We start from the raw sequence: 44,728 nt of genomic DNA, 5'->3' as shown, positions 1-44,728 counted from the left end.
GTTCTGCTGCTGATCGGTAACCATCGCTTGCAGCAGGTTCTGCCAATGCCGCGCCATGCGCTCGATGGTGCTGGCTTCAAACAGATCGGTGGCGTAACTCAAGGACGCTAGCAGGTGCGTCTGGGACTCTTCGATGTCCAGCGTCAGGTCGAACTGGGCGACCGCTTCATCCCAACCGACCGGGCTGATCGTCAACTCGCCCAGGCGCCGCAAGTGCTCGCCCGCGAGGCTGATGTGGTGGTTGAACGCCACTTGGAACAGCGGGCTCAGGCTCAGGCTGCGCTCCGGCTGCAGGGCTTGCACCAGCTGTTCGAACGGCAGGTCCTGGTGGGCCTGGGCTTCAAGGGCGCGCTGTTTGACCTGGGCGAGCAGTTCACGAACGCTGGTGTGCCCGTCGATCTCGGCCTTGAGCACCTGGGTGTTGACGAAGAAGCCGATCAGGCGCTCGGTCTCGACCCGGTTGCGGTTGGCGATGGGCACGCCGACACGGATGTCCTGCTGGCCGCTGTAGCGATGCAGCAGCACTTGGTAGGACGCCAGCAACAACATGAACAGCGTCACGCCTTCGCGTTGGGCCAGGGCCTTGAGACTGTCGAGCAGCGCCGCCGGCAACGGTACATTGAGCCGCGCACCGCGATGGGTCGGCACGGCCGGGCGCTGGTGGTCGAACGGCAGCTCGAGCACCGGCTGTTCGCCGCCGAGCCGTTCACGCCAGTAATCCAGCTGGCGGGCCTTCTCTCCCGCTTCCATCCATTGGCGCTGCCAGGCGGCGTAGTCGGCGTACTGGATCGCCAGCGCCGGCAGTTGCAGGGTTTGCCCCTGGCTGTAGGCGGCGTAGAGCTGGACCAATTCGTCGACCAGCACGTGCATCGACCAGCCATCGGAGATGATGTGGTGCTGCACCAGCACCAACACATGTTCATCGGCTGACAGGCGCAGCAGGCTGACGCGCAGCAGCGGGCCCTGGCGCAGGTCGAACGGCTGGGTGATACAGGCTTCGACCAAGGCTTTCAGGCGCGCTTCATCGGCATCGACGACGCGCAGAGCGATGCGCGTTTCGGGGCTGATCACTTGCACCGTGCGCTCGGCGTCCTGCTGCAAGTGAGTGCGCAGGCTATCGTGGCGCGCCGCCAGGGTGTCGAAGGCGCGCTGCAGGGCCACCTGATCCAGCGGGCCCTTGAGGCGCAGGGCGCTGGGCACGTGATAGGCCGCGCTGTGGGGGTCGAGTTGCCAGAGGAACCATTGGCGTTCCTGGGCATAGGACAGGGCCAGCGGCCGCTCGCGTTCAACGCGTTGGATCGGCTTGTCTTCAACCCGCACGTCGGTCAGTGCGCGGACAAAATCCCCCAGCACCGGCTGGTCGAACAGCGCCTTCAAGCCCACATCCAGCCCCAGGCCGTGGCGGATGCGCGAGACAGCCTGGGTCGCGAGCAGAGAATGCCCTCCCAGTTCGAAGAACTGATCGTTCAGGCCAACCCGCGCCACCCCGAGCACCTCGGCCCAGATCATGGCGACCTGTTGCTCCAGCTCCGTGTGCGGCGCGAGGTATTCACGCGCTTGCACCTCAACGTTCGGCAGAGCCTTGCGGTCCAGCTTGCCATTGGGGCTCAACGGCATGCGCTCAAGCGACAACCATTGCGCCGGGACCATATAGTCCGGCAGGTGCTCGGCCAAATGGGCGCCGAGCACTTCACGCCAATCCTCGGCGGCGGCATGCAGCACCACGTAGGCCACCAGAGACTGGCCGTCGACCGCCAGCACGGCGCTCTCGCGCACCGCGGTGTGTTCCAGCAGGCGCGCTTCGATCTCCCCCAACTCGATGCGTTGGCCACGCAGCTTGACTTGATGGTCGATGCGCCCGGCGTATTCGATCACGCCGTCGTCGCGATAGCGCGCCAGGTCGCCGGTGCGGTACAGGCGTTCCCCGCTGACGAAAGGATGGGCGATAAAACGCTCGGCGGTCAGCGCCGGGCGGCGGTGATAACCGCGGGCCAGGCCGACGCCGCCAAGGTACAACTCGCCCAGCACGCCCACCGGCACCGGCTCGAAGTTGTTGTCGAGGATGTAGCAACCGAGGTTGGCAATGGGACGGCCAATCGGCACGGCATCGCGGCCTTCGTCGATGCAGGTCCAGTGGGTCACGTCGATGGCCGCTTCGGTCGGGCCGTACAGGTTGTAGAGCCCGGCCTGCGGCAGCTTGGCGAAGACTTGCTGCTGGGCGTCCACCGGCAGCGCTTCACCGCTGCACACGATGCGGTGCAAGGTGTGACAGGTGGCAACGCTCGGTTCCTGCAAAAATGCCTGCAACATCGACGGCACAAAGTGCAGTGTGGTGATGTGCTCGGCGTTGATCAGGCTGACCAGCCTGGCCGGATCGCGATGATCACCGGGCGCGGCGACCACCAGGCGCGCGCCGGTCATCAGCGGCCAGAAGAATTCCCACACCGACACGTCGAAACTGAATGGGGTCTTTTGCAGCACGCTGTCGCTGACGTCCAGCGCGTAGGCTTGCTGCATCCAGTGCAGGCGGTTGGCAAGTGCCGAGTGGCGGTTGCCGGCACCTTTGGGTTGGCCGGTGGAGCCAGAGGTGTAGATCACGTAGGCGAGGTTGTCGCCGTCCAGCGCGATGCCGGGGTTGGCTTCGCTGTAGCCCTCGAACGTTGAATCGCCCAGCACCACGCGTTGTAAACTCTCGGGAATCGGCAGTTGCGCCACTAGATGCGCCTGGGTCAGCAGCAGTTTCACGCCGCTGTCGTCGAGCATGTAGGCCAGGCGTTCGCGTGGGTATTCCGGGTCCAGCGGCACGTAGGCGCCACCGGCCTTGAGCACGGCGAGCAGGCCGACGACCATTTCAACCGAACGCTCCACCGCGAGGCCGACCAGCACATCCGGGCCGACACCGGCTTCGATCAAGCGGTGCGCCAGGCGGTTGGCGCGGCGGTTCAGTTCGGCGTAGGTCAGGCGCTGCTGCGCAAACACCAGTGCCGGGGCATCCGGTGTGAGGGCCGCTTGATCCTCGATCAGTTGATGCACGCAACGCTGCAACGGGTAGTCGCGGGCGGTGGCGTTCCAGTCGTGGAGCACCTGTTGGCGGACGGTGTCGGTCAGCGCCGGCAGATCCCCCAGGCGTTGCGGCGTGGCCTGGCTCAAGCCGTGCAGCAGGTGCTGGAAAGACTCGGCCAACTGGCGGATTTCGCCAGCGCCGAACAGTTGCCGATCAAAGCTGAATTCGAATTCAAGGACCGCACCCGCGCCCAACAGCACGGTAAGCGGATAATGCGTCTGCTCCAGGTTTTGCACATTGCTGAACCCAAGCCCGGCGGGCGCACCGTGGGCCAACGCCGCGGACACCGGATAGTTTTCCACCACCAACAGGGTGTCGAACAACGCCGCACCACCCGCCCCCGCCCAGCGCTGGATGTCGAACAGGGGCGTGTGTTCATGTTCACGCAGGCTCAGGTTGAGCGCCTGCAGCTGTTGCAACCAGTCGGCGACCCACAGCTGCGGGCTCGGCGTAGCGATGACCGGCAAGGTGTTGATGAACAGGCCGACCTGTTGCTCTACCCCCGGCAAACCGGCCGGGCGCCCGGAAACGGTGGCACCAAAGGCCACGGTGTCCTGGCCGGTGTGGCGTTGCAGCAACAGCAGCCAGGCCGCTTGCACCAGGGTGTTGAGGGTGACTTTGTGCGCTTGGGCGAAGGTTTTCAGTTGCGCGGTCTGCGCCGGGCTCAGGGCCAGATGCTCACTGCCCTTGGCCGCTGCGGGCGCTGTCGAGACGCCACGCGCCAGTTGCGTCGGGGTGTGCAGCGCGGCCAGTTGGTCTTTCCAGAACGCTTCGCTGAGGGCCCCATCCTGCGCCTGCAACCAGCCGATGTAATCGCGGTAGTGCCCATGAAGCGCGGGCAATGGCTGGCCGGCGTAGTGCTGCAAGACTTCGCCGAACAGCTGCGCACGGCTCCAGCCATCCAGCAGGATATGGTGGTTGGTGTAGATCAGATGGAAGCGGCCGGGGCCGGTACGCACCAGTTTCAGGCTGAGCAGCGGCGCCTGTTCCAGCACGAAACCCTCGGCGCGGGTCGCCTCGCTCAGTTCGTCCAGCGCGGCTGGCTGATCGGCGCGCGCCTGCCAGTCGTACTCGATGAACGGCAAGCCCACCTCACGGTACACCGCCTGCAGGGGCTGGGTTTGCGCGTCCTGCCAGACAAAGCCGGTGCGCAGCATGTCATGCCGGGCCAGCACCTGTTGCCACGCCTGCTGGAAGCGCGGCACGTCCAGGCCCACAAGGTCGGCGCGCAGCTGACTGACGTAGATGTCGTCCTGGCCTTGTTGATACAGGCTGTGGAACAGCATGCCCTGCTGCATCGGCGACAATGGGTAGAGGTCTTGCACGCCTCGGGTGGGCAGCGCCAGCTCGTCCAGTTGCGGCTGGGTCAGGCGCGCCAGGGGCACATCGGCCGGGGTCAGGCCGCCGTGTTGCGGGTCGACGCAATGGGCAATCAACGCCAGCAGTTCCTGCCGGTAGTCGTCCGCCAGGCGCTGGATGGTCGAGCGCTGGAACATCTCGCGGCTGAAGCCCCAGTTCAGGCTCAGTTCACCGCCGTAGACCTGGCCTTCCAGGGTCAGCCAGTTGGCCAGCGGCGCTTCGTCGTCCTGGGCCTGGCCGCTGCCTTGCGTGGCCGGGACGAACAGCGCGGACTCGTCGAACTGGCGGTCGAACTGCCCCAGGTAGTTGAAGGTAATTCGCGGTGCCGCAAGGCCTGCCAGGGCTTCGCGCGATTGCACCGTGCCCAGATAGCGCAGCAGGCCATAGCCCAGGCCCTTGTCAGGCACGGCGCGCAGTTGCTCCTTGACCGACTTGATCGCGCTCGACAGCTCGCCTTCGGCCTGCAAGCGCACCGGGAACAGGCTGGTGAACCAGCCGACGGTGCGGGTCAGGTCAACGCCGTCGAACAGGTCTTCGCGGCCATGGCCTTCGAGTTGGATCAACGCGGCGTGCTGGCCGCTCCAACGCCCGACTACCCGCGCCAGTGCGGTCAGCAACAGATCATTGACCTGGGTGCGATAGGCCGCCGGGGCGTCTTGCAGCAGTTGGCGGGTGTGTTCGCTGCTGAGACGGATTTCGAGCTTGTCGCCCAGGCGCTGTTGCAGGCCGCCCTGGGGGTTGTCGCACGGCAGCTCGGCATCGAGCGTTTGCGCCTGCCAATACGCCAGTTGCGCGTCGAGGTGGTGTGCATGGGCCTGCAACCGCTGCGCCCAGGTCTGATAGGCGCTGGTTTTTGCCGGCAAGGCGGCTTGGCGGTAAGCCTGTTGCAGGTCTTCCAGCAGGATGCGCCACGACACCCCATCGATCACCAGGTGATGCACCACCAGCAGCAGGCGCTGAGTGCCATCGGCCAGCGTGACCAGCGCGGCGCGCAACAGCGGGCCATGTTGCAGGTCGAGGCTGCGTTGGGCGTCATTGCACAGGGCGGTGAGTTCAGCCTCGGTGTTCGCGTGACGTTGCCACAACGGCGCATCCGTCACGGGCTCGGCGTGGGCCTGCTGCCAAGCATCGGCCTGCTGGGTGAAGCGCAGGCGCAAGGCGTCGTGATGGTTGATCACCTGGATCAACGCCGCGCCAAGACGCGCAGGCTCCAAGGCCTCGCGCGGGGTCAGCAGCAGCGACTGGTTCCAATGCTGGCGCACCGGGATCGCCTGGGCGAAAAAGGCTTGCTGCACCGGGGTCAGGATCACATCGCCACTGACCGGACCTTGATCAATAAGCGTGGCCTGCTCGAAGCTCGCCACCAGCGCAAGCGTGCGCACACTCTGGTACTGGAACAGGTCGCGCGGGCTGAAGCGCAGCCCCGCCTGCCTGGCGCGGCTGACCACTTGGATGGAGATGATCGAGTCGCCGCCGAGCTCGAAAAAATTGTCGTCCAGGCCGACCTGTTCGACGCCCAGCACATCAACCCAGATCGCCGCCAACGCCATTTGCAGGGAGGTTTGCGGGGCGCTGTAAGCCTGTTGCGGCGCGGTGTCCGGCAGCGGCAGCGCCTTGCGGTCGAGTTTGCCGTTGGCGGTCACCGGCAGTTTAGCCAGGGCCACGAAGTGGGTTGGCACCATGTATTCCGGCAGGCTGCCGAGCAGCCAGGCCTTGAGGTCGACGGGCTCGTCGTGTGCGTGGACGAGATAGGCGACCAATTGTTTGCCGCCCTGCACCAGCACCACCGCCTCGCGCACGGCGGGGTGCTGCATCAGGCGTGTCTCGATTTCACCGAGCTCAATACGCAAGCCACGCAGCTTGACCTGATGATCGAGGCGACCGAGGTATTCGATCACGCCGTCGGCGCGTTGGCGCACGCGGTCGCCAGTGCGGTACAGGCGCTCGCCGTCGGCGAACGGGCTCGGCACAAAGCGTTCGCCGGTCAACGCCGGGCGCCGGTGATAACTGCGCGCCAGGCCGGTGCCGCCCAGGTACAGCTCGCCGGACACGCCCGCCGGCACCGGATTGAGCTGGGCGTCGAGCACGTAGGTGGCGAGGTTGGCGATAGGCCGGCCGATGGGCACGCTGTCGGCGCCTTCATCGATGCAGGTCCAGTGGGTCACATCGATGGCGGCCTCGGTCGGACCGTACAGGTTGTAGAGCGCGGCCTGCGGCAGTTTGGCGAAGACCTGGGTTTGCGCATCCAGCGGCAAGGCTTCGCCACTGCACACGATGCGCTTGAGGCTGGCGCAGGCATGCACGCCCGGCTCGTGGATAAACGCCTGCAGCATCGAGGGCACAAAGTGCAACGTGGTGATGCCATGACGGCCAATGGTCTCGATCAGCCGCGCCGGCTCGCGATGTTCGCCAGGGGCGGCGACCACCAGGCGCGCGCCGGTCATCAGCGGCCAGAAGAATTCCCACACCGAGACGTCAAAGCTGAACGGGGTTTTCTGCAAGACCGCATCGCTGCCATCCAGTGCGTAGGCCTGCTGCATCCAGCACAGGCGGTTGACCAACGCACGATGGCTGTTGCCGGCGCCCTTGGGCTTGCCGGTGGAGCCGGAGGTGTAGATCACGTAGGCGAGGTTGAGCGCCTGGACCTGCACCGCAGGGGATGCCGTGCTGTAGCCATCGAGTGCGCTGGCCGCCTGATCCAGGGCGATCACCTGCAGGCCCTCGGCCGGCAGTTGCGCGAGCAGGCGCTGCTGGCTGAGCAGCAGCGTGATGCCGCTGTCTTCGATCATGTAGGCCAGGCGTTCCCGGGGGTATTCCGGGTCCAGCGGGACGTAGGCGCCACCGGCCTTGAGAATCGCCAGCAGGCCGATGACCATTTCGATGGAGCGCTCAACGCAGATGCCCACCAGCACATCCGGGCCGACACCACGTTCGCGCAACAGGTTGGCCAGTTGATTGGCGCGGGCGTCGAGTTGGGTGTAGGTCAGGCGGTTGTCGCCAAACACCAGCGCCGGTGCGTGCGGCGTGCGCTGCACCTGGTCTTCGATCAGTTGATGAATGCCGCGCTCGGTCGGATAGGCCTCGGCGGTGTGGTTCCAGGCGTGGACCAACACCTGCTGGTCCTGCGTCGCGAGCATCGGCAACTCGCCGATGCGTTGCTGGCCATCGGCAATCATGGCGCGTAACAGGCTGATCCAGTGTTCGGCCATGCGCGCGATGGAGGGCGCGTCGAACAGGTCGTTGGCGTAGGTCAATGCGGCATGCAGGGTGCCGGATTTTTCGTAGGTATCGAGGGTCAGGTCGAACTGGGTGGTGCGGCCTTGCCACTCCACCAATGCCAGCTCCAGGCCCGAGGCGGTGCTGATGCTTGCGATGTCCGCCACCATCGGTTGGTGGTTGTACATCACCTGGAACAGCGGCGTGTGACTGAGGCTGCGCTCGACCTTGAGGGCTTCCACCAGGCGCTCGAAGGGCAGTTCCTGATGATCCTGGGCGCCCAGCGCGTGTTCCTTGATGGCTTGCAGCAACTCGCCGACGCGGGTTTGCCCGCTGAGTTCGGTGCGCAGCACCTGGGTGTTGACGAAGAAACCGATCAGCCCTTCGACTTCGCTGCGGTTGCGGTTGGCGATGGGCACGCCGATGCGGATGTCGCCCTGGCCGGTGTAGCGATGCAGCAGCACGTTGAAGGCGCCCAGCAGCAACATGAACAGCGTGACGTTGTGCTGTTGCGCGCAACCGCGCAGTTGCGCGGCGAGCGTCGGTTCGATCGCAAAGTTATGCCGTGTGCCCTGGTAGCTGGGCATGGCCGGGCGCGGGCGGTCGGTGGGCAGTTCCAGCACCGGATGTTCATCGCCCAGGCGTGCCTGCCAGTACTCAAGCTGACGCGCCTGCTCCCCGGCTTCCAGCCAGCGGCGTTGCCACAGGGCGTAGTCGCTGTACTGGATCGGCAGTGGCGGCAGTTGCGGCGCTTCGTTGCGTTCATGGGCGTCGTAGAAACGGATGAATTCGTCGATCAGCACGTTCATCGACCAGCCGTCGGAGACGATGTGGTGCAAGGTCAGCAACAGCACATGCTCCTGCGCGTCGAGCTTGAGCAGTTGCACGCGCAGCAGCGGACCGTGCTCCAGGTCGAATGGCAGCAGTGATTGACGGGTCGCGGCGGCATTGACGGCCGGCTCGCGCTCGGCAGCGTCCAGGGCGCTCAAGTCGAGCTGCTCAATGACCAGCGAGGTCGGCGTGGCGATTTGCAGCAGTTGCTCATCGGCGCCGCGCTGGAACACCGTGCGCAACGTTTCATGCCGCACCACCAGGCTGGCGAACGCCTGCTCCAGGGCGCCCAGGTTCAGCGCGCCCTTGAGCCGCACCGCGCCTGGCAGGTTGTAGGCGCCGCTGGCCGGGTCCAGCTGCCATAGAAACCACATGCGCTGCTGCGCGTAGGACAGCGCCTGACGATCCCCCGCCTCCACCCCTGCCGGAATCGGAAACCGGGAAAAATCCACGCCTTCTTTCTGCAAGGCTTGCAGGAACAGTTGGCGTTTTTCCAGGGGCAACCCGATAAACCGGCGAGCAAGTTTCAAGGAGTCTTCAGCGTTCATTTCTTGGAGTCCGGAGCAATAGGCGGGAAGCACAAAGGCACGTCGTCCCTATAAAACGAACCGGAGAGGGAAAAATTAGCGCGGGGTAAAAGGCGTGCTACCGAGTGTCATCAACGAACTGCAACACTAGGTTCGGCGCCAGATCATCGAACAATTGAAATCAGAGGACCTGATTCAGTGAACAACCGACTGAAACACAACGGCTACATTGGCTCCATCGAAGATGACCTGACACGCCAGGCATTGAACGAGTTTTTACAACATCACTGCGCACAGCCGCTCCCAACGATTGGCTGATCAGCCCAATCGCCGATACCCAAGCACCGCTGACCCCGCCACCACTGCCCCCGCCACCAACGCCACCCAGAATCCGCTGGTGGCGCCAAAGTGGTCGATCATCCAGCCGGAGCTGGCGGCACCGATGGCCACGCCGATGCTCAGGCCGGTGATCAGCCAGGTCATGCCTTCGGTCAGGCGGCTGGGTGAGACGATGCGCTCCACCAGGGCCATGGACACGATCAGGGTTGGCGCGAAGAACAGGCCGGAAATAAAGATCGTCACCGCCAGCCCCGGGATGTTGGTCACCAGCAACAGCGGCAAGGTGGTCAACGCCGTGGCCACGCCGCAATACAGGAACTGCCGGGGCAGCGGCGCCTTGAGCTTGAGCGTGCCAAAGACCAACCCGGCGAGGCACGAGCCGATGGCGTACACCGACAACACAATGCTCGCCGCCGCCGGCTGGCCCTGGTGCTGGGCGAAGGCCACGCTGACCACGTCCACCACGCCGACGATCACGCCCATGGCCAGCAGCAGGATCATCAGGATCAGCACGGATGGCGACGCGATCAACCAGCCGCTGTGGTGGTCGTGGCGCACATGCACGGGCGGTTCGGTTTCACGCTGCAACACAAAGGTGGTGACGCCCACCGCCAGCAACAGGGCGGCGACCAGCGGCCCGGCCTCCGGGAACAGCACTACGCTCAAGCCCACCGAAATCGGCGGGCCGATGATAAAGCACACCTCATCCAGCACCGATTCCAGGGCAAACGCGGTTTGCAGTTTGGGTTGCCCACGGTACAACTCGGTCCAGCGCGCCCGCACCATGGCGGACATGTTCGGCATGCAACCGGCCAGGGCGGCGAACAGGAACAACGTCCAGCCCGGCGCCTGCAATCGGGTACACAGCAGCACCATCAACAAGCCACCGCCGCCGATCAACGCGGCGATGGGCAGCACCCGGCCCTGGCCATAACGGTCCACCAACCGTGAAACCTGCGGTGCACAAAATGCCGTGGCCAACGCAAACACCGCCGCCACCGAGCCCGCCAGGCCATAGCCGCCATGCACTTGGGCGAGCATGGTGATCAGGCCGATGCCGGTCATCGACACCGGCATGCGCGCAAGCATGCCGGCCAGCACAAAAGCCCGCGCGCCTGGCACCTGGAATAACGCGGCATAGGGGTTTGCCATCTCTTCTTGACCTCTTCTTCTGCGCCTTGGGGTTTGCCATTTGAAGCGATCAAGGCAAAATACATACGATACGTATGTGACGAATCATGCTTAACATACGCACCGTATGTCAATCACTCACTTGCCCATAACGAGCCCCCCATGAGCCGAGCCCGTGCTGAAATGATCGAAGACACCCGCGCCCGGCTGATCGCCAGCGCGCGCCAGGCGTTTGCCACTCAAGGGTACGCCAACACCTCGATGGACGACTTTACCGCCCGCGCCGGTCTGACCCGCGGTGCTTTGTACCATCACTTCGGTGACAAGAAAGGTCTATTGGCTGCCGTGGTGGCGCAACTCGACAGCGAGATGGATGCGCGTTTGCAGCACATCACCGACCAGGCCCTGGACCCCTGGGTGGGCTTCTGTGAGCGCTGCCGGACGTATCTGGGCATGGCCCAGGACAGCGAGATCCAGCGCATCGTGTTGCAGGATGCCCCTGCCGTGCTGGGAGACACCGGCTCCCAGCAACACTGCGTGGCATCGCTGCGCCAACTGCTGGAAGGCTTGATGCAAGCCGGGGTGATCCACCCAGCCCCGAGCCAGGCATTGGCTCAGTTGATCAACGGCAGCCTGGTCAGCACCGCGCTGTGGATTGCCCGGAATGAACACCCGGACGCGCGGCTACAAGAAGGCTTGCTCGGTTTGGAGCTGCTGCTGGGCGGCCTTAAACTCACACCAACCGCGTGATCTGCTTGTGTCGCCATACCAGGCGGTAATACGTGACCTGCAACCCGAGCATCGCCAGGTAAGTCACCGGAAACGCCATCCACACGCCTTCCAGGCCGAAGTGCGCGTTGAACAGATAGGCCATCGGCAGCTCCACGCAGAGCACGCAGAAGATCGAGATCGCCACCGGCATCAGCACCACCCCGCTGGCCCGCATGATGCCGCCGACCACGGCCTGGAAGCCAAACACCAGGATGCTCCACAGCATGATATGCAGCAGGTGCTCGGCATTCACCCGCGCCGCGTCCTCGGTGATGAACAGGCCAAGCAACCAGTGCGACAGCAGGTAACCCAGCACGATCAAGCCACCAGTGAGGCAAGTATTGATCAGCAGCCCGGTGCGCAGGATCGGCCCGATACGCTCCAGCCGCCCCGCGCCAATCGCCTGGGCGCCGAGGATCGATGCAGTGATGGCAATCGACAGCGCCGGAAACTGTACGTAGTTGACGATCTGCGTCACCGCGCCATAGGCCGCGGTGGCCTGGGAGCCATGGCTGTTAACCAGGGCAAGGATGACCAATTCCGACAGCGACAACACCACCATCTGCAAGCCAGTGGGCAAACCGATGCGCAGGACTTTACCGAGGATCACGCGGTCCAGGCGCAGGGCCGCCAGCAGTTCACGGTCGGGGGCCATCACATGATTTTTATGGTGCAGCCGCAGGATCAGAAACAGCATGGCCGAAGCGTTACCCACCAGCCCGGCATACACCGCGCTCTGGATACCCATGGGCGGCAGGCCGATCCAGCCCCGGATCAGCGCCGGGGTCAGCAGCAGCCCGACCAGGGTCGAGACCATCAGCGCCAGCAAAGGTGACACCGTATCGCTGACACCGCGCAGCAGTTGGGTGTAGAGGATGAACACCAGCAGCAGCGGCATGATCAGCATCATCATCTGCGCATAGCCGACCGCATCGTCCAACACGTCAACCGGCGTGCCCAACGCCTGCAACGCCGGACGCGCAAACAAGCTGCCGAGCACCGCCGCGATCACCCCCACCAATGCGCCCAGGGTCAGGGTCGCGCCGGTGATCACCTTGACCAGCCCTGTCTCCTGCGCGCCCCACGCCTGGCCGATCAGCACCGAGGCGCCCGCCCCCAGGCCGATGACCAGGGCGATAAAGAAAAACACGATGGGAAACATCCCCGACACCGCCGCCAGCGCCTGGGTGCCGAGCATCTGCCCGACGTAGATGCCGTTGAGCGTGCCGGAAAAACTTTGCAGGAAGTTGGATAGCACCATCGGCGCCAGGAAGATCAGGTAGATCTGCCATAGCGGGCGTTGCATAGGGTTTTGCATGAAAAACGGAGCCTCGTGACACATGCGCGATGCGAGCTTATACCGCAAATGGATCCAATCCAGTAACGAGGAATGCAGAACGCCGCAGCTTGCCGCCCTTCATCTGCCATGGTCAGGATGAAACGCTCCACCGCTACCAACAGTGCCGCCGCCTGCGCAGCCTCGCTAAAGCTCGACAGCCACGGGAGATTGGCAGTGCCTGGGCAATCTCCAGCCGAACACTCACGATCCATCAACACCAATCACCTGTGGGAGCGGGCTTGCTCGCGAAAACGGTGTATCAGTCAGCGGTTGCACCAGCTGACAGACCGCTTTCGCGAGCAAGCCCGCTACTACGCCCTAAAACGATGATCAGTCCGGGTTCCCGATAACAGCAGCGATGAGCCGGGCCACCGACTCATCGCTGTGCCTCAACCCGCTGACGATCAGCTTTTACCGAGCATGTGGTTGAGGTTGTCGATATCGAAGCGTTGGTCTTCTGCGCCCGGCTTGCCACTCTCCACTTTGATACCGATGTCCAGGTCTCGTAGCAGGCCTGGACGTTTGAGAAGCTCAGCAGCCAATTGGCGGGCTTCCTGACTGAACGTACGATTGGACGGGATAAGCCCTGCCGCTTCCTTCAACTCATTGACGTTGACGTACTTATCGTTGGCGCCAGCGGTGAATTGCCTGAAGTTGTCTTTAACGCCTTGCAGCAGGTCGTGATCACCCATATTGCGATACTTGTCCGACGAGAACTGCAAATTGCCCCTGGAGAAAGCGCCGTCCATTACGCCCATGCTGCTTTGATCAAGCTCCTTGAACAAGCCACCCCGCTCCAGCAGTTCATTGGCCAGATCTACCTCCTTCTGCGTGGCGGGCTGGCCATCCAGGCGATAACCGCTGGCAACGGCACTGAGGGACTTGTCGGTGATCATGCCCGGAGAATTCGGATCTTCAAAGGCACTGAAACGCGCCAGTATCTTGTTGCAGAACTCCTCCTTTGAATCATTGGCATACGGACGATTCCCGGAATCTTGGGCCGGGCCGTTCCACTGGCTGCGATTGGCGTACTGGCCGCCCAAAGCCGGCAGTTGCGGGGAGGCTTGAAGGGCCAAGCGAAAGTTGAATTGACCGTCGGGCCGCTGCTGCAAGCCACTGCAGTGGTACTTGGGCGCTTCACGCAGCATTGGAGCTTCCCGTTGATCAAAATGCATGATCATAGCGTCCGCATCGCCCCGGCTGACTTGATTATTCAGCAGTTGGCTCACTTCAGGACGGCTGAGGAGCTCTCGGGCGAGGGAGGTCATCCGGTTGACGTAGTTATCCCCCATCGGCTGGCGGCCGGCCGCCCACTCAAGGTTTGGACGCGTGACAAAGTCGCTGCCGAACCTGCGGAAGTGATCGAAGTTGTGGGCGAACTCACGGGCCACTGATGAGTTGGGCACGTTCATATAGATGCTGGTAAGCGCAATTCCGGGCTGCTCACTACGCTGGATAAAACCGCCATTGAAAAGCGATTCCTGATGAAGACTTAAATGGTACATGGCACAACCTCAAATAGTGGAATCGATAACTGCCGACCCCCACTCGTTGGCGCGCACAGGATCGACCTCCTCTCTGTGGCAACTGGCTGTCGAATGGTTCCTGCAAGCACCCATGAGCTTGCCGATACCTCTCGGTTAACTTTCCTCGCTCCCCGCACGTTGCTTTCGCCGACAAATAACGACCTATCGCCATGAAACCTGCAAACTCCAGCGTCAGATCGGGGTAATTGGCAGTGCGCGCTTGTGAGCCGTCTTCATGTAAGCACCCTGCAGTATCCCCCTCACCCGCTCGCTCACCGGCTCGCCCATCAGGTACGCATCGATTTCCTCGTAGGTGCACCCGTAGGCGTGCTCATCCAACTTGCCAGGCACCAGCTCTTCAAGGTCAGCCGTGGGCTGTTTGTGCACCAGCCTGGCCGGTGCGCCAAGCGCCGTGGCCAGCAGGCGCACCTGGGTTTTGGTCAAGCCCGACAGTGGCGCCAGGTCGCACGCGCCGTCGCCGAATTTGGTGAAGAACCCCATCAACGCTTCGGCACCGTGGTCGGTGCCGACCACCAGGCCGTTGTGCAGGTTGGCCACGGCGTACTGCGCGATCATCCGTGCGCGCGCCTTGACGTTGCCCTTGATGAAGTCGAGATGGGCGGCGCTGGCTTCAGTGGCACCCAGGCTGGCCATCAGGCCATCGACGCTGGCGGCGATGTTCAGGGTATCGACCTGGTCCGCAGTGATAAACGCCAGTGAGGCCTGGGCATCGGCTTCATCCGCCTGGCTTTTGTAAGGCAGGCGCATGGCAATAAAGCGTGCGTCGTAGTGCTCGGCGCGTAATTGCTCCACCGCCAGTTGGCACAGGCGGCCGGCAGTCAGGGAGTCAACACCACCGCTGATGCCCAGCACCAGGGCTTGGCAGCCGGACTGGCGCAAGGTGGTCTTGATAAAGTCGATGCGTCGTTGGATTTCCCCGGGCTCGCCACCCGCCACCAAGCGCCGATTGATGTTCAGTTCCTGCGCAATACGCTCTTGCATGTCACACCTCCACGCTACCTACGTTGAACACCTGTGCCGCGTACTGCAAAAACGAGGCGTCTTCGCAGACATTCTTGATCGGGTCATCGGAGAACTTCACCACTGGCTCGCCATGCACCCGCACCAGTTTCATCACGATGCTCAGCGGTTCGACGCCTTCTACATCACACGCCAGGCTGGTGCCCATGCCGAAACCGAACCTGGCCTTGCCACGCACGTGGCGCAGGATCGGCAGGCATTTTTCGAAATTCAGACCGTCGGAGAACATCAGGTCCTTGGTCATCGGGTCGATGCCCAGTTGTTTGTAGCGGGCCAATACTTTGTCGGCCCAGGCGATGGGGTCACCGGAGTCCTGGCGCAGGCCGTCGTAGAGCTTGGCGAAGTACAGGTCGAAGTCCTTGAGGAAAAAATCGGTGCTGATGCAGTCGGTCAAGGCAATGCCGAGGCGGCCACGGTACTCACGCACCCAGTTCTCCAACGCCGCATTCTGGCTCTCACGCAGGCGCCCCAGTTGCTGGTGCACCATCAGCCATTGGTGGGCCATGGTGCCAATCAGCGGCAGGTCGAACTCATAGGCCAGGTGCGCGTTGCTGGTGCCAACGAACTGGCCGGGGAAGTCGCGACGCATGATGTCGACCACTTCGCGCTGGGCCTTGAACGACAGGCGCCGGCGGGTGGAGAAATCAGACACGCGCAGGTCGGCCAGTTCGTCGCGGCTGAGGTTTTTCTCCAGCCAGTCAAACTTCTGGTAGAGCTTGCGGGTGACGTCTTCGAGGCTCACGTCGGGGTACTTGTCGCGGTTGCGCAACTCGCTGACCAACGCCAGCACCGGCTGTTCGAACATGATGCAGTGCAGCATCGGGCCGACCACGCGGATGTTCAGTTGGCCATCGACTTCACTGACATGGATATAGCGCAGGTTGAAACGGAACAGGCCGAGGAAACGCTCGTAATCCGGGGTGAGGTATTCGCGAAAACGCGGGTTGAACAGAAACCGCAACTCGCCTTCACGCATCTGCAGGTCAGCGAGTTTTTCCAGTTCGTCGCGCAGTTGCGGGATCAAGTGGCCGAGCTTTTCCTTGGAACGCACGATGAAGTTGTATTCCACATCGACGTTGGGGTGCTGGTGCAACACGGCCTGCATCATGGTGAAGGTGTAGTAGTCGGTATCGAGCAACCCCTGGATCACCGGGGATTCGTAGTCGTAGGCACTTTCCATGGTGGTTCTCCTTAACGCGTGGCCATCGCGGCCAGTTCTTCGCGGGTGCTGCTGATCACGGCACCGGCCTTGAGCAGATCGTTGACCGCCTGCACACCGCCCTCTTCGCTGATGCCTCGGCAGGCGGGCAGGTGCAGGACCACTTCCAGGCCGGCCTTGAGCAGTTGCAACGCGGTGGTCTTGACGCAGTAGTCCAGGGCCAGGCCGCCGACGAGCACGCGGCTCACGCCGTGGGCTTTGAGGTACTCGATGACGCCGGTGGACAGTTTGTCGTGCAGGTCATGAAAGCAGGCGCCGTAGGGGTGCAGGTCGGGTTCGACGCCTTTCCAGATGAAGTAGTCGTAGTCATAGGGGGTGGGCAACTCGTCGAGCAAGGTGAAGCCTTTGGTGCCGGGTACGCAGTGGCTGACCCAGGTCACATCGGCATGGGCCAGGCCGGTGGGTTGCAGCATCTCGCTGTGTTGCGCCACCACCCACGGGGCGTGCGGGGTATGCGCATCCTTGCTGCCGACACGATGGCCGGCGAGGCTGGCCATGAAGTTGAGCTCGGCGCCGATCTGGTCGCCGCCGGCCACTGGCAATTCGTTGGGGCACAGCGGCGTGAAGCTCTTCTGGGCATCGACGTCGAATGAAGCAATGGCGGTTTTCGCGAGGGTCATGGCGGTTCTCCTGTGGCCTGGAAACAAAAGTACACGTCATGTACTTTCATTGCAAGAAACATTTGTTTATCTATGCTGGACTCAGTACATGACATATCTGTTCGATCCGTTAGACTGTGCCCCGCCACTGTTCATAAGGATGTTCCATGTCACTCAGCGCCTACCTGCATACCATCGACCTGTGCGTGTTTTACTACTGCCGCGCCTCCGGTGAATTGAAGCTGCTGCTCAACAGGCGCGAAGCCGAACCGTTCGCGGGGCATTGGGCACTACCGGGTGTGGTGGTGAATGGCGGCGTGCAGGACCTGAGCCTCAACGATGCGCTGGAGCGGTTGCGCGCCAGTGACAAGGTGGGTTTTGAGCTGGCCTGGAGCGAACAGGTGGGCACCGTGGGGGATGCGTTCCGCGACCCGCGTTGCTGGTCGTCGTCCACCTACTACCTGGCGATCGTTGCGCAGGCAGTAGAATTGGGCGCGCATCAGGCCTGGTTTGGCCTGGATGCCGTCGCCGAGGGCCGCCTCAAGCTGCCGTTCGACCACAACCTGATCGTCGCGGCAGTGCAGGAACGGCTGTTGTCGAAGTCGTTGTACAGCAGCCTGCCGTTGATGTTCCTGGGCGACGAGTTCAGCGCACCGGAGGCGACCACGATATTTTCCGTGGTGCTGGCGCGGCCGGTGTTGAAGACCAGTATTCGCCAGCGCCTGATGAAGCTGACGGAGGCAGGGTATTTGCGGGAAACGGGGCGCAAGAAGCAGGGTGAAGGAGGAAGACCGCAGGCGACGATGGAAGTGTTGAAGCCAGGAGAGATCTACTTTTTCGACCGTAGCTTTGCGGACTGACGCGTTCTGCCGAACAACACAGCTCAACTGTGGGAGCGGGCTTGCCCGCCCCCTACACAAGCCCTTCCCACACCCCGGTACGACGCTAATTCATCCAGTTGCCGCCGTCGACGTTGTAGGTCTGGGCCACCACATAGTCAGCGTCCTTTGATGCCAGGAACACCGCCATCCCGGTCAAATCCTGCGCCGTGCCCATCCGCCCAAACGGCACCTCTGCCCCCACCCGCCGCTTCTTCTCCCCCGGCGCCAGACCTTCATGCCGGGCGAACAGCGCATCCACCCCGTCCCAATGCTCGCCGTCCACGACCCCCGGCGCGATGGCATTGACGTTGATGCCCTGCTTGATCAGGTTCAACCCCGCCGACTGCGTGAGGCTGATCACCGCGGCCTTGGTCGCGCAGTACACCGCCACCAACGGCTCGCCACGGCGTCCGGCCTGGCTGGCCATGTTGATGATCTTGCCACCGTGGCCCTGGCGGACCATCTGCCGCGCTGCCGCCTGCAAGGTGAACAACGTGCCGGCGACATTGATCGAGAACAGTCGCTCGTAGCTAGCGCGGCTGATGTCGACAATGGGCGCCAGGTCGAACAACGCGGCGTTGTTGATCAGAATATCCAGCTTGCCAGCCTCGGCCACCACGGCGGCAATCGCGTCGTCGATGGAGGTCTGGTTGGTGACATCCATTTCAACGGCATAGGCGTGTGGACCCAGCTCGGCGGCGGTCGCTTGCGCCTGTTGCAGGTTTATATCAGCGATGGCCACGCGGGCGCCCTCCGCGATATAGGCCTGGGCAAAGGCGCGGCCGATGCCGCGCGCCGAGCCGGTGATCAGCGCGCTTTTACCTTCCAGTCGTTTCATGGCTGCTCCTGTCAAAGTCATTTCGGATAACCCGCACGTTTCATCTCGCGTTCGGTGGTGGACTGGGCCTGAAGCAGCGCCTGGTCCACCGACATGCCGCCGGTCAGCGCCGCCGAGAACAGCTTGCCGACCGAGGTGCCGATGGCCTGGAACTCGGGGATGGTCACGTATTGGATGCCCACGTACGGCACCGGCTTGGCCGACGGGTGCGCGGGGTCGGCATGCTTCATCATTTCCAGGGTCACCTGGGCGAACGGCGCGGCCTTCAAGTAGGCGTCGTTGTAGGTGGACTGGCGGGTGCCTGGCGGGACGTTGGTGATGCCTTCTTTATCGGCGACCAATTGGACGTAGTCCTTGGAGGTGGCCCAGGTGATAAACGCTTTCGCCGCGTCCTTGTGCTTGGAAGTGGCCGGGATCGCCAGGGACCAGGCGTACAGCCACGAGGAGCCCTTGTCGGTGACTTCGGTCGGCGCGGCGGCGAAGCCTGTGCGGTCGGCGACCTTGCTTTGGCTCTTGTCGGTGGTGAAGGAGCCGGCGACGCTGGCGTCGACCCAGATCGCGCATTTGCCGCTGTTGAACAGTGCCAGGGTTTCGTTGAAACCGTTGCTGGACACCCCCGGCGGGCCGTATTGCTTGAGGTTGTTGACGTAGAAATTGGCCGCCGCGGTCCACTCGGGGCTGGTCAGTTCGGGCTTCCACTGCTCATCGAACCAGCGCGCGCCGAAGGCATTGGCCATGGTGCTCAGCAGCGCGATGTTCTCGCCCCAACCGGCCTTGCCGCGCAGGCACAGGCCGTACTGATCCTTGTCCTTGGCAGTGAGCTTGGCGGCGAATTCGCCAAGCTGGGTCCAGGTCGGATGCGCGGGCATGCTCAGGCCAGCCTGCTCGAACAGGTCGGTACGGTAGTAGGTGACGGTGCTTTCGCCGTAGAACGGCAAGGCGTAGAGGGTGTTGTTGACCGACAGGCCCTGGCGCACCGAGGGGAAGATGTCGTCGGCGTCATAGCCGGCCGGCAGCCCGGTCAGCGGTTCCAGCCAGTGTTTGGCGCCCCACAGCGGGGTTTCGTAGGTGCCGATGGTCAGCACATCGAACTGCCCGCCCTGGGTCGCAATATCGGTGGTAAGGCGCTGGCGCAGCACGTTTTCTTCGAGCACTACCCAATTGAGCTTGATGTCCGGGTGCTGCGCTTCGAACACCTTGGACAGACGCTGCATGCGGATCATGTCGCTGTTGTTGACCGTGGCGATGGTCACGGTATCGGCGGCGTGACTGGCCATGGCCGAGGCCAGGCCGGACAGCAGGAACAATGCTTGCGTAAGCTTGAGCATGGCGGTTTCCACCTGTTGTTTTTGTTGTTGAGGGCCGATTACAGCAGCTTGGCCAAGCCCCCACAAACCCATGGCGGACGCGCGAGTGGTACTTTTTTAACCGTCACTCGCGGGTTAAAAAAGTATCAGTCCCGGGCAAAAACAGGGGTAGCGCGGCCACGCTCGAGGCGCGTATTTTGGAGCGATTCCAAGAATCATAAGAAGCCCCGCCATGCCTGCCAGCCGCGCCCAGCTGTTCGAGCACCGCCCCGCCGAACGTGAAGTGATCCTGCCCGAACCGGACCACTGCTTTCGCTGGTTCGAACACGACTACCCCTATGACCTGGCGCGCTGGAACCATCACCCCGAATTTGAAATCCACCTGATCCGCCAGGGCAGCGGCAAGTTGGTTGCGGGCGACTATATCGGTGCATTCAGCGCCGGCCATGTCGCCCTGATCGGCCCCGACCTGCCCCACGACTGGATTGGCGAACTGGCCCCCGGCGAACACCTGCGCGGTCGCGATGTGGTGCTGCAGTTCGACGGCACCGCGCTCCTCGCCCTGCGCAAGACCCTACCGGAACTCGGCGACTTGCAGCCGCTGTTCGAGCACGCCCGACGCGGCCTGCAATTTCACGGCGACACCGCGCTGCGTGCGGCAGCCTTGATGGAAGACATCGGCCGCGCCCAGGGCCTGCAGCGGCTGATCCTGTTCCTGCAACTGCTCGACACCCTCAAGCACGCCCCGGCGCAGCACGTCCAGGCACTGGCCAGCCCGTGCTACGCGCCGACCCTGGATGCACGCAGCGCCGAGCGCATCAACAAGGCCTTCGATTACCTGATGCGCGAACTCACAGGTGACGTGCGCCTGTCGGAGATCGCCGCGCAACTGGAGATGAGCGAGCCGGGCTTCTCGCGCTTCTTCAAGCGCAACACCGGCCACGGTTTTATCGACCTGATACGCAAGTTCCGCGTGCAACGCGCCTGCCGGTTGTTGCTGCAAAGCGAGATGTCGGTGGCGGCAATCTGCTTTGAAGTGGGCTACGCCAATCTGTCCAATTTCAACCGGCACTTTCGCATCGAGATGCAGCAGACGCCGAGCGAATACCGCCGGGAAACCGCGATGCATCTGTTCAATCGCCTCGACACAATGACACCCAGTCAATTCTGACCAAAAGGTCGATTAATCACGCTTTTTCCCTGCTTATTCAAGCCAATAGACAAAGTTGGTACAGCCTGTGCAAACGTTTGCGGGACGAACTTGCCAGCCAAGTTCACCACGACCCGAAGAATTGGGTTCAAACCGCGTACGAATAGGGATTTTCAATGCATTCCACTTCAAGGCACCCCTGCGCCCTTGGTGTTTCCCTGCTACTGGCTGTCGTTACGGGAGTACTCAGCGCACCCATTTTGGCGCAGGAAAACCCTGTCGATGACTCAGCACAGGGCGAAACCCTGAGCCCGGAAGCCAGCCCGACGAAAAAAGGCGCTTACCTGTCAGACTGGTTCAATCAGGACCTGACACTTATCGGCAGCAAAGACATCAGCTTCGGCCCCAAGCCGTCCGACGACATCTACCTGGAATACGAGTACTTCGGCCGCAAGGGGCCGTTCGAGCTGTATGGCTACATCGACGTGCCCAAGATCCTCGGCATCGGTAACAGCAATGACAAAGGCGCGTGGGACCATGGCTCGCCAGTGTTCATGGAGCACGAGCCGCGCATCTCCATCGACTACCTGGCGGGCCGCAGCCTGGCCATCGGGCCGTTCAAGGAATGGTATGTAGCGTTCGACTGGATCTACGACCACGGCAGCAACCAGGCCAACCGCGCCAACACGCTGTACAGCGGCCTGGGCACCGACATCGAGACTCACTCGCGGGTCAACCTGTCGGCGAATTTCTACGGGCGTTATCAGTGGGAAAACTATGGTGCCAGCAATGAATACTCGTGGGACGGCTACCGTGCGCAAATGAAATACATCGTGCCCATCAGCAGCTTCGACAACGGTGCCTCGCTGACCTACATCGGCTTTACCAACTACGATTTCGGCTCGGACCTGCACAAGGACAACCCGGCGCGCACCGCCAATTCCCTGGTGGCAACCAACGTGCTGCTGTACTCGTTCACCCACCTGCGCTTCACCCTGGTCGGTCGCTACTTTCACAACGGCGGCAACTGGGAGGACGGCAGCGAGTTGAATTTTGGCGAAGGCAACTTCCGCGCCCGTTCGGACGGCTGGGGTTACTACGCCGGCGTCGGTTATCAATTCTGATCAAGGAGCTTTGGATGAAACTGTTTACCCGTCTCTCGCTGGCCGTCGGCCTGGCCCTGCTATCCCCTGTGGTGTTGGCGGATGCGCCCATCAAGCCCAAGGTGATGCTGATCACCATGTTCGCCCCCGAGGCGCAGACCTGGATCGATCGCCTGGAACTCAAGCAGGAAGTCCGCGTACCGGGCCTTTCTGCCGAATACCCGGTAATCCGCTGCAACACCCAGGACGTCTGCCTGCTGGTGACCGGCATGGGCCAGACCAATGCCGCCGCGTCGACCCTGGCGCTGGCCTTGTCGCCCAAGTTCGACTTGCGCCAGAGCTACTTCCTGATCGCCGGGATCGCCGGCATCAGCCCCAAGCATGGCACCATCGGCACTGCGGCCTGGGCTCACTATCTGGTGGAGTTCGGCACGCAGTGGGAACTGGACTCGCGGGACGCGCCAAAGGATTGGCCGACCGGTTACATCGGCATCAACACCAAAGGCCCGAACGAAAAGCCGCCGCTGGACTACAAGACCGAAGTGTTTGAGCTCAACCCCAAGTTGCAGGCCAAGGCGTTTGCCCTGTCGCACCAGGTTAAGTTGAGCGAAAGCAAGGAATCCGCTGCCTGGCGCAAACACTACCCGGCCGCCCCGGCCAATCAACCGCCGCAGGTCACGCGCTGCGACACCCTGGCGGGCAATACCTGGTTCTCCGGCACACGCCTGAGTGAACGCGCCGAAGTCTGGACCAAGCTGCTCACCGACAACAAAGGCGAGTACTGCACCACCCAGCAGGAGGACAACTCCACCTATGAAGCACTGCTGCGCGCCAGCCGCGAAGGGTTAGTGGATATTCAACGCTTGGCGGTGGTACGAGCGGGGTCGGACTTCGACCGGCCTTATCCGGGCTACAGCGAAGTGGACAACCTGCTGAAGTACGCGGACCAGGGTGGGTTCGTGCCGGCGCTGGAGAACCTGTATCGCACGGGTAACCCGCTGGTACAGGCGATCCTCAAGAACTGGTCGGCGTGGGAAAACGGCGTTCCCGAGGCCTGATAGGGATCAAGCTGTGGGAGGGGGCTCGCCCCTCCCTCATTTGAATGGCATTAAGGCAAGAAGATGATCTTGTCTGCACTGCCGCTGTTCACTTCCTCATAGCTCACCAAACCATCGGCCAACGCCACTTCCCGCAACCCCGTCGGCAGCGGCAGCGACCCCTCATCAAAAAACCGCCCGAACTGCTCCAGCATCCGCGCGCATTGCTCGCAGTTGTAGAGCAACGAATTGATCCCCACCACCGACCCGCCCTTGCGGTACAAGGCCAGGGCTGGCAGTTGCACATGACCGTCCAGCGGCGCGGCGATGATCGCGATACGACCGAACGGCGCCAGGCCGGCCACGGCCGCCGGCAGCCAGAAGCCAGTGGTGTCGAAGATCACATCGGCACCGCCGGTGAACACGCGGTTGACCTGTGCACCCAAGTCCTCCGGCTGCCCCAGGGCAATCGTGTCTACCCCCTGCCCTTGCAATGCCTCAACCTGCTCCGGGCGCCGTACCGCCGCCAGCACCTGGGCGCCACGGATTTTCGCCAGGGCCAAGGCCGCACCGCCGACGGCGCCATTGGCACCAATCACCAGCAAGCGCGTGCCTTTGCCCACACCGCTGCGCTCCAGGGCATCCCAGGCGGTAGTGTAGGGAACACCAAGGCTGGCGGCTTGGGCGAAGCTCAGATGGCTGGGCTTGCGGGCCACGCCGTTGGCCGCCACCTTCAGGTATTCGGCATGAGAACCGTCGGCAAAAAAACCGAGGTCGCGACCGGTGCCCCAGACTTCCTGGCCAAGCAACGCCTGCGGACCTTCGACGACAACGCCAGCGAAGTCACGTCCGGGAATGCGCGGCAACGTGGTGTAAGGGAAACGCCCAAGCAGGTTTTTCACATCGCTGGGGTTCAAGCCTGCCGCCTTGATCTGCACCAGCACTTCATCGGCGCCCGGCACCGGGGTGGCGACGTCGACGAAGCGCAGGGCGTTGAGGTCGCCGGTAGCGGAAAATTGCAGTGCTTTCATGACCAATATCCATCGCAGGGAAAAGGGAAATCAGGACCACCAACCGCTGACCAGCTGCCGACCCAGGGGCCAGAGCTTTTCGCCGAGCAACATGCCCATCAAACCCACCAGGGCGATGGCCGGCGGCGCGGGCGAGCGGAAGTCCAAGGCGCCGTAGATCACGCCGACAAACAGGCCGATGGCGAGAGAAATGAGGTAGTTCATGGGGTGGCGCCTTGTAGGTTGATGGGCTCAGTCTAGAGCCCGCCCTCCTCACGCATCGGCCAAGTGCTTCAGGATTTCGGCCAATTCCTCAGCCAACGTAGTGCGACGGCGCCACACCGAGTGCGCGGCGGAACATGTCGCTGAAACTGCTTGGCGAGTAACCCAGAGCGCGCGCGATACTGCTCACCGATTGGCCCTGGATCAACTCCGCGACCGCCGTGGCCAGTTGCACCTGGCGACGCCATTCGGCGAAGCCCATGCCCAGGTGGCTTTGGAACAACCGCGACAAGGTACGCACGCTGGCCCCGGCGGCTGCGGCGTGTTGTTCGAAGGAGATGTCCAGGGATGGTGCGACCATCACCGCCTGGCACGCATTGCTTAGACGACGGTCGGCGTCCATCGGCATGGCGATGCGGATTGGCGAGCGCCGCGCCCGTTGCAATTCCAGCAACGCCAGACGCACCACCGCGTCGTAGTAGCCGGCATCACCACTGTCGCCCTCGTCCACCAAGGTCACGATCAGTTCGCGCAGCAGCCCGCCGACCTCGATCACCTGCACCTGGCTGTCCAGCGTCGCTGCCAATGCGGGGCGCAGGTAGATATTGCGCATCTGCAAGTCCGACACCACGCGAATCCCATGCTCCACCCCCGGCGGCAACCAGACAGCACGCTGGGGCGGCACCACCAGGGCTTCGCGCGGGGTTTCGACCCACATCACGCCGCTCATGGCGTAGAGCAATTGACCCCAGTCATGGCTATGGGGCTCCACATACAACCCACGCGGATAGGTGCGTGCCAGGGGCTGCACGGGAACGGCATGATCACTGAGGTCGGGGGGTGCGGCCAGGGCCATGGGGAGCACATCAGTCAGGAGTGAGTGCTCATGGTAATCAGCGACGCTCGACAATCCGAGCTATTTTCCGATGTGGGAACGGGTTTGTGTGGGTGTGGGAGATTCTATGGTTGCGGCGCAACCTCTCTACCAGCAGTGCCGCCGCCTTCGCAGCCTCGCTAAAGCTCGACAGCTCCCACAGGGGATTGGCAGTGCCTGGGCGATCTCTAGCCGAACACTCACTATCCATCAACACCAATCACCTGTGGGAGCGGGCTTGCCCGCGAAAGCGGTGGTTCAGCCAACACCTCTACCAGCAATGCCACCGCCTTCTCAGCCTCGCTAAAGCTCAACAGTTGCTCCCACATTTCTTTGACCACATCAGTCGGCCTGGCGAGTATTGCTGCGATACATGAACACCAATGCCAGTGCCAGACAGGCCATCGCCACAATTCGGCTCCCCGATAACTCAATCGCCGGGTTGCCCAGCCAGCCGAAGTTGTCGATCAACATGCCCATGCCCAATTGACCGACGATCACGGCCACCGTCGCCACGGCGGTGCCGACCACAGGCACCGCGCCGACCATCACCAACATGTACACCACGCCGAACAAGGCGCCGGTCAGTTGCCATTTCGGCACGTCCAGCAAGCTGACGGCCTGGGCGGGCTCGAAGAAGAAAATCAGCAGCGCCGTACTGAGCGCACCGACGGCAAAGGTCAGCAAGCTGCTGCGCAACACGCCGACCGTCTGGCCCAGGCGCCCGTTGATCGCGGCCTGCACACTCAATACCGCACCGGCGGCAATGACCAATACCAACAATAGAATCAGATTCATCGCCTTACCCTCGTGCAATCAGAACAAGTGCCACCACAATCAACGCCAGGGCTATCCAGCGCTCGCCGTTGACCCGCTTGCGCGCGGTGCCGAACCAACCGAAATGGTCGATCAGCACGCTCTTGCCGACCTGCCCGGACAAAATCGCGACCATGGTCATCGCGATGCCGATATGCGGCGTAGCCAGGGTCAACACCACCACGTACATCGGCCCGAGGAACCCGCCGATCAATTGCCAGCGCGGCAGGTCGGCCAGCGCCGGGCCCTTTTGCGGGCCGCTGAACAACAAGAGCACGTACAAGATCGCCGAACCAACGCCAAAGATGCTCAACGTCGCCCACAAATGCCCGACTTGCTGGCCCAGCGGCCCGAGCAAGCCTGCCTCCACCGACAGGCCCATGCCCGCCAGGATCACCAACGGCAGCAACAACAGCCGCAGAAGGTTATGTTTCGGACGGGCCGACGCCACACCCTCGATAGAACTTGCCTGCATACATCACCTGCGCTTCAAGAAAGGAACCATGGCGCGCATTATCCGGTGGCCGTGCTATGCAATAAATGGGAGCATGCCGACAACACCTTTGCGCAAAACGCACAGCACGGAGTCATGATGCAGGGTTTGAATGAATTGAGTTTCAAGGCGCTGCGCCTGTTCGTCGCGGTGCTCGACCACGGCAGCTTTTCCGAAGTGGCCCGCCGGGAAAGCCTGGCACCCTCCTCCATTTCCCGGCAGATCCAGCTGATGGAGCACGCCCTGGGCCAGCAGTTACTTTACCGCCACACCCGAGCGGTCAGCCCGACCGAGGCCGGGCGCCTGCTCGGGCATCATGCGCGACTGTTGCTGGAACAACTGGAAACCGCCGGCCAGGCCCTGCAGGAACAGGAGAGCGAACCCAGCGGCCTGGTACGTATCAACGCACCGATGGTGTTCGGCCAGCGCCACCTGTCACCGTGGCTCGGCGAACTGTGCCGACGCTATCCCAAGCTGCAACTGGACATCCAGCAGACCGACACCTACGTCGACCCGCTGCAAGACGGCACCGACCTGCTGTTTCGCATCGGCGTGCTCAACAACTCAGGCATGCAGGCGCGCATCTTCGCCCCGCAGCGCTTTCGCATCGCCGCCAGCCCCGCCTACCTGGCCCGACACGGCACACCGCAGCACCCCGACGAACTCGTCCACCACCAATGCCTGGCCTACAAAGGCATCACCGGCCAACAACGCTGGTTCTTCCGCCGCGCCGGCAGCGACTGGACGCCCTACAGCGTCAAGGGCCCGATCACCGGCAACCACGCCGACACTCTCACCCACGCCGCCGAACAAGGCCTTGGGCTGGTCGTGTTCCCCTCCTGGCTGATCGGCGAAGGCTTGCGCGCCGGCACCTTGCAGGCGGTGCTGAGCGAATACGAAGTGGCGACCACACTGGAGCCGCAGCAGATCGCCGCACTATGGCCGGGGAGCCGGCGGTTGTCGCTGAAGGTGCGCACGGTGATTGATTACTTTGTGGAGTGTTTTGGGACCGTGCCGTATTGGGATCGATGATTTAAAACAGCCACTGCCCAATCAACCACGCATTCGCCCCGCTGATCACGGTAAACAGAAACCACGCCAACACCCGCGTCGGCAGCCGGTTCACAAACGGCCCCATTAGCTGCTTGTCTCCGGTCATGCGGATCAGCGGGAACAACGCAAACGGCAATTGCAGGCTGAGCACCACCTGGCTGAGGATCAACAGCTTGCCGATGGCCGCATCGCCCATCAGCCACACGCCGAGGAACGCCGGGATCAGCGCCAGGCCGCGGGTGATCAGGCGGCGTTGCCAGCAGGGAATGCGCAGGTTGAGGTAACCCTCCATGATCACCTGCCCGGCAATGGTGCCGGTGAACGTCGAGCTTTGCCCCGACGCCAGCAAGGCGATGCCGAACAGAATGCTGGCAAACGCGCCGCCCACCAGTGGGTCGAGCAGATGGTAGGCGTCCTGGATCTCGACCACATCGGTGTGGCCACTCTTGTAGAACGCGGCGGCGGCGAGGGTCAGGATCGCGGCATTGACCAGCAAGGCCAGGGCCAGCGAGCCGATGGTGTCGATGCGCGCCAGTTTGACCGCGTCCTGTTTGCTGGCGAGGTCCTTGCCGATCAGACGGGTCTGCACGATCGAGGTGTGCAGGTAGAGGTTATGCGGCATGACCGTCGCGCCGAGAATACCGATGGCCAGGTACAACGGCGCAGCGTCGCTGATCGCCGAGAGTGACGGCGTAAAACCGCTGAACACATCCGGCCAATACGGTTTGATCAGCACCAGTTCGATAAAGAAACACACGCCGATGGTCGCCACCAGCGCCAGCATGATCGCTTCCAGGCGCCGGAAGCCTCGGTTCTGCAGGGCCAGGATCAGCAGCGTATCGAAGGCGGTGATGACAATGCCGGTGGTCAGCGACACCCCCAGCAGCAAGTGAAACGCCAGGGCGCAGCCGAGCACTTCGGCCAGGTCGGTGGCAATGATGGAGATTTCCGCCAGCGCCCACTGGGTGCGGGCGGAGCGCCGGCTGTAGCGCTCGCGGCACAGTTGCGCGAGGTCCTTGCCAGTGGCGATGCCCAGCCGCGAGCACAAGCACTGCACCGCCATCCCCGCCAGGCTGGCCAGCAGCACCACGAACAACAGGCTGTAGCCGTAACGTGAACCGGCCTCGATGGCCGTGGCCCAGTTGCCGGGGTCCATATAGCCGATGGAGATCAACAGGCCGGGGCCGGCGAACATCAGCATGCGCTTGAAGAACGAAGCCTTGGGGTCGACGGCAACGGAGCCGGCCACTTCCGGCGGGCAGAACGGGGCGGTGGCAATTTTCGGCAGGCTGAATTTCACACGGTATCCCAGGCAAACACACTAGACAGGCGCGCAGCTTAGCAGTCGGACGCGACCGTGCGCATTACCGTGTCCCTGGGCAGGTCAAACGCTTCCACGACTTGCACCACCAGGTCCATTTCCTGGTTCAGCGCCTCGCGCTCCATGCGCTGACGGATCACGCCGACCACCAGCACCGCCAAGGTGGTAATCGAATAGGCCGGGCCGGAAAATGCACGCACCCCGCTCACCAGCAACATCGCGGCCGCCAACGCCTGGCCCACCAGCGGAATCGCCGTGGCCGCACCGCGCCGCAGGATGAAACCGGTGAGCCCGGCCAGCGCCGTGCCACTCAACGCCGTGGTCGCCGAGCGGCCCATGTCGAAACGATTGAACAAGCCCTGCTCTTTTTGCGCCGCGGCCTTGAGTTCGGCGTCGAAGGCTTGCCGGTCAGCGCTGTTGAGTTTGCCCTTGTATTGTTCGATGAGCTGCTGCGCGACCTGTGACTCGATGTCCGCCAACGCCACGGTTGCAACCGGCTGATCAAACTTGATCCCCAGCCGTTGCGCGACATCCTCGGCGATCTGTCGATACCCCACGCCATGGCCACGGGCCAGGTTCATAAAGCTGTCGCCGCCCATGCGTTGCAGCTCGATGGCCAGTTTCAGCGGCTCGCGCACGCTGGCATCAATCGACGCGCTGCGTTTTTGCGCCATCAGTTCGGCAAGGAACTTCAACTCATCCGGCCGCGCCTGCACCAGTGCCGGGAACAGTTCGGCGTCCTCTTCGGCAAAGCGCACCTCGCTGCTGCGCTGGTCGGCGCGGATCATGCCGCGCCGTTCCTGCAACAGGTCGGTGTATTGCACCACCGTTTTAAGCTGCGGCCAGTAGGCGGCGTGATCGAAAGTTGCCAGGTGCACATTGGTGACCTTGGGCTTGAGGGCGGGCGTGAGCGGGATGGCATAACGACCGATGCAGCGCTCGTTGTCCGGCTTGATCGCCAGTGCCCAATCCTTGCTGGAATGACAGTTGATCAGCCGGCCCTGCAGCGGCGCCGAGACTTGATCCCATGGGCTCGACGTACAGATCGCCCCGCCCATCAGCAGCAAGTGATTCAACGGCAGTTCGCGAGCCACCTCAGGGCTGGCCAACAGGCTTTTGACCAGAATCCGCGCGCCGAGGGAATGCCCGATCAGGTTGATGCGCCGCACCGGCAGGGCCTCGGCGTGCAGAAAGTTGGCCAGTTCAGGCAACAGGGTCTGGGCGACTTCGTCGACACGCGCCTCAACACTTTTGTAATGGTCGAGAAAATACGCAATCGCCTTGCCCACCCCCACGGTAGCGGCGCCCAGGCCACCGCCGCCGAGCATCGCAGCGATCACCTCCTTGAACGGCGCGAACAGGTTTTCCAGAAAATGCCCGGCCGGCCAGAACAGCATCACATTGGTCGAGCCTTCGATACTCGCCAGTTGCGCCTTGAAATTACCCAGTTGCTGACGGTTGAAGAACGCCGAATAACCGTGAACGTAGAGATTGAGCACATCCCCCTGGGGCTCGCCACACAACACAAAGGTGGGCTTGCGGGTGCGGTGCATTTCATCCCACTGGTGCTGCATGGGCCGGTGACTCCTGGTGACGATGGACGGCGATAGTAACAAAGCGTGGCCGGCGCAACGGTGAATCCTGACCGATGAACGATCAGAACAACGCCGCCGCCCTTGATTTGGCCAGGTAGCGCGCCGGCGCCTCCCCCACGTTGCGCCGGAACACCGAGGTAAATGCGCTGGAGCTGCTGAAGCCCAATGCCAGCGCCACGTCGGTAATCGAGGCACCGTGGCTGAGCCGCGCAGTGGCTTCCAGCAGGCACACCTGCTGGCGCCAGGCCACGAAGGTCATGCCAGTGTGTTCAAGGAACTGACGGGTAAAGGTGCGCCGGCTCATACTTGACCATTCGGCCATGGTGTCGAGGGCGATGGTCTGCGTGGGCGCGTCCAGGAAGCGCTGGCAGGCGCGGGCGAGCCGAGGCTCTAACGGCAGCGGCGCGCTGAGGGGCAGTTCTGGCATGGCACCGATTTCATCCACCAGCAACGTCAGCACGCAATGCTGCCTGACACTGGGCCCCGCCGCCGGGTCAATCGCCAGTGCCGCCTCCAGCAAATGGCGCAGCAGCGGCGACACCTCGAACACCTGGCAATGCCCCTGCAAACCTGCGCGCCGGGCAGCGGCGTCAGAGAGATAGGTGTTGAGCATGACCACATCGCCACGCATGTGCATTTCATGGGGCACGCCGCCGGGCACCCAGATCGCCCGCTGCGGCGGCACCACCCAATTGCCAAGGTCGGTAAACATCTTCATCGCCCCCGTGGACGCATAGGCGAACTGGCCACGGCTGTGGGCGTGGCGCGCAAACACGGTGCCCGAGGCATATTCGTGCAGCGTCACTACGGCTTCGGGGTCATCGTGGGTGAAGGTCGGGATCATGGCCCGATTTTGTCAAAACATGACCTGGCATAGCAAGCGGGCCATACGAACGCCGCCTACCATCGTTGCCTTTGGACACGCCTGCCAGCTCAAGGGAACGACCATGCTCAAGAAACACCTGGCACTTGCCATCCTCGTCACTCTGGTCTGGGGTTTGAACTTTCCTATTACCAAGCTTGGCCTGCGCGGTATCGACCCCTTCGTACTCACCGGCATCCGCTTCGCCCTCGCCGCCTTGCCGCTGGTGTTCTTCATCCGACGCCCCGCCGTGCACTTCGCCTATGTAGCGGCTTACGGGGTGATTTTCGGCTTGGGCATGTGGGGCGTGATCAACTACGGCATCCAGATAGGCGTGAGCCCCGGCATCGCTTCGCTGATCATCCAGCTCAGCGTGTTCTTCACCCTCGGCTGGGGCGTGGTGCTGTTCAACGAAACCCTGCGTGACGCACAACTGGTCGGCGCCGGGCTGACCTTGCTCGGCCTGGCGGGCATTGTCGTCACCCAGGAGGGTAGCCACGCGGTGCTGGGGGTCATGCTGATCGTACTCAGCGCACTGGCGTGGAGCGTGGGCAACGTGATCATCAAACGCTCAGGGGTGAAGGAAATCTTCGCGTTCATGGTCTGGGCCAGCCTGTTTCCACCGATCCCGCTGTTCCTGATGGCCTGGTGGATGCACGGCAACGCTGCGTTCGAAAGCCTGCCCGCCCACCTGGACGCCACGGCCATCGGCTCGATCCTGTTCCAGGTCTACCTGGCCACGCACTTTGCCTACTGGGGCTGGAACTCATTGCTCAAGGCGTACCCGGTATCGACGGTGGCACCGCTGTCGCTGCTGATCCCGGTGTTTGGGATCGCCAGTTCGATGCTGATCATTGGGGAGCGGGTTTCCTGGCTGGAGCTGGTTTCGATGGCTGTCATTCTGGTGGGGTTGGGGGTGGGGTTGTATCGCTGGCCGGTGAAACGCAAACCCGGCACAGGGCCGGGTAGCCTTCAATAGGCAAAGTTATCGATCTTGACCTGGCCGTCTGGAAACGTCGCGATAATCTCCAAGTCGCCGCCCATCGCACGGATGTAGTCTCGCAATGTACTGATGTACATGTCGGTGCGGCGCTCCATCTTGGAGACCGCCGCCTGATTGATATTCAATAGTTTGGCCAGGCTCTCCTGGCTCAAGGACACGCCACATGCATCACTCACCGCAAAAACACAATTCTCGAAATGTAAAAAGCGCTCTAATACGCTCCTGTTGATTCGCTCTAAAGATCCTGGAGTTCCCAATGCCCCATGAAGGCAACCTGTTACAAGCAGCGGTGGTGTTCCTGCTCGCCGCCGTATTGACCGTGCCCCTGGCCAAGCGCCTGCAATTGGGCGCGGTGCTGGGCTACCTGTTCGCTGGCGTGATCATCGGTCCGTCAGTCCTCGGGTTGGTGGGTAACCCGCAAAGCGTCGCGCAATTTTCCGAGTTGGGCGTGGTATTGCTGCTGTTCATCATCGGCCTGGAACTGTCGCCCAAGCGTCTGTGGGTGATGCGCAAGGCGGTGTTCGGCGTCGGCCTGGCCCAGGTGTTGCTCACCGGCCTGGTGATGGGCGCTGTAGCCTTGTGGCTGTTTGGCCAGTCGTGGAACAGCGCGATCGTGCTGGGCCTGGGCCTGGCGTTGTCGTCCACCGCCTTCGGCCTGCAAAGCCTGGCCGAACGCAAGGAGCTGAACCAGCCCCATGGGCGCCTGGCCTTTGCCATTCTGCTGTTCCAGGACATCGCAGCCATCCCGTTGATCGCCATGGTGCCGTTGCTGGCCGGCAGCGATCATCCGACCACAGAGGCCCAGGGCTTGCAGCATGTGTTGCAGATCCTCGGCAGTATCGCCGTGGTGATCATCGGCGGGCGCTACCTGTTGCGGCCGGTGTTTCGCGTGGTGGCCAAGACCGGCCTGCGCGAAGTGTCCACCGCCACCGCCCTGCTGGTGGTCATCGGCACCGCATGGTTGATGGAACTGGTGGGCGTGTCGATGGCCCTCGGCGCCTTCCTCGCCGGGCTGCTGCTGGCGGATTCGGAATACCGTCACGAACTCGAATCCCAGATCGAGCCGTTCAAGGGCCTGCTGCTGGGGCTGTTCTTTATCAGCGTGGGCATGGGCGCCAACCTCAGCTTGCTGCTCAGCAGCCCACTGCTGGTGATCGGCCTGACCCTGCTGCTGATCGGCCTGAAATTACCCCTGCTCTACGCCGTCGGCCGCCTGGTGGGCGACCTCAACCGCGAAAGCGCCCTGCGCCTGGGCGTGGTGTTGGCGGCAGGCGGTGAATTTGCCTTCGTGGTGTTCAAGATCGGTCGCGACCAGGGCCTGTTCGAACCTCATCTCTACGATGTACTGGTGCTGACCATCACCCTCTCGATGGCGGTCACCCCGTTGCTGCTGTTGGTCTGCCCGAAGCTGTTCAAGCCCAAGGTCAAGCCGGTGGAAGTGCCCGAGGAATACCGCACCATCGAGAGCGATGCGCCTCGCGTGGTGATCGCCGGCATGGGGCGGATGGGCCAGATCGTCGCGCGGATCCTGCGCGCGCAAAACATCTCGTTCATTGCCCTCGACACCTCGGTGGAAACCATCGAGCTGACCCGCAGCTTCGGCGGCATGCCGGTGTTCTACGGCGACCCGCAACGCCCCGAGATCCTGCACGCAGCCAAGGTCGACCAGGCGGAGTTCTTCGTGATCGCCATGGACGACCCGGAAATCAACATCAAGACCGCCGAACTGGTACGCAACCTCTACCCGCACATGAAGATCATCGCCCGTGCGCGTAACCGCCAGCACGTGCACCGCCTGGTGGACCTCGACGCCTCACCAGTGCGCGAGACCTTCTACTCCAGCCTGGAAATGAGCCGCCGCACCCTGGTCGGCCTCGGCTTGACCCAGGCCCAGGCGGATGCGCGCATCACCCGCTTCAAGAACCACGACCTGCAAGTACTGGCCGCGCAGCACGCGGTGTACGACGACGCGGCCAAGGTCATGCAGACCGCCCAGGAAGCCCGGGCGGAACTGGCGCGATTGTTTGAGATGGACCGGCTCGAAGAAGAGTCCGACAAGGTGTAAGGCCCAGGGCGAACGAGATTGCGATTTTTCTGACAGAATGTGCCGCAATTTCGTTCACCCCTGGAGCGCTTCATGGCCACTTTCACCAAGACCGCCGCCCTGCTGGCCCTCGCGCTTGCCGCCGGCAGCGTGTTCGCCGCCAGCAAGCCGACCACGCAGACCATCTCCACCCTGGGTGGCAAGTTCACCTTCAACCTGCCCAAGGCCTACGCGGCCGACACCCTGCCGGTCAGCAAGGCCGAAGATGCCAGCGCCGCCACTCAAGGCACGCTATACGCCAACCAGACCGCGAAAAGTGTGGTGATCGTCGCCGAAACGGTACGGACCGACGGGGTGAACGTCGAGGATAACGACGCACAGTTCCTCGACGGTGCAGTGGCCGGCTTCGTCAAGGATCAGAGCACTGCCCTGCCGGACTTCAAGAAACAGAGCGAGAAAAAACTGACCTTCAAGGGCCTGGGCCTGCGCCAGGTGGACAGCACCGCGACACAGGGCGGTGGCAAGACGCTGAACAGCACATTCCTGGGGGGATCGGGCAACCACATGCTGGTGATCCAGGCGATTTCGCGAGGCGATGACGCCAAGGGCCATGCCGAGCTGGTGAAGCAGATCACGGGCGGCAAATAACCCGACCCGCCTAGCAACACCAAACCAAATGTGGGGCCCCGCCCCACATTTTTTGACCGTGCTCACTTCAAGCTTTTTTCCAGCCAGGCCTTCAAATCCTGCACTTCAGCCTCGCTGATGGTATGCGGCATGCCCATATACCCATGAAACTCCGGCTTCAACCCCACCCCCACCAACGCCTCATTCGCCCTCGTCGCCGACGCATACGCCAGCGCCTGGTCCAGCGTGCCGTGGCCAATGAAGATCGCCAGCCCGCTCAATGCCGCATCCGGCTTGAGCTCAGCCTTGAGCACTGGCAACACACTGCCACTCAACGCTGCAATCCCACGCACCAACGTCGGCTTACGCAACCCCACCTCGTAGGACATGATTGCACCCTGGCTGAACCCCACCAGAAACACCCGATCGCTGCGGGTGTGGTACTTGGCGGTGGCCTGGGTCACAAAGTCTTCGATCAACCTGGCGCTGCGTTGCAAATCGGCGGTCTCGCCGTCGTAATCGCCATCCCCGGGTTTCTTCGCAAACCAGCGATAGCCACGCGCATCCACCGGCATCGGCGCCCGTGCCGACAGGTAGGTCCAAGTGGATGGCAGTGCGTCCTTGAGGCCAAACAGGTCCTCTTCGTTGCTGCCAAACCCATGCAGGAAAATCACCAGCGGCGCATTACGCGCATCAGCCTGGGTCTGTTCCAGGTACGCCAGCGGTAAATCGGTGTGTAGCGTATCGTCGGCATGAACGGCGCCGGCCACCAGGGTCAGCGCGAGGGCAAACAGCTTGAGCATGGGGCGATACCTCAGGGTTTGCGCAACAGATAAGTGTCCATGATCCAGCCATTGGCCAGGCGTGCCGCCTTGCGCACCCGCTCGATTTCTTCGGCGACTTCAGCGACTTTGCCGCTGATCAGGATCTCATCCGGCGTGCCCAGGTAGGCCCCCCAGTAAATGTCCAGGTCCTGATCGGCCACGGTGCGGTAGGAGTCTTGCGCATCGAGCATCACCACCAAGGTGTCCGCATCACTCGCCTGCCCTGCCGCCAACCGGCGCCCGGTAGTGATCTCGATGGAGCGGCCAATACGGTTCAGCGGCACTTTGTGTTGCGCCGCCAGGGCCTGCACGCTGGTGATGCCGGGGATCACTTCGAATTCAAACTCACTGCGCCCGCTGGCCAGGATCGCTTGCAGGATGCGGATGGTGCTGTCGTACAGCGCCGGGTCGCCCCAGGCCAGGAAGGCACCGACTTCTCCGTCGGCCATTTCCTCGTTGATCATGCGCTCAAAGGTTTGCTGCTTGTCGAGGTTCAGATCCTGCACGGCGGTGGTGTAGTCGACTTCACCGCGCACGCGTTCGGGGCAATCGGCCTCGACAAAGCGGTAGCCGGGCTCGGTGATGTAGGTCTCGCAGATCTCGCGGCGCAGGTCGATCAACTTGTCTTTGCTCTGGCCCTTGTCCATCAGGAAAAACACGTCGGTGCGATTGAGCGCCTTCACGGCCTGCATCGTGATGTAGTCAGGGTTGCCGGCGCCAATGCCGATGATCAGGATGCGTTTCATGGGTTGCTCTCATTGCGGGGCGTGGATTTTGCCATGTTCGGCGGTTCAGGCGTGAGTTTCCAGGCGCAGGCGCCAGACCGTATTGAAGCGCAGCTCCGTGCTGGACAGCGGCTCGACGTCGATCCGGTAGAACATCGCCACCGGAAGCTGCAGGGCGTAGAGCATCGCCGCGCGAATCACCAAGGGGTGGGTGACGGCGACGATATGGCCGGGGTGCGCTTCAAGGGCCTGCATCCACTGCGCGACCCGTGCACAGACCTGATCCACCGATTCGCCACCGTGGGGCGCACTGGCGCTGTCGGCCAGCCACGCGTTCAACTCATCGATCGCCAGCTGGCTGATGTCCTGGCCTTTCCACTGGCCGAAATCGCCATCGCGCAAGGCCTCTTCAAGCAGCGCATCGCTGCCGAACAAACCCGCGGTCTGCCGAGTGCGTGCTTCCGGCCCGCACAGCAGGCGGCGGCTGGGCTTGTAACGCGCGGCCAGCGACAGCGCCGCGCCTTGCCAATCCATCGCCACCGCTTCGTCAGCGCAGAAGCGCCCGCGTTTTTGCAGGGGCGTGACGGCATGACAGATCAGGGTCAAACGGGTGGCTTGCACGGGCTTCGCTCCGACAGAGACAGGTCGGCAAGCCTCGCGCACTTATCCCTCAAGCGCAACGCCCTTGAACGGGCTTACCCCAATGCCAGTCGCTCAAGCAGTCCCGAGGGCAAACCACTCGCGCCGCCCCTCGAACGTGCTCACGATCAACTCCACAATCACCTGCACCGCCTGCGCATCCCGCACCTGGGCGTTCACCGCCAGCCATACCTGGCGCTGCATGCTGTCGTCCAGCAACCCCGGCAACGCCACCAGCCCTCGGTCGAAGCTGCCCATGTAGTGCGGCAGCAAGCCGATGCACGCGCCGCAGCGGATCATTTCCAGCATCAGCGAGTAGGCCTGCACTTGCACCACGGCGGCGCGGCGTTGTTCCACCACGTGGTTCCAGGGGTGCAAGGCCTCGACCTGCACGTCGGGCTGCCACTGCACCAACATGTAGTCGTCGAGGTCGTCGACGCTGTCCGGGCGCGTGGTCAGGCGTGAGTAGCGCTTGGCGATGTGCGGCAGGTAATGCAGGCGCGCCAGGGACTGCGGCGGTTCAGTGGGGAAACTCGGGCCGCACGCCGGGCCGTCGGCGTCGGACAACCACAGCACCACGTCCACATCCACCGCTTGCAGCGACAGCTGGCTGTCGATAGAGATGATCTCCAGGCGCACGCTGGCATTACGGCGCAGCAAGGCAATCAGGTCGCGGCCGAGGATGTCGTGCAGGATCGGTTCGGCCACGGCCAGGCGGATCAGCGGCTGCTCCACCACCGGCAGGCGCCGTTCATGGGCCAGGGCGACCAGTTGTGCCTGCAATTGCTGGCCATCACGACTGAGCACCAAGCCGTTGCCCTGATACGTGAACAGCGCATGCCGCACCTGTTCTTCGAGCTGCGCCAGGCGTTTGCGCAACAACGTCGATTTGATATTCAGGCTGCGCGCCGCCTGCATGAAACAACCGCAGCGCGCACTCACCAGGAAGTAGCGCGCCACCTCCGGGTCGATCTCGCCGGCCAAGGCCTGCCAAGTGCGGTGTGGCTCATTCACGGCGCGCCAGGGGGCGGGCGATTGGACGCCGGACGGTTCTAGAAATGCCATGGGAGACTCCCTGTCTTGTTGGTCTGTGCATCCAATGCGGGTGGTCGCGCGTTACTCCAACACCTTGTTCAACTCGGCGCCATCAATGCTCAAGGTCGCGGTGTTGAGCATGCCTTCCAGGTACGCCTTGGCGATCTGCTCCTGGCGTTGGCTGCGCAAGGCTTCGGTGAGCCGTTCACGCAGTTCGTCCAGGGTCGCGGTGCGCGCCGGTTGCTGGCCGGTGAGCTTGAGCACATGGAACCCGGCCGGGCTCTGCACCACCTCCGACACCGCGCCGACCTTGAGCCGCGCCACCGCCTCGCGTACCTGGGGCACCAACTGCTGCAACGGCTGCATGCCCGAATCGCCGCCGCGCTGGGCGGTGTTCGGGTCCTGGGAATATTGCGTGGCCAGCGCGGCGAAATCTGCCGGCGCGGCCTGGGCCCTGCGACTCAGTTCCTGGGCCTGGCGGCGGACCGCGTCGGCGGACTGCGGGTCGTTCACCGCGAGGAAAATCTGACTCACCCGATACAGCGGCGGCGTCACCCACTGTGCCTTGCCGGCGTCGTAGGCCTGTTGCAACTCAGCCGCACTGGGATAGTCGGCAGGCACCTGGCTGACCGACAGCATGTAGTCGCGAAACACAATCTGCTCGGCGGCGGCACGGGTCTGCTGCTCCACCTCCGGGCGCTGGCGCCAGCCCTGGGCGTCGGCCTGTTCAAGCACGGCTTTTTGCGCCAGGCGCGAGCGCAGCCACGTCTCCAGCGCGCCACGGTTGCCGCGCAATTGCTCGCGGGACTCGGCCGGCAGGCTCGCCAGCACGCTTTTCATTTCCGCCAGGTCGATCTGCTGGTTGCCCAGGCGCGCCACCGCCGGGCCGCTCGCCGGCGTCGCGGCTACCGGCGCCGGGTGTTGCGCCGCCACCGGGTCGCTGCCCGGCCGCAAGCTCAAGCCCACAGCCACCACCAGCAGGGCCAGCGCACCGGCGCCGACCATCAGGGTTGGCTTTTTCACAATACGCCCGCCTCTTCGCCCACCACCTGCGCGGCGGCCTGCAACTGCGCCGCCTGCTGGCTGTACTCACGCAGGTAGACGATGAACTCCTGCAACAGGCGGTCCCACAGTTCCAGCTGGCTGCGCAAATGCGTGACGCCCACACCGGCCACTACCACATCCATTTCCATCAGCAAAAATTCACCTTGCACCGACAACCGCGCAAAGCGCCGCGAGGCGTTCCACACCTCGGCCAGGCCTTGCGGCAATTGGCCCTGGATGCGCAGCGCGCAGCTGTAGGTGAAGTCCACATAACTGCCCTGCTCCGCCGCCGGGTTGCCGAAGCGCACGGCAAAGCCGATGCCCTGGCTGGCGCTGAGCAGTTGCACGATACCGTTCTGTTCGCTCGGGTTGACCCGGTAACCGGCGTCCTGCAACAGCTCGGTGAGACTCTGGATGGTCACGCTATCAATCAATTCGCTCATGCTGATCTCTTCCCTGTCTATCAATGATTGGCGGTTGCCTGGGGCGCATCGAAACGGCTCTTGTACAGATCGTCGCCAAAACCTTGGGCCAGTTCCTCGAACTTGACCCGCGCGCTGCTGGCGAAGGGCTGGCGGATGCTCATCACCTCAGCCACATCGATCTTTTCGTAGGCCGCCAGCAACTGCTGGGCCACCCCGTACATCTGTTGATTCTTGACTGAACATTGCTGCACTTGTGTGTCACGTTCGCTCAATTGCGCCTGCAAGCGGGCGCGTTCGGCCTCCTTGCCCTTGGCGAGCACCAGCAGTTCCTCATAGGCCTTCTTGAATTTGCCGATCTGCTCGTTGCTCGCCGCCACCTGGGCTTGCGCCTGGTTGTGCAGGCTCTGTTGCTGGCCGGCCATCTGTTCGGCCACGCCACGGGTCTTTTCCAGCTCGGCGGTCAATTGCTTGATTTGCGCCTGGGCCTGCTTGGCCTGGGCTTCGGCGGCGATGCGCGCGGCACTGGCCTGGGCCTGTTCGCTTTGCAGCGCCTGCAACTGCTGGGTGGTGCTGCGCAGTTGAGTACGCAGGCGCTCTTCCATGCCTTCGGCGCAAGCGCCGCTGGCGATGAACAACAACAGCAGCCCGCAGATTCGCGTGTTCATGTGGCATCTCCTGTGCGCCTCAGAAGCGCGTGTTGAGTTCCAGTTGCATCACATCGACTTCGAACGGCGCGCCATACACCTCGGAAGCACTCAACCAACGCGCACTGGCGTAGACGTTCTTTTCCAGCCCGTAGTTGGCGCCAATGAAGTAACCCTTGGCGTTGGTGCCGCCCAGGTGAAACGAGGAATCGTTGAAGCCGTCGGGCAAGGCATCCGGCTGGATGTACTTGTAGCCGGCCAACACGTTCCAGTCGCCACGCTTGCGCATCTCCAGTGCACTGCCGAGGGTGAACGAGACCATCAGCGCATTGCCGCCACTTTCAAACTGGCCGTTGCTGTTGATGTTGTTGACGATCTGGCCTTCGCCGCGCTTGAGCATCTCGCCCTTGTCGTAGGCCAGGTTGTGGATGAAGTTGGCCTGGCTGCGCAGCTTGAAGTCGCTCGGCAGCTCGCTGTCCCACACCGCATTGAGGTCGAGCACATTGAACTTGGACGCCAGCCCCACGTACTGCGGGTTCGGCGTCTTCGCCGGGTCGGCCGGGTTGGGCGTGATGTCGCGCAGCAGGAACACGCTGTTGCCCTTCTGCATAAAGGCCACGCGCGTGCCGTCGGTGTCGCAACCGGCGGCACCGGCCCACGGCGTGCACGGGCTGGAGCGCTGCCCTTCGATGTCCTGGAACTGGTAGTAGGCGCCCGCCAGCTTGAGGCTGTTGCTGCGGTTGATCTTCCAGTCCGCACCGATCTGCGCGCCGAACAGCCACTTGGTCTCGCTGTCCTCCTTGTCGATGCCGTTGCTGCTGGCGGCATCCGCGGTGTATTCCACCGGGAACGCCCCCACGGTGCCGAACAAGCCCCACTCGCTGTTGAGCTTGTGGTTGAAGATCGCCGCCACGCCGTCAAAGTTGAGGTCGTTGGAATACATCATGTCGGTGGAGTAAAACGGGTTGCCGATACGCCCGGCGGTCAGCGCCATGGAGTCGCTGGCCTTCCAGGTCAGGTAGCCCTGGTCGAGCCAGATGTCCTTCTTGCCAAAGCCGCCGCCGAGGGTCTGGGTGGTCGACACCGGGTTGTTGTCGGAACCGGTGCCGATGCGGATACCGGCGGTCCACTCCGGTGACAGCACCGCCTTCATGCCCAGGCGTGCGCGCAGGCGGAACAGGTTCTCGCGGTCCTTGGTGGTGTTGAGCAGCGGCGGGAACTTGGTGTTGGAGTCCTTGTTCACGTCATACGGGCCGGTGTCATTGAGTTTGGCGTAGTCGACGATCTGGTTGCTGTTGTTGCCGGAGAAGTAACGCGACTCGTCACGCAGGCGGATGTCGCCGTCAAAGCTGATGCGCGAGACCCAGTCCGGGAACGTGTTGGGCTGTGCCCAGTTTTCCTGCTTGGCAGTGGCCATGACTTCGGCCTTGACCTGATCGCGGATCTGATCGCGCACCGCTTGCGGCACGTACTGCACACGCACGTCCCCCGGCGCGGCGGCGGGACCGGCGGCCACCACCGGCGCGGCGTTGGCCTGGCGCGCCTGCTGGGCTTCTCTTTCAGCCTGGGCGATCAGCCCGTTGGCCGTGTCCTGAGTCAATACCCCCTGCTGCACCAACAGGCGGATCAGGTTGACGGTGACGTTTTCCGAGGGGGCGACCGGGGCTGCCGTCGCCTGGCCGACCAGGGTCGCGATGACCATGCCAACCGCCAGGGTCAGTCGATTCACGGGGGAAATCATGTGTACGCAACTCCTGTAAAAAACCGTAGAAAAGGGGTTCGATCAATCCGGCCGCCGGCCCTTGAAGGACAGGCGTACCGGCATCTTCACTGCGTCCGGAACACGTTGCGGCACGTGGGAGGCACGCAACGCCACCAGCACCTGTGCATCGATCTCGGCATCACCGCTGGACTTGACCAGCTCGGCCCGCGTGACCTGCCCGTCACCGCGCAGCCACAAATCGGCCTGCACTGCATAGGCGCGATTGCGCAACTGCGGGTCATCGCGCAGCAAGCGCTGGAACACACCGGCCAGGTACTGCTTGTAGGTCCCCGCACCCAGGCCGCCGCCACCGGAACCGGCCATGCCGCCGCCCTTGCCGGCGCCGATGTTGAAGCCGTCATTACCCGACTGCGCATCACCGTCGATCTGCATCGGGTTGGCCAGATCATCGGCCGGCGACGGTGGTGCTTCGTCCGCTGGCTTGACCTCTTGCGGCTCAGGCGTCGGCACCGGCTCGGGGATTTTTTCTTCGACCTGGGGCTCGGGCTCCTTGGGTTTTTCCGGCGGCGGTGGTGGCGGTGGCGGCAACGGAATAATCGTCGGGATCTTTGGCGCTTCACGGCGCACGCCGCTCATGTCATTGGCCCACTGCCACAAAAACCAGGCCGCAACCGCGCCCAGCAAGAGGCCTGCGCCCCACTTCAGCGGGCGCAGCGGCGGCTTGTTTTTCACCGGCAACGGCGGCATCGGGATCTGTGCGGTCATGGCTCAGCCCTGGCTCGGTTTGCCGGTGACCAGCCCGACCTGGGACAGCTCCAGCCGTCGCAGCAAGTCGAGCACCTCGATCACCTTCTGGTATTGCACCAAGGCGTCACCGCGCACGATCACCGGGAAATCCGGGTTCAGCGCTTTCTCAATGCGCAGGCGCTCTTCCAGCTCGCCGAGGGTCACCGGGTAGGCGTCGAGGAACACCTGGCCGCCGTCGTTGACGGAGATGGCCTTGGTCTTGGCCTCCGACAGCGACACCGAGGCGCTGGCCTTGGGCAAGTGGATCTGGATCCCCGAGACCTGGGCGGTGGCGGTGAGGATAAACATCACCAGCACCACCATCAGCACGTCCACCAGGGGCGTGATGTTGATACTGTCGACGGCGGCATCGTCGTCATCGTCGTGGGAGGCGTTTACGGAAGCCATGCTGATACTCCTCAGGCCGGTACGGCGGCGTGCTGCTCGCGGCGATGCGCGGCTTCACTGGACTGGCTTTCGCCGTGCATCTCCGCCAGGCGGGTGATGAACTCGTCGACGAACACCCGCATATCGGCGCTGACTTCCTTGTTGCGTGTGATCAGGCGGTTGTAGCCAAACAGCGCCGGGATCGCGACGAACAGGCCCATGGCCGTGGCCAGCAAGGCGGCCGCCATCCCCGGCGCAATCGCGTTGATGTTCACGTCACCGGCCATGGCCGTGCCGAGGAACACCACCATGATCCCCAGCACGGTGCCGAGCAGGCCGATGTACGGGCCGCCGGCGATGGCGTTGGACAGGGTCGAGAGCTTGGCGCTGAGCGCCTGGTTTTCGCGGGTACGCACACCGTCCATGGAGCAGCGGATCGCTTCGATGGTCGCCGCCGAGACTGACGAGGTGTCAGCGCCCTGGGCGCGGCGCGTACGGATTTCCTTGACCGCCACCAGGTACAGGCGCCACAGCGAGGAATGCTGCAGACGCTCGGCCAACTGCGCGTCGTCGGCATACATCTCCAGACGCGTGCCGATCTGCGCGAAGTGCTCGCGGAACACTTCGTTGGCCGCGCTGAGACGGCTGACCTGGCGGTTCTTGCGCAGCATGATGACCCACGACTGGAACATCATCGCCACCAGCACCAGGATGATCACCCAGGCGTCCACCGGCACGGCGTTGAGCAAAAAGCCCAGGCTGCCGAAACCAAAACCGGACTGTTCTTCATCGACGCCGTACGCCACCAGTTTCGACTCGGCGCCCTGGGCGCTGGCGTCGGCCAGCAGCAACGTGGCCGGGCGTGCGACCTTGGACAGGCGCAGCTCGTCGATGGCCCCGGCAAACGGCTGGTGAGTGCTGGCGGCGTCCGGCAGGTCGCCACCAATCGCCAGTGGCGAGTTGAACGCAGGCACGGCCACGGCCAGGGTCGCGGTTTCGCGGCCATTGACATACAACGCGACTTTTTCACCCTCGGCGGTGAACGCCAGGTGCTGCCATTGGCCGGGGTTCAGCGCTTGGCTCGACACGGCGCGCTGGCCGTCGATGTCCACAAACGGCGTGCCCTGGTTCAAGCCCAGCAACAGGCTGTGCGCACCCTCGCGACGGGCGAAGACGATTTGCTCGCCGCTGGCCTGATCCAGGCGCAACCAGGCGCTGAAAGTGAACGCCGCGCCGGCGGCGTGTTGCAGCGACGGGCTGGCCGGCAACAGAAGCGGCTGGCCGCCGAACTGCAAGGC

37 protein-coding genes and 1 pseudogene (1 of these 38 running past the window's edge) are annotated in these 44,728 nt (G+C 63.2%); 9 read left to right on the top strand and 29 right to left on the bottom strand.

What is annotated here, in order from left to right:
- Nucleotides 1–9,018 (bottom strand): non-ribosomal peptide synthetase (locus tag LIY36_RS23995; RefSeq protein ID WP_226457417.1); only part of this gene is annotated, 9,018 nt, incomplete at its 3' end.
- Nucleotides 9,019–9,315: 297 nt separating this feature from the next.
- Nucleotides 9,316–10,488: an MFS transporter gene (locus tag LIY36_RS23990; RefSeq protein WP_226457416.1), complete on the bottom strand. Its 1,173-nt coding sequence runs from the start codon at nt 10,486–10,488 to the stop codon at nt 9,316–9,318.
- A 141-nt stretch (nt 10,489–10,629) separates the two neighbouring features.
- Here LIY36_RS23990 and LIY36_RS23985 point away from each other — a divergent pair, with 141 nt between their 5' ends.
- Entirely contained in the window at nt 10,630–11,217 is a 588-nt protein-coding gene (locus LIY36_RS23985; protein ID WP_192301076.1) for a TetR/AcrR family transcriptional regulator, read from the top strand.
- Here LIY36_RS23985 and LIY36_RS23980 read toward each other — a convergent pair.
- The 5 genes from LIY36_RS23980 to LIY36_RS23960 form a co-directional block, all read right to left on the bottom strand.
- The gene (locus LIY36_RS23980) at nt 11,201–12,556 is read right to left on the bottom strand and encodes an MATE family efflux transporter (protein WP_226457415.1); all 1,356 of its coding nucleotides are present in this window, start codon (nt 12,554–12,556) and stop codon (nt 11,201–11,203) included. The genes LIY36_RS23985 and LIY36_RS23980 overlap by 17 nt on opposite strands.
- 425 nt (nt 12,557–12,981) lie before the next feature.
- Complete coding sequence (locus LIY36_RS23975) at nt 12,982–14,082, bottom strand: hypothetical protein (RefSeq protein ID WP_226457414.1); 1,101 nt, start codon at nt 14,080–14,082, stop codon at nt 12,982–12,984.
- A 213-nt stretch (nt 14,083–14,295) separates the two neighbouring features.
- A complete protein-coding gene (gene nadE / locus LIY36_RS23970) occupies nt 14,296–15,105 on the bottom strand; it encodes an ammonia-dependent NAD(+) synthetase (RefSeq protein ID WP_226457413.1) in 810 nt (269 codons plus the stop codon).
- Nucleotide 15,106: 1 nt separating this feature from the next.
- A complete protein-coding gene (pncB, locus tag LIY36_RS23965) occupies nt 15,107–16,324 on the bottom strand; it encodes a nicotinate phosphoribosyltransferase (protein WP_226457412.1) in 1,218 nt (405 codons plus the stop codon).
- A gap of 11 nt (nt 16,325–16,335) precedes the next feature.
- Nucleotides 16,336–16,983 (bottom strand): nicotinamidase, encoded by a 648-nt coding sequence (locus LIY36_RS23960; RefSeq protein WP_226457411.1) that lies wholly within the window; start codon nt 16,981–16,983, stop codon nt 16,336–16,338.
- 146 nt (nt 16,984–17,129) lie between these two features.
- Between LIY36_RS23960 and LIY36_RS23955 the strand changes: the two genes are divergently transcribed.
- Nucleotides 17,130–17,822, top strand: a complete 693-nt coding sequence (locus LIY36_RS23955) for an NUDIX hydrolase (RefSeq protein WP_226457410.1) — start codon at nt 17,130–17,132, stop codon at nt 17,820–17,822.
- A gap of 85 nt (nt 17,823–17,907) precedes the next feature.
- Here LIY36_RS23955 and LIY36_RS23950 read toward each other — a convergent pair whose 3' ends face one another.
- Together LIY36_RS23950 and LIY36_RS23945 are read right to left on the bottom strand one after the other, a co-directional pair.
- Nucleotides 17,908–18,681 (bottom strand): L-iditol 2-dehydrogenase, encoded by a 774-nt coding sequence (locus tag LIY36_RS23950; protein WP_226457409.1) that lies wholly within the window; start codon nt 18,679–18,681, stop codon nt 17,908–17,910.
- A 17-nt stretch (nt 18,682–18,698) separates the two neighbouring features.
- Nucleotides 18,699–19,958 carry an ABC transporter substrate-binding protein gene (locus LIY36_RS23945; protein ID WP_226457419.1) on the bottom strand — a complete coding sequence of 420 codons (1,260 nt, stop codon included), beginning with the start codon at nt 19,956–19,958 and terminating at the stop codon, nt 18,699–18,701.
- Between the two features lie 262 nt (nt 19,959–20,220).
- Here LIY36_RS23945 and LIY36_RS23940 point away from each other — a divergent pair, with 262 nt between their 5' ends.
- From LIY36_RS23940 to LIY36_RS23930, 3 genes are all read left to right on the top strand, one after another.
- Nucleotides 20,221–21,159, top strand: coding sequence for an AraC family transcriptional regulator (locus LIY36_RS23940; RefSeq protein WP_226457408.1), 939 nt, complete (start codon nt 20,221–20,223; stop codon nt 21,157–21,159).
- A gap of 155 nt (nt 21,160–21,314) precedes the next feature.
- Nucleotides 21,315–22,262 (top strand): nucleoside-specific channel-forming protein Tsx, encoded by a 948-nt coding sequence (locus LIY36_RS23935; RefSeq protein WP_226457407.1) that lies wholly within the window; start codon nt 21,315–21,317, stop codon nt 22,260–22,262.
- A 14-nt stretch (nt 22,263–22,276) separates the two neighbouring features.
- Nucleotides 22,277–23,299, top strand: coding sequence for a purine-nucleoside phosphorylase (locus LIY36_RS23930; RefSeq protein WP_226457406.1), 1,023 nt, complete (start codon nt 22,277–22,279; stop codon nt 23,297–23,299).
- Nucleotides 23,300–23,349: 50 nt separating this feature from the next.
- Here LIY36_RS23930 and LIY36_RS23925 read toward each other — a convergent pair whose 3' ends face one another.
- The 5 genes from LIY36_RS23925 to LIY36_RS23905 form a co-directional block, all read right to left on the bottom strand.
- Complete coding sequence (locus LIY36_RS23925; protein ID WP_226457405.1) at nt 23,350–24,309, bottom strand: quinone oxidoreductase family protein; 960 nt, start codon at nt 24,307–24,309, stop codon at nt 23,350–23,352.
- Nucleotides 24,310–24,339: 30 nt separating this feature from the next.
- Nucleotides 24,340–24,513, bottom strand: coding sequence for a DUF1427 family protein (locus tag LIY36_RS23920; RefSeq protein ID WP_192301089.1), 174 nt, complete (start codon nt 24,511–24,513; stop codon nt 24,340–24,342).
- An 88-nt stretch (nt 24,514–24,601) separates the two neighbouring features.
- A complete protein-coding gene (locus tag LIY36_RS23915; protein ID WP_442962228.1) occupies nt 24,602–25,366 on the bottom strand; it encodes an AraC family transcriptional regulator in 765 nt (254 codons plus the stop codon).
- Nucleotides 25,367–25,726: 360 nt separating this feature from the next.
- Nucleotides 25,727–26,182 (bottom strand): DMT family transporter, encoded by a 456-nt coding sequence (locus LIY36_RS23910; protein WP_226457404.1) that lies wholly within the window; start codon nt 26,180–26,182, stop codon nt 25,727–25,729.
- Nucleotides 26,183–26,186: 4 nt separating this feature from the next.
- The gene (locus LIY36_RS23905) at nt 26,187–26,675 is read right to left on the bottom strand and encodes a DMT family transporter (RefSeq protein WP_192301092.1); all 489 of its coding nucleotides are present in this window, start codon (nt 26,673–26,675) and stop codon (nt 26,187–26,189) included.
- Between the two features lie 117 nt (nt 26,676–26,792).
- On the opposite strand from LIY36_RS23905, the gene LIY36_RS23900 reads away from it, so the two are divergent.
- Complete coding sequence (locus tag LIY36_RS23900; RefSeq protein ID WP_192301093.1) at nt 26,793–27,725, top strand: LysR family transcriptional regulator; 933 nt, start codon at nt 26,793–26,795, stop codon at nt 27,723–27,725.
- 1 nt (nt 27,726) lies between these two features.
- On the opposite strand, the gene LIY36_RS23895 is transcribed toward LIY36_RS23900, so the two are convergent.
- The 3 genes from LIY36_RS23895 to LIY36_RS23885 form a co-directional block, all read right to left on the bottom strand.
- Nucleotides 27,727–29,046 (bottom strand): Nramp family divalent metal transporter, encoded by a 1,320-nt coding sequence (locus LIY36_RS23895; protein WP_192301094.1) that lies wholly within the window; start codon nt 29,044–29,046, stop codon nt 27,727–27,729.
- A 38-nt stretch (nt 29,047–29,084) separates the two neighbouring features.
- Nucleotides 29,085–30,641 (bottom strand): DUF726 domain-containing protein, encoded by a 1,557-nt coding sequence (locus LIY36_RS23890; RefSeq protein WP_226457403.1) that lies wholly within the window; start codon nt 30,639–30,641, stop codon nt 29,085–29,087.
- Between the two features lie 82 nt (nt 30,642–30,723).
- Nucleotides 30,724–31,506 (bottom strand): AraC family transcriptional regulator, encoded by a 783-nt coding sequence (locus LIY36_RS23885; RefSeq protein ID WP_226457402.1) that lies wholly within the window; start codon nt 31,504–31,506, stop codon nt 30,724–30,726.
- Between the two features lie 103 nt (nt 31,507–31,609).
- Here LIY36_RS23885 and LIY36_RS23880 point away from each other — a divergent pair, with 103 nt between their 5' ends.
- Entirely contained in the window at nt 31,610–32,503 is an 894-nt protein-coding gene (locus LIY36_RS23880; protein ID WP_226457401.1) for an EamA family transporter, read from the top strand.
- Here the strand turns inward: LIY36_RS23880 and LIY36_RS23875 are convergent.
- Nucleotides 32,497–32,679 (bottom strand): annotated as a pseudogene (locus LIY36_RS23875) (XRE family transcriptional regulator); the annotation flags it as partial. The gene LIY36_RS23880 and the pseudogene LIY36_RS23875 sit on opposite strands and share 7 nt — an antisense overlap.
- Before the next feature lie 104 nt (nt 32,680–32,783).
- Between LIY36_RS23875 and LIY36_RS23870 the strand changes: the two are divergent.
- Both LIY36_RS23870 and LIY36_RS23865 read left to right on the top strand, forming a co-directional pair.
- On the top strand, nt 32,784–34,592 hold the full coding sequence (locus tag LIY36_RS23870; protein ID WP_226457400.1) for a monovalent cation:proton antiporter-2 (CPA2) family protein: 1,809 nt from the start codon (nt 32,784–32,786) through the stop codon (nt 34,590–34,592).
- Between the two features lie 72 nt (nt 34,593–34,664).
- Nucleotides 34,665–35,219, top strand: a complete 555-nt coding sequence (locus tag LIY36_RS23865; RefSeq protein WP_226457399.1) for a hypothetical protein — start codon at nt 34,665–34,667, stop codon at nt 35,217–35,219.
- Nucleotides 35,220–35,281: 62 nt separating this feature from the next.
- Here LIY36_RS23865 and LIY36_RS23860 read toward each other — a convergent pair whose 3' ends face one another.
- The 11 genes from LIY36_RS23860 to LIY36_RS23810 form a co-directional block, all read right to left on the bottom strand.
- Nucleotides 35,282–36,001: an alpha/beta hydrolase gene (locus tag LIY36_RS23860; RefSeq protein WP_192301100.1), complete on the bottom strand. Its 720-nt coding sequence runs from the start codon at nt 35,999–36,001 to the stop codon at nt 35,282–35,284.
- An 11-nt stretch (nt 36,002–36,012) separates the two neighbouring features.
- Nucleotides 36,013–36,768: a precorrin-6A synthase (deacetylating) gene (gene cobF, locus LIY36_RS23855; protein ID WP_226457398.1), complete on the bottom strand. Its 756-nt coding sequence runs from the start codon at nt 36,766–36,768 to the stop codon at nt 36,013–36,015.
- A 45-nt stretch (nt 36,769–36,813) separates the two neighbouring features.
- Nucleotides 36,814–37,368 carry a histidine phosphatase family protein gene (locus LIY36_RS23850; protein WP_226457397.1) on the bottom strand — a complete coding sequence of 185 codons (555 nt, stop codon included), beginning with the start codon at nt 37,366–37,368 and terminating at the stop codon, nt 36,814–36,816.
- Nucleotides 37,369–37,461: 93 nt separating this feature from the next.
- The gene (locus LIY36_RS23845) at nt 37,462–38,451 is read right to left on the bottom strand and encodes a LysR family transcriptional regulator (protein ID WP_226457396.1); all 990 of its coding nucleotides are present in this window, start codon (nt 38,449–38,451) and stop codon (nt 37,462–37,464) included.
- Nucleotides 38,452–38,502: 51 nt separating this feature from the next.
- Nucleotides 38,503–39,444 (bottom strand): peptidylprolyl isomerase, encoded by a 942-nt coding sequence (locus tag LIY36_RS23840; protein WP_226457395.1) that lies wholly within the window; start codon nt 39,442–39,444, stop codon nt 38,503–38,505.
- Nucleotides 39,441–39,908: a YbjN domain-containing protein gene (locus tag LIY36_RS23835; RefSeq protein WP_192301105.1), complete on the bottom strand. Its 468-nt coding sequence runs from the start codon at nt 39,906–39,908 to the stop codon at nt 39,441–39,443. The genes LIY36_RS23840 and LIY36_RS23835 overlap by 4 nt, the downstream gene beginning before the upstream one ends.
- 20 nt (nt 39,909–39,928) lie before the next feature.
- On the bottom strand, nt 39,929–40,555 hold the full coding sequence (locus tag LIY36_RS23830) for a DNA repair protein (protein WP_226457394.1): 627 nt from the start codon (nt 40,553–40,555) through the stop codon (nt 39,929–39,931).
- A gap of 19 nt (nt 40,556–40,574) precedes the next feature.
- A complete protein-coding gene (locus LIY36_RS23825; protein WP_226457393.1) occupies nt 40,575–42,275 on the bottom strand; it encodes a putative porin in 1,701 nt (566 codons plus the stop codon).
- Between the two features lie 42 nt (nt 42,276–42,317).
- Nucleotides 42,318–43,022 (bottom strand): energy transducer TonB family protein, encoded by a 705-nt coding sequence (locus LIY36_RS23820; RefSeq protein WP_226457392.1) that lies wholly within the window; start codon nt 43,020–43,022, stop codon nt 42,318–42,320.
- Between the two features lie 3 nt (nt 43,023–43,025).
- On the bottom strand, nt 43,026–43,451 hold the full coding sequence (locus LIY36_RS23815; protein ID WP_065905942.1) for an ExbD/TolR family protein: 426 nt from the start codon (nt 43,449–43,451) through the stop codon (nt 43,026–43,028).
- An 11-nt stretch (nt 43,452–43,462) separates the two neighbouring features.
- On the bottom strand, nt 43,463–44,728 hold the 3' portion of the coding sequence (locus tag LIY36_RS23810; RefSeq protein ID WP_226457391.1) for a DUF2341 domain-containing protein. It continues 534 nt past the right edge of the window; 1,266 of the gene's 1,800 nt are visible here — the last part of the coding sequence; its start codon lies off the right edge, out of view; the stop codon is at nt 43,463–43,465.

Source organism: Pseudomonas sp. AF03-9 (assembly GCF_020515815.1).
GTDB lineage: Bacteria > Pseudomonadota > Gammaproteobacteria > Pseudomonadales > Pseudomonadaceae > Aquipseudomonas.
Note: the sequence above shows the minus strand (reverse complement) of the source record. Positions and strands in the feature narration are given on the sequence as shown.

Excerpts from the sequence above, each read along its gene's own strand:
- LIY36_RS23815 (WP_065905942.1), bottom strand. The coding sequence starts at position 43,451 with ATGGCTTCCGTAAACGCCTCCCACGACGATGACGACGATGCCGCCGTC.
- LIY36_RS23900 (WP_192301093.1), top strand. The coding sequence starts at position 26,793 with ATGCAGGGTTTGAATGAATTGAGTTTCAAGGCGCTGCGCCTGTTCGTC.
- LIY36_RS23860 (WP_192301100.1), bottom strand. The coding sequence starts at position 36,001 with ATGCTCAAGCTGTTTGCCCTCGCGCTGACCCTGGTGGCCGGCGCCGTT.
- LIY36_RS23950 (WP_226457409.1), bottom strand. The coding sequence starts at position 18,681 with ATGAAACGACTGGAAGGTAAAAGCGCGCTGATCACCGGCTCGGCGCGC.
- pncB (WP_226457412.1), bottom strand. The coding sequence starts at position 16,324 with ATGGAAAGTGCCTACGACTACGAATCCCCGGTGATCCAGGGGTTGCTC.
- LIY36_RS23920 (WP_192301089.1), bottom strand. The coding sequence starts at position 24,513 with ATGAACTACCTCATTTCTCTCGCCATCGGCCTGTTTGTCGGCGTGATC.
- LIY36_RS23930 (WP_226457406.1), top strand. The coding sequence starts at position 22,277 with ATGAAACTGTTTACCCGTCTCTCGCTGGCCGTCGGCCTGGCCCTGCTA.
- LIY36_RS23885 (WP_226457402.1), bottom strand. The coding sequence starts at position 31,506 with ATGATCCCGACCTTCACCCACGATGACCCCGAAGCCGTAGTGACGCTG.
- LIY36_RS23935 (WP_226457407.1), top strand. The coding sequence starts at position 21,315 with ATGCATTCCACTTCAAGGCACCCCTGCGCCCTTGGTGTTTCCCTGCTA.
- LIY36_RS23945 (WP_226457419.1), bottom strand. The coding sequence starts at position 19,958 with ATGGCCAGTCACGCCGCCGATACCGTGACCATCGCCACGGTCAACAAC.
- LIY36_RS23960 (WP_226457411.1), bottom strand. The coding sequence starts at position 16,983 with ATGACCCTCGCGAAAACCGCCATTGCTTCATTCGACGTCGATGCCCAG.
- LIY36_RS23825 (WP_226457393.1), bottom strand. The coding sequence starts at position 42,275 with ATGATTTCCCCCGTGAATCGACTGACCCTGGCGGTTGGCATGGTCATC.
- nadE (WP_226457413.1), bottom strand. The coding sequence starts at position 15,105 with ATGCAAGAGCGTATTGCGCAGGAACTGAACATCAATCGGCGCTTGGTG.
- LIY36_RS23865 (WP_226457399.1), top strand. The coding sequence starts at position 34,665 with ATGGCCACTTTCACCAAGACCGCCGCCCTGCTGGCCCTCGCGCTTGCC.
- LIY36_RS23835 (WP_192301105.1), bottom strand. The coding sequence starts at position 39,908 with ATGAGCGAATTGATTGATAGCGTGACCATCCAGAGTCTCACCGAGCTG.
- LIY36_RS23830 (WP_226457394.1), bottom strand. The coding sequence starts at position 40,555 with ATGAACACGCGAATCTGCGGGCTGCTGTTGTTGTTCATCGCCAGCGGC.
- LIY36_RS23870 (WP_226457400.1), top strand. The coding sequence starts at position 32,784 with ATGCCCCATGAAGGCAACCTGTTACAAGCAGCGGTGGTGTTCCTGCTC.
- LIY36_RS23985 (WP_192301076.1), top strand. The coding sequence starts at position 10,630 with ATGAGCCGAGCCCGTGCTGAAATGATCGAAGACACCCGCGCCCGGCTG.
- LIY36_RS23925 (WP_226457405.1), bottom strand. The coding sequence starts at position 24,309 with ATGAAAGCACTGCAATTTTCCGCTACCGGCGACCTCAACGCCCTGCGC.
- LIY36_RS23845 (WP_226457396.1), bottom strand. The coding sequence starts at position 38,451 with ATGGCATTTCTAGAACCGTCCGGCGTCCAATCGCCCGCCCCCTGGCGC.
- LIY36_RS23990 (WP_226457416.1), bottom strand. The coding sequence starts at position 10,488 with ATGGCAAACCCCTATGCCGCGTTATTCCAGGTGCCAGGCGCGCGGGCT.
- LIY36_RS23915 (WP_442962228.1), bottom strand. The coding sequence starts at position 25,366 with ATGGCCCTGGCCGCACCCCCCGACCTCAGTGATCATGCCGTTCCCGTG.
- LIY36_RS23980 (WP_226457415.1), bottom strand. The coding sequence starts at position 12,556 with ATGCAAAACCCTATGCAACGCCCGCTATGGCAGATCTACCTGATCTTC.
- LIY36_RS23820 (WP_226457392.1), bottom strand. The coding sequence starts at position 43,022 with ATGACCGCACAGATCCCGATGCCGCCGTTGCCGGTGAAAAACAAGCCG.
- LIY36_RS23940 (WP_226457408.1), top strand. The coding sequence starts at position 20,221 with ATGCCTGCCAGCCGCGCCCAGCTGTTCGAGCACCGCCCCGCCGAACGT.
- LIY36_RS23890 (WP_226457403.1), bottom strand. The coding sequence starts at position 30,641 with ATGCAGCACCAGTGGGATGAAATGCACCGCACCCGCAAGCCCACCTTT.
- LIY36_RS23880 (WP_226457401.1), top strand. The coding sequence starts at position 31,610 with ATGCTCAAGAAACACCTGGCACTTGCCATCCTCGTCACTCTGGTCTGG.
- cobF (WP_226457398.1), bottom strand. The coding sequence starts at position 36,768 with ATGAAACGCATCCTGATCATCGGCATTGGCGCCGGCAACCCTGACTAC.
- LIY36_RS23975 (WP_226457414.1), bottom strand. The coding sequence starts at position 14,082 with ATGTACCATTTAAGTCTTCATCAGGAATCGCTTTTCAATGGCGGTTTT.
- LIY36_RS23955 (WP_226457410.1), top strand. The coding sequence starts at position 17,130 with ATGTCACTCAGCGCCTACCTGCATACCATCGACCTGTGCGTGTTTTAC.
- LIY36_RS23910 (WP_226457404.1), bottom strand. The coding sequence starts at position 26,182 with ATGAATCTGATTCTATTGTTGGTATTGGTCATTGCCGCCGGTGCGGTA.
- LIY36_RS23905 (WP_192301092.1), bottom strand. The coding sequence starts at position 26,675 with ATGCAGGCAAGTTCTATCGAGGGTGTGGCGTCGGCCCGTCCGAAACAT.